Below are 57,538 nucleotides of genomic sequence, written 5' to 3' on the forward strand. Positions count from 1 at the left end.
AAAAATCAGGTAACAATAATTTTAATAGCTCGTCGGGAATATGCATCCTCAAAGTTAATCTCTTATTTGTTCCTCCACAACTTTTAGCACTGATCCGAAAAAAGTTCTAATAGTATCAATAGCTAAGGCAGACTTAAGAAAAATATGATATGCTTTCTTATCTTTATATGAATATGGGAATGTAGATTTTCTTCAAGAGAAGTATTTGCTGCAATTTTTAAAAAGGAGACCGGGGTAAGCCCACCATACTTTATAAACTAACTCAAAAAAAAAATTCTGATAAAGAAATCTAAATATATAATTAACATATTTCATTATGATTCCGGAAATAATTTTCCTTTTTTAACAGAAAAAATTATCTTAAAAAAACAGCCTACAAATTTTATTTGCAGGCCGTCTTCTGTTCTCTTTATTAATTAACAAAGCATGTGATGAACACTATTTAATTTTCAGGAATGGACTTAAATTCATTTCAATTATCATATTCATTTTTCTTTTATCCATTTGCTATCTATAGCTGTTATCCAAAAACACTTAAATTTTTGACAATATCTTTATTAGCATAGGGAGGAAAAACATCCAATTCAAGGTCCGGATTTCCGATTAACATGGCTTTTGTATTGCTTAATGCATCAAATCCGGCTTTTCCGTAATATTTTCCCATTCCAGAATATCCCACTCCTCCAAACGGAAGACTGTCTATCCAGCAATGCAGATTAGTCTGATTAACACATCCTCCTCCAAATGAAACGGAGTTCAGGAAATAATCAATATTCTCCTGGTTTTTACTGAAGATGTAGGCAGCAAGTGATTTAGGTTTTCTTTTGATGATCTCTACAATTTCTTTAAAATCAGAATAAACCATTACAGGTAGTACCGGACCAAAAATCTCCTGTTGCAAAGCAGGATCTTCCCAAGTGCTTGGATATAGAATTGTAGGTTCTACATATCTGTCCTTTACGTCATATCTTCCACCTAAAACCACTTTTTCAGGAATAATATAGGAAACCACTCTTTCTGTGTCATGCTCACTGATCATTCTTGCAAAATCAGGGCTTTGCTGCGGATTATCTCCATACATTTTTATGGTTGCTTTTTTTAATTTATCAATAAAAACATCTGCAATACTTTCATGAACATACACATAGCCCGGTGCTATACACCATTGCCCGGAAATAGCATTATGCCCCCATGCAATTCTATCTACAGCAATATCAAGATTTGCAGTTTCATCCACAACAGTAGGATTCTGACCTCCGAGTTCTAAAATTACCGGTGTAAGATTTTCTGCAGCAGCCCTCATGATTACCTTTCCTACAGTGGAACTCCCTGTGAAAAATATGAAGTCAAAAGGTAACTTTAATAGCTCCGTGATTTCTTCGCGTCCTCCGGTAACGATATTCACTGCTTCAGGCTCAAAATATTGTGGAATAAGCTCCGCAAAAAGCCTGGCAACAGAAGCTGTGGTATTGGCCGGCTTCAGGATAACAGGATTACCGGCAGCCAGTGCAGCAATTGCAGGGTCTAAAAGAAGTAAAACAGGCGCATTAAACGGTCCTATAACCAGGGCTACACCAAAAGGCTCTTTATAAATAATTCCTCTGTTCCCTGTTTTTTCAAGTCCTTCAGGAATAGCAACCTGTTCCGGAGCCATCAGTTTCTGCAGGTTTTCTTTGTAATATTTTATATTTCCTAAGGGGACAGTGATTTCAAAAAGCTGTTCGAAAGGTGGCTTATTAAAATCTGTTTTTAAAGCCTGGCAAAATGCGTCCTGATTCTCGACAAGCATTTTTTCAAGCCTGTTCAACTGATCCATCCGCCATTCATAAGTTTTGGTGGCATCTGTGAAGAAAAATTCTCTTTGTGCGTCAAAAATTGACTGATATTTGTTCATCATTTTACATTCTAGTTTTTAATTGGCCTGTCCTATATCAAGACGTGAGATTTTTCCATCTGCATCGAAATGGAATTTAAAATAGGTTCTGAAATCTCCCCAGCTTTCTGTATGAAAGTTTCCGAAGATCTCTTTTCCGTCATTTTCTACTTTATCAATGCTTGTAAAGCGCTCGTGTCCACATGCATCTTTTACAAATTTTTGAAAATCTCTGGGATTTCCGTCATCATATAATTTTGCATCTGTTGTGAAGTAAGATAAAAAAGTCTGATTATCTCCTTTTTGCCATGCCTCAAAGACTGTCTTTACAGTATTGTTTGTTAATTTACTGGTATCCATATTATTATTTTGTTGTGTTTTATTTGTTTTGCTATTTGATGAAGATTTTTGCTGCCCACAGGCTGTAAAGCTGAACAAGCATATGGCAATAATTACTAAACTTTTCATGATTATGTATTTTTTAAAGAATATTGCAGGTAAATAATAATCAGGTTCATGAGTAAAAACGGAAGTTCGATAAGAACACCTTTCAGGTCTTTATCCAGAAGATGAAGGCAGATGATGAGTAAAATTCCTGCGGTCATTAAAAAGCTGCCCACATAAAGGTTTTGGGAAATAAAATCAGTAAGGCCGCAATCATTGTAATGGCACCATTTACCGCCAATGCAGTTTTGTTAACGCCTTATTTACCAAATATTTCCATCATTTCATGCTTTCCGGAAAAGCATGACCTATCCTTGTTTAACTCCCATAAATACAGCTATAAGCACCAATGCTGAGTTTATAATTTTTAGTATCATCCTTGTTTATTTTCTAAACTTTTAATTGATCCTATAGCTTATGAATGAATCCAAATCTAAGATTTTTATGCTCAGGCGGAGGTATTGAATATATGAAAAAACTAACGCAAGAGTCTGTAATAATATCACTGATACTTCTGGATTACTTCGTGATAATAATAGCCGCTCTCTTATATTTTCTGTTTTCCATTTATATGATTAGAAGTAAAATCCGGACAATCCAATCATAAACAAGTTTATAATCATCCTGATTTTTAAATTATACTTAAATCTAAATTAATTATTCAGACAATGCTTCAATGACCAGCTGCGATGCCAGGTAGCTGCTGTGCTGCTGTTGAGCTGTAATTAATCTACCGTCTCGTACAGCAAAAGGCTCCAATGCACCCGCCACTTCAAAGGTAGTATTTTGGTTTTTGCGAGCTTCAGTTTCAATAGTGTAGTCATTTACTTTCATTCCGAACATTTGGTTAATCATATCCCCCTCGCTGTCAGCAAAGCCTGTCCAAGTTTTTCCATCAGCCAGAAGGATTCCATCACTTAATCGTGTCCATAAAAGCAATGATGTCCCATGACAGATCAAACAGGTAATTTTACCGTTTTCATAAAAATCTGCAATGAGTTTATGCAATTTTAAATTATCTTTAAATGTAAGCAAAGGAGCTCCACCACCTGCCACACAAACAGCATCATAATCATTTATATTGATTTCGGAGATTGCTTTTGTATTTCGCATCCATTTTCCAAATTCTTTATGGTGTACAAAACCGATGCTTACCAAATCGTTAGGATAAGTTCCTTCCGGATTTTCGGGATTACTGTGTCCATCAAATTTAACCTCTCCTCCATCGGGTGAAGCTACATCTACATCATAACCTGCATTGATAAAGTCATAGAAAGGTCTTGTCATTTCTTCAGCAAAAAAACCTACCTCCATACCATGGAGACTGGCAACATTGGAAACAAGACACAATATTTTTTTCTTTGGGTAACTATGCTTCCCATATCTTTTGATCACATTATTCTGATTATTCATAATTATATTTTCTATAAAACAATTGGTGCGTTATGCACCAATTGTTTAAAATCATCAAATTATCGTGTAGTATAACCACCATTTGCAAAAATTGTCTGTCCAGTGATCCACCAGCCGTCAGTTACTAGAAATTCTACTAGTGGAGCAATATCTTTGATATCCGTCAGCCCTCCTAATGCTGCTGCCGATTTGTGATAGGCTACTGCATCTGCGGTTTCCTGACCATAGAAGAAAGGGGTATCCATAGGACCTGGAGCTACTGCCGTTACAGAAATTCCTCTGCCGCCGAATTCTTTTGATGCCGCCCTTGTAAAATGCTCTACCGGTGCTTTAGCTCCTGCATAAGTTGAATATAATCCTGTGTATGCAGCAAGTAAAGACGTAACAATAGTACAGATTTTCCCATTGTCATTCACTTTTTTCCCAGCTTCCTGAAGAAAGAAATACGCTGATTTTGAATTAACTCCGAACATCACATCATATTCGGCTTCGGTAGTTTCTACAAATGGTTTTTTGAGTACCATACCGACCGTGTTGATAGCAATATCAATTCCTCCGAAAGTTTTAACGGCTTCATCAAAAAATTTTGTAATGTTTTCTACTTTAGTAAGGTCTCCCTGAAATAAGAATGCTTCAGCTCCCAAAGCTTTTACCTCTGCCAGAGTTTTTTCACTTTCTTCTCTGGAACTTTCACTGTTATAATGAATTGCCAAATTAGCTCCTTTTGAAGCAAAGTCTTTGCTTAATAGGCCTCCGAGGTTTTTGCCACCTCCTGCGATAAGGACATTTTTGCCTTTTAAATCATTGTGTTTCATAATATTTGTTTTATGTAAAACAAATCTAACAAAAACTGACGGAATATTCCGTCAGTTTTTGTGTTAAAAAAATATTAAATACTGATGGCGTCCCAGGACATCTCTATAAACATATCAATTACTTCACGGTCAATTGTCATTTTTTCATCAATAGCCCATAAGATCCATCCATTGATGGTACTGAAAGTAAAAAGCCTGAGATGTCTAGATGTTAAAGGTTTAAATAAATGTTCTTTTATGCCTGCTTCAAACAGCTCATCAAATTTTAGAAAATCTTTCATTGCTACTTCATGAATGTCCTTAGTTAATACAGGAGATGCAGCAAATTGATAAGAAAATTGAAATTCAAGAGGATGCTCCAAAAAGTAACTAATCACTCTTTCCCATAAAAAATTAAATTGCGTACGAATACTACCTACCGCTTTGTAGTTTTTAAAGATATATAAAGACTCTTCAGATTTTTGTAAAATCCAAATTTGTTGTACTATATCTTCTTTACTCTTAAAGTACCTGTAAACAGTCCCTATACCAACTTTAGCTTCAGCTGCCACCTGAGCAATCGTAACTGCATGCAAACCATGAATGACAAACAATTTCAGACCGGCTTTTAATATCTGTATCCTTTTCATAAAAATCTAAGTTCCAAATTTATAAAAATAAACATCTTTATCAGATGATTTTTTTCCTATTATTTATAATAATTCATGAATTAATACTTTCTTATCTTGAAACTACAATACTTTAAACTAAATAATCAAACATTCTTGATTATTCAAATGATAAGCAATATACGATGTTTTTTATTGGATTCTATTTGACTAGTTTAAGATCCATTCAATGATAAAAACAGCATACTTTAAGCGAGTCAATAAAATGGACTTTATAGTCCTCGTGCTTTTGTTTTATCTCTAATACCCAATTATCAAGTTGAAAGAGTTGTCTTCTAATTGAAAAAGTGTAAAAGTTCTGTAATAAACTTCCCCAACTACTTTCTTTGCAAGAATAAATAATAAAGTGTGGATTCAGATAAAGAGATAGATAAGTAAAGTGAAAATCACTTTCAAAAGGAAATACGATGTGTTTACAAAACGTTACAACTACATCAAACTGCTCAAACACTTCTTTTGTCCAAGAAGGCTCCTGTAGTTCTTGTCTTTTAGACTCAGTATCTATTATAGAAAACAGTGAATCTGTTGAAGATTCTAAATTAGAAAGTATTGCTAAGATATTAGAAATACCTGTTGAAACTATCAAAGAATATTTTGATGATAAAGTAATGAATATCATCAATAGTACTATTACTGATAGTACAATCCGTAACAACTTCTGCACTTTCAATCCACTTGATAAGTTAATTGAAGCACATGAAGAAAATAAAAAACTTTATGAGCGCTTATTTAGAAGCAGTGAAAGAAAAAATAGTATATTTAGAGAAAATCGTTAAGATTAAATAAATATATTACACACTATTTTTAAAAAGCATTATTAATGTGAAGATTCCAATATTGCAATGTGCTTATTGTAAGCTTTTAACTTTTGAATATAACACAATAAAAAAATTAAGTTCAATGAAACAATTCTTTATTTTACCACTTATACTCTCTTTTTTACTATTAAATATTTGTAATGCACAAAAGCTAAACCTGACAGAAAATAAGCAAACGGACATCGAGTTTTTTATACCCATTGAAAAAACCAATCTTTACACAAGAGTTGTTGGGAATCCTGAAAAACCCATTATCATTACACTTCACGGCGGCCCTGGAGCATTCAATGTAGACCATGAATTTTTTAGAAATGTTTTTGAAAAAGATTATTTGATGGTTTATTTTGATCAAAGAGGAAGTGGTAAATCTGATGAATTCAGAGATAAAACGATGTTTACAACCGATCAATTTGTGAAAGATTTGGACGATGTGATAAATTATATCAAAAATAAATATCCGGACAAAAAAATAAATCTTTTAGGTACTTCCTAGGGAGGAACATACGGCTTTTTGTATTTGTTAAAACATCAAGAAAAAATCAATTCATTTATCAGTAATTCTGGTACAGCAAATATTCAAGATAATACTTTTGCTTTAATCAAACATGAAAAACAATTGGCGAATAAGCTCTTGAAGAAAACTGATGATCCCATTAAAATAAACAGATATAATGATATATTGAAAAAATTAGACACTATAGAAAATAGTGGGTTTAATAAAACTTTTTTTGCTGATATGAATACAATAAGATATGAATTCCCAAAAGATCTGGGATTTGATGTCTATTGGGCCCAACCTGAAAAAAAATCAGTCATAGATAATTTGCTGAAAGACCCAGATTTCTATACCAGAAATAAATACACACCGGAACTTTTAGAAAAAGTAATGAAAAAATTTGAGTATGTTAACGAAGTTTTTCACGCTCAAGAATCTTACAATAATCTCAATATATTAAATGAAATATCGGTTATTAAAACGCCTATCTTAATTATACAAGGAGAATTCGACTATGCAATTGGAGTAGAATCTGGAAAAATGATTTATAAAGCATTAAAAGCTGTTCCTAAAAAAGACAAAGAATTAGTCTATATCAAAAATGCTTCTCACAATGTACCAAGTGAAGAACCTGAACAATTATATAATTCCTTAACAACTTTTTTTAAGAAGCATAATTAAAACAAACGTATAAGCCAATAATAAGCTCTCTTTCAGCCAAGAGAAGCATGGAGGAGTATGCTTAGTCTTATGTACAAAAAGATTAAAACATCTATAAGATGCCTTGATCCGCAAAAGAATAATATTGACATAAATAGAATCTACTTTTGGAATCCATTTACTTTAACTTCAATATTCTTTACATTTCTGGTGCTGTAACAAACGATATAACCGCTAAAGGTATTACATCTGTTTATAACGCTTTAAAAGCTTCATTATCCAGTTATGGTGCTACATTTGAACATGTTGTAAAAGAAAATTTATATACAACAGATATTGAAACCATGAAAAAATATAACTACGTTAGAAAGGGGTTTTACAAAGGAGACTTTCCAGCAGCCACATGGGTACAAATAGAACGATTATATATGCCGAAAGCAAAATTGGAAGTTGAATTGATTGCACACTTACCAAAATAATTTGATAGTTTTCCCTACCACAAATATTATAAGAACTATGATTTCAAGATATTGCCCTTCTAATTCCCGCCATCAACGGGAATGAAAAATTATCACCACATTATAGTTAAAATTTATTAATCTCAACTATAACGCAATAATTATTTCTGACATTTGCTTTACAACATAAAAATATTATTAATATGAAAAATTTGAAAAAGCAAGTATTTGGCAAAATAATGAATATGGAAAGACTCTGATCCCAAAAGCTAGAATTTAGACTTCCCCTTTTTGATATCTCTTTTAAAGATCATCAAATTTGATTTTGCTGTCATTGAACCAAGCTCAGCTCCTTTTTTGTACAATTCATAGCTTTTCTTCAAATCTTGTGGAACTCCTTTTCCTCTTTCATAAAAATCAGCCAGGTTATTGTAAGCCTCTGCATACCCTCCTTTTGCTGATTTTGAATACCAATAAATACATTTCTCAGGATTATATTGGGAATTATTGAAGGCCATAAATGACATTGTGTCAAACAATTGGGCATAACAATATTGCGCCTCTTTATTTCCTGAATAAGCGCTTTTTCTTATTAATTCCGAATATGTACAATAAAGTTCTATTCTTTCCTCATATGAGAGCACAGATGGATATTCAGTAATTTTTAATCCAATAGATTTGGCTGTTTCCAATTGTTTTTTCCCTTTCATATTCAATTAGATGACTTTATATTTCTTATCCATTTAATAGCATAGTTAACAGGTTCATCAGAGCCTGAGAATGCAGTATTGTGTCCTAATTCCGGATACAATTTATATTCATAATTTTTGTTCCTAGACTTTAAAGAATTCAGATATTCAATAGATAAGTTCACAGGGACCTGTATATCTTTTCCTCCAAAAATCCATAATCCCGGAATTGATAATTTAGAAAGGGATTCTCGGGGGTCTGTGTCTATGAACTCATATTTATCGGGGTCATTCATGATATGCTTCCGTGCATCTTCTTCTGAATGGGTATCCCAAAATTTCGAATTTCCATTGGTGTAAAACTGAAAACGAAGCTGTTTTTTGACGGTTATAAGTGCTCCGCTAAATATGGTCATAAATTTAATGTTCTTATTTTTTCCGGCAGCTAAAGGAATGATCCAGCCAGCCTGGCTACCTCCCATCAATCCAATCAATATCTTATCATTTAACAAATATTTAGACAATACATTCACCGCGGCACTCACATCTGAGGACAAAAGATTGAGATTTTGAGAATCTACATTATTAGTCCCTACTTCCGGTCCCGCATAAGTGCCTCCTGATTCACCTACTCCCCTTTTATCAAACGTAAAAACAGCAATCCCATTTTTAGCCAAAAGTGTTGCCAATTCTATCATCCTTTTTTCTTGTCCGGACCCATGAACAAGAACAACAGCTGCAGAAATATTGTCGGGTTTAAAAAGGGTTCCGGCAAGCGAATCTCCTTCACTAAAAAACTTTACGTTTTTAACGGTAACATTCGATGGCATTGCTAATGCCGGACTGTAAATGAAGAAAAAGGATATTACAAGAGTAATCATCAGGAACTGCCTGGAAAATAAGCGATTTTTAAAAATACTCAATGCGTTAAGAATATTTAGTTTCATGTTTAGTTTATACTTTTTTATGAAGTAAAAAATAAAGCCTACAGGGTTATTTTGCAAACTTTTTTATAATACCTAAATCTACAAAAAGTTTTGTGCTTTTTTATTTATTGGCAACAATTCCACATTTCATAAAACCATTTGTAGAACACTTACAGTTTGGACATAATTATACTCAGCACTTTCGAGATCATAATATCTAAAACGGTTATAAGCCAATCCTGTTTCTACATCTACATACTGCCCTTGATATAAGAAAGATACAAACTCATTATCTCCTTTTCTTAAAGAACCATATATATCCAACTCCCTTTCCAAAACCAAAGAACCAGTATGATCATAAGCATAGGTTAGTGCTCCTAAATAATTGCTGATAATACTAAACTGCTCTTCGCCAACATAGCACATTTCAAAAATTGAAATAACATCTATATAATAATTATTTTTTATTTCATACGATTCAATCGCCTCTAATCAGTTAGTCCTTATTTTCAGAATAAAAATCTTTAAAATAAAACCAAAGTAAGAGTTTTACTTTGGTTGCAATATTTATTTTTTCTAATGTTTTCAATATGTTGAATTCAATCTATTCAACTCCATCCCAATCCAGTTGTTCTGCATTTACCCATTTTATGGATGTTGATTTTTGTTTTGGATGTTCAAAAAACTCATTGATTACTAACCATGCTGTATCTGCATCTAATAAAGATCCAAGTGGAATCATATTTTCATCACCTGCATCAATAATTTGATTTATTGAATCAGGATTTCCAATACTATAATAACTAGGCTCTGAACTTGAATTTGGGATATTGTCATCATATCTAAGAGAAAATTTTCCATTTACGGCAACAAAAAACAGTGTAATATCTCCACCCTCTTCATTCTTATATTCAAAATATCCTGAATTGGAATATTCATTTATATTTGCCTCATAATCTAAAAAGTAAGGTTTATAATCATTGATATTTGAATCAGATTTAAAATCTTCAATTAAAAATTGTGCTCCAATCATATTTATTAATTTATTTTTTAGTGTAAATGTAATTTTTTACCACTTTTATCTATTATTTCCAGTTCTTTAATACCCAAAGCTTTCATTACATCAGGTAGATATTTTTGACAGTTTGGACAGGTAGCCCTATCCACATATAAAGTCATTTTACTTGGTAACTCTCCAAATTTGGAATGTGCACTCATTAATGAATATGCTTCTGCATGGAAGAATACCTGACTTTTACCAGCACCCAACCCAATTTTGTCTCTCCATGCTCTTGAAAGATCCTTGTCACCATCTCCAAGTAAAGAAGAATTTATACCAAATATTTTCTCACCATTAACTTCAACAAATGCTACAGTACCTTTTCCATCATCTATTTTAGGAATTGAGTTCCCTAAAACTGGCATTCCATTTTGATCCCTGAAAAAGTCTATTGCATCCCATGCTGTACCTGCAAGCCCAAATAAGTCTACATAAGTTCCAATATCTTTTACATAACCATAAAGATTATCTTGTCCTGACAGAAGCCCTATGGGATCCTGGCTTATATAGCTCCCTGCCTCATTATCATAATATCTAAAACGGTTATAAGCCAATCCTGTTTCTCCATCTACATACTGCCCTTGATATAAGAAAGGTACAAACTCATTATTTCCTTTTCTTAAAGAACCATATGCATCCAATTCCCCTTCCCAAACCAAAGAACCAGTATGATCATAAGCATGGGTGGGTGTTCCTAAATAATCGCTGATAATACTAAACTGCCCTTCGCCAACAATTTTACCGCTAGGAATAAAGTCTCCTTCCTGATATAACCTTTATATTAAAAAGCAAGCTTTTGGCTTGCTTTTTAATACTAAAAAAATTGTAAGTAAAATAACTGATAATAAGCACTTAAATTATCCAAAATACTTGCCTACATCTGAATTAGCAATAGATTGTGATAATGATAAAGCAGAAACCCCATGTTCATTTTCAATCGTAGGATCTGCATTATTTCTTAAAAGTGCTGAAATATAATGTCCATAGCTTTCATTATCCTTATTATAATAAAAAACAGCATTACTTAAAATAGAATTTCCATTAGCGTCAGTAGCATTAACCTCAGCACCTTTTTCCAATAAAAAATCAAATACTTCTCTAAGATTTAAAACCACAGATAGTTGCAATGGGGTTCTTTGAAAAGCACCTGAAATTTGTTTCTCATTAATATCCAAACCTCTTTTTAAAAATTCATTTATAACTTCTTTAAAATCATTTTTAGTCAACCCATTATTATTCAAAAAATTTAAATAATAATGTAAAATATTATTACCAAATTTATCATGCTCTTCAATATTATAATCCTTTAGAGCTTTTTGTAATTCACTAAAATTTAAATCAACTATAACTTTCTTAAGATCTTCAATTTTTTGCATTATTATATTTTTTAATGTTCATGTCCTCTAAATTTTCCGCCATCACTTGAACTGCTTGTGCTATCTTCAAATCCTAAATTACTTAGCTTATTGTAATCTTCTATAACTTGAGCTCTTGTTTTTTTAGCATTGGCAGGATCTTCTTGATATTCACGCCAAGATTGATTCTGATGACCAACAATCTCATTTCCTGGCTCAATAGGAAGTCCAGTTTTGGCATCAAGATATTTACCATCAGCATTCTTAGGACTATTTTTCTTTAAATCGTCCATAGTATCCTTTCTCCATTTAGGTCTTCTTTGTAAATGTTTCGGCAACTTACTCACTCTTGCTCCTCTTGTCAATCCAAACACATCTAACCATCTATTTGTGTCATGAACATAAGCGTATTGTTGCAAACCTCCAACAATTCCAATTGGATCTTGCTGAGTGTACAAACCACTTTCCGAATCATACCATCGGTTACGGTTGTATACCAAGTTGATATCTGCATCTACATACTGCCCTTGATATAAAAAAGGAACAAACTCATTATCTCCTTTTCTTAAAGAACCATATACATCCAACTCCCTTTCCCAAACTAAAGAACCAGCATGATCATAGGCATGGGTTGGGGTTCCAAAATAATCACTGATGGTACTGAACTGCTCTTCACCAACAATTTTACCGCAAGGAACAAAGCTTCCGTCCTGGTATAACCTTCATATTAAAAAGCAAGCTTTCGGCTTGCTTTTTAATATTTCAAAATGATTACACTATTCTATACAGTAACTAAATATTCATTATTTAAAGGGAGAATATCCCATTTATACTGATTATTGAAGACAAAAGGAAAGTCCTTTACATTATATACTTGTGGTAAATGAAAATTCGATAAAACCTCCTTAACGACATCTTTAGTGAAAATTATTGAGTTTCGATAACAAAGTGAATTAATATAAAAAATATTTTTATTTTCAGGATAAGTATTTAATTTCATATCTGGAAATAAAAAAAAGTTTTTCAATCCTGCAGCTCTTTTTTTAGTTTCCATATTAAAATCAAAAAATTGATCATCAAACCTTACAAACCTTAAAGCATAGTAGATTTCATTGTTTGTCAAATCATTTCCTTTAAGATCAATAATAGATAGTTCTGCAATTTCATAATAATTCTCATCTATTCCTTTATTATTAAGAAAAGTCAAAAATTTAGATGAGACAAGAACTGCAAGGTTATTCATCCCATAAAAGTCAAATTTTATAATTGAGGGTTTATTTTTGGTTGAAACTAAATACATTTTCGAGGGAAAACGTTTTTTATCCTCTGGAGGAAATCCGTGAATTGAAGCATCATACATTTTCCAAGGTTGCTCAGCAACAAATTTTGGTTTCTTACTATCAAAACTACTAGTAAAAATCACATCATCAAGCTGAAAGTGACCTTCCGGGCCTTGTGTCCTATTAAACCAAATAAATAAATCTGTCATATTAGTGAAGTCTTTTTGCGCCACCTCCTTTTCGTGCTAGCGCGGTTTTTAATCTTTTCTGTAAATCTTCCATTTCTGTTTTTGCTCGTACTTTATCTCCGTGGATTAAATAGTCTGCTTGTATAGCATTAATTCTATTTCTTACCAAATCTGAATAGTCAGCATGACTACCATTATGAAAAATACTAAACCCACCAAATTGTCGAGCATTATTTGCAGAATTAGGTAAATATATACCATTAGCTGCTGAATGTTTACCTCTAAATTTTATTTCTTTAAAAAAGCTTTTATTTTCATCCCAAACAGCCTGAGGAACAACATGATGTGCTTGCCAATCAACAGAACGTACTCCGTGAGTAACACTTTCTCCTGCTTTATCTAAATTCTTACCAAGAAGCCACCCACTTAGGCCATAAGGATCAACCCAACAGTTACCATCATGGGTATACCCATACAATACTAATCCTCCATTCAGTCCTATTGGATCCTGGCTTATATAATTCCCTGCCTCATTATCATAATATCTAAAACGGTTATAAGCCAAACCTGTCTCCGCATCTACATACTGCCCTTGATATAAAAAAGGAACAAACTCATTATTTCCTTTTCTTAAAGAACCATATACATCCAATTCCCTTTCCCAAACTAAAGAACCAGTATGGTCATAAGCATGGGTTGGTGTTCCTAAATAATCACTGATGATACTGAACTGCTCTTCACCAACGAATTTACCACAAGGAACAAAGCTTCCCTCCTGATATAACCTTTATATTAAAAAGCAAGCCGAAAGCTTGCTTTTTAATATTTTGAAATGATTACATTATTCTATACAGTGACCAAATATTCATTATTTAAAAAAACTAATTCTTCATCATATTGATTATCATAAACAAATGGAAAACCTTTGGTTTTATAAATATAAACATCTGCAAACTTAGTAACAAGATCATCTACTAAATTTTTACTATTGAAAACCAATGAATTTCTATAGGAAAACTCTATTAAAACAAAGATATTTTTATCCAATATCAGAGTAAAACTTTTTTTTTAGAAGAGTCAAAAGAATCAAAAAGAGTAATATCGTCTCTTAAAGGAATGCTCTTTCTTTGTATAAAGCTTCTTGGGAAACTTACAAATCATTCATTTAATGAAGTCACTAGTATTAATATTCTTGATATGTTATAGAATTCATTGCATTAGAATCTCTGAACCTATTTCTATCTGCAAAGCCAAAGTCTTGTGGTGTCCCTAACTCTGTCATGAGTTTAATCTGAGCCTCTACCTCATTATTAACAATTGGTAAATCCATATTATTAATAATGAAACCTAATTCATTGGAAGCTACAATAAGTGCAATTACCTCAATTGGAGAGTTTCCCGCATATTCACCATACCTTTCCTCATTATTGACAATTCCTTTATAAATAGTATCAAAACGATAAATTAGTTGATTAATACATAATTCCGGGAGTTCATCATCACTATATTCATCATAATTACTCTGAAGAATACTTTTAGGATTTATAATTTCACCTGTTTCCTCATCCATTACAAATGGATAATTTTGTTCAAAAATTTGTTTAAATTTTTCTATTTGAATATTCCCTGTTTCAATTATTTCCCAACAGCAATTCCACATTGTATTGAAGATTTGGTATTCTTCAATATAGTCATCTTGATATTGGATTAAAATTTCAAATGGATAAGTAATATTCCATAAGTTCCAGAACAAAACATTTTCTTTTAAAATATTTTGATATTCACTTTGTACTAAATTTTGATATTCTTTATAATTCATTAATGATGATTAAAATGAGTTTTACAATTTGAACACATTTCATTTTTTTGTTTTGCAGCCCAAGATATTCCCCATTTTTTCACTTCTGCTCCTTCTGGTAAATTTCTCTCTATTATTCGTTCAGCATGATTAGCTAAGTTATCACCTTTTATACGTGGGTTTGGTTTCCTACGAGGAACTGTTATTATATTCTCCTCAGGAACTCCAAGGTCTTTTAACTTTTGTATTTGTTCTGGAGTAAAATTCTTTTCACCACTTCTAGCTGCATAAAGTGTGCTTTTCCCATTTACTTCAACTTCAGCTATAGATACAGTACTTCTTGTTTTTGCAATTTCGTCACGTGATAAATCATGTACCTGTCTAGCTAAACTCGCTAATTCTTCGTTTATCTCTCCAATTGGATTTAAACCAAAAATATCAATTGCACAATTAGAATTGCAAACATAAGCATACAAATTATCTTCACCACTTAATAGGCCAATTGGATCCTGACTTATATAGCTCCCTGACTCATTATCATAATATCTAAAACGATTATAAGCCAACCCCGTCTCTGCATCTACATACTGCCCTTGATATAAAAAAGGAACAAACTCATTATTTCCTTTTCTTAAAGAACCATATACATCCAATTCCCTTTCCCAAACCAACGAACCATTGTTATCATAAGCATGAGTGGGGGTACCTAAATAATCGCTGATGATACTGAACTGCTCTTCACCAACAATTTTACCACAAGGAACAAAGCTTCCGTCCTGGTAGAGCCAAGTTATTACATTTTCTGCAGATTCTGCAACCTCCTGTACATTATTTTCTTCATCAATAATCAGTTCCGGCGGGAATCGGCCTTCATATTCCCATTCATGAAGAGGTACATTGCCATCCCACAGCCAGCGGGTTACTTTATTTTTATATTCTTTGGCAATACGTCTTCCTAAAGGATCATAGGAGAAGTTTACTTCACCGCCTTTTGGTAATACGACCCTGGCCAGCATTCCGTTGCCTTTCCATTCATATTGCCAGCCGACACCACTGCCCATAAGGTTGATGCCGTATTTATGTTCTATGGTAGAAGCTGATATAACGGCCTGTTGGGTACTTTTTCTGAATTCCTTAAAGATCAGGTTTCCTTCGGCGTCATAATAATAGTTGTAACGCAGATCTTTCAGAAGTTTTCCTCCTGCACCATAAGTACGGTCTGTACGGTCAGGAGTTTCAAACAGGTTACCAATAGCATCAGGAGCCTTGTAAATGGTTTCTGTTTCTTTACGGTTATGGTAGGTACCACTTACCAGATTATCCCAGGCATCATAACTGAAGGTTGCACTTGCTCCCGTCACTTCATTGAGGGTTTTCAGCAATCGGTTGGCTGTCCCCCACAAATAACGGGTTCTGTTTTGTTCTACATTATGGCTGTTGATACTTCTGCGGACTACTCTTCCCAGCTGGTCATGTTCCGTAATCTGACTGATTCCTCCGGTCAGTTCCCTTTGTATTTCCAGTCCTGTGGCATCATACTTCCATTGAGCTTTCCAGTTTCCGGTTTCCATTTCAGTTAATTGTCCAAAATGGTCATACTGGCTGGTAATATCAGCTCCTAGGGAGCTCATTACTGACAAAGTATTCGCTTCTTTATCAAATTCTTTGCTTATCCAGTGTTGCCCCTGTTGCTCCTTAAGCATACGTCCATCCTTTCCTCTCTGAATCTTCAGATGGATGTCCTGGTTTAAAGCGCCTATTAAGAAACCGTCTTTGTTATAAGTATATCCTGCAAATGACAGGTCGCTATGCTGTTCTTTAATGACATTCCCTGTACCATTATAGTCGTATTCCGTCCAACGGTTATCAGGGCGGATAACTTTTTTCACCCTGCCTATAGGATCACGCTCATACTGTCTGTGTAATCCGTCAAATCCCCATTCACTGATCACATCGCCTACTCCATCCAAGGCAAAGCGGTAGACTTCTCCTTTTTCATTGCTAATGCTTTTCAGTTGTAATTCGGTGTCATAACCAAATTTCACAGTACGCTCATTTTGGGTTCTGCTCAGCAGAATCCCTAAGCTTCCGTATCTGAACCGTACATCATGCAGATCATCTTTTGCATGCACAATATTATAGGAAGTATCATATTCAAAATAATGTTCGTTGCCGTCCGGTTCTTTTAAATAAATAACGTTTCCGGCATCATCATATTTATACCAGGTAATGTTGCCACGTGGATCTTTTTCACTGATCTCATTGCCCTGCTCATCATATTCCCATTTGCTGTAGGTTTCATTCGGATAGGTGATCTGAACGAGATGATGAGCTTTGTCATAAAAGAAGTGAACAGCCCGCTTTTTATCATCGGTAATTTTTCGGAGATGCATTCCTTCATATTCGTAGTAGAGCTTTTCACCGGAAGGAAGTTTTTTGGAAATAATCCTGCTCAATTCATCATAGGTCCATTCCAGTTCTGCCCCACCGGGGCTTGTGACCTTGATCAGATCAAAGGAATCGTCATATTGAAAAACAGTCTGCTCATTATTTTCATTTTCAATGGATTTCAACAGTCCATTTTCTGTGTACAGGTATTTCCGTGTAAGCCCTTCGGCATTTACAATCAGTTCGAGCTCCTGAAATCTGTTATATTTCTGGTGGGTAACCCCTCCGTTTTCATCGATGATCTTATAAATCAGTTTACTTTCATCAAAAAAGTATTCTGCTGTGAATCCCAGACTATTTTTTGTAACCGTACGTCCCGGTTCATATTCTGTAAAATATTCCAGAATTCCGCCGTCACCCCAGGTGTGAATACATTTGGCATCATCGCCTTTTCCATCATATTCCCAATAGAAGTTCTGTCCTGTCTGGTTAGTAAGTTGTACCAGCAAATGACCATCATAATAAAAATGTTTCTCAGCACCGATCACATCTTTATTTCGGATCATATTCCCCAGCTCATCATATCGATACTGAATGTAGGTAATTTCCCTGTTCTCAGCTACAGTATACAAACGGGTAATCCGATAATGCTGATCACTTTCTACCCTGATGATCCTGCCTGTACTGTCTGTAATCTTCTGCAGACAGCCATTGGAATGATAATCAAATGACAAACTGAATCCATCTGCCGTAGCTATTGAGGAAAGCATACGATAGCCTTCTCTGTTTAACCCGCCATTAAAGCGATAATGTAGTTTATCGGAATCAATCAGTAAATATCCTTTTTCGTCTTTCGTAAAAGTAAGCTGCTCTTTTCTGTTAAAGTATTTTTCTCCGGTATCCAATAAAGGGACAACAGTTTCACGCCCATCTGACAGCCGTAAAGAGGCAAAATCATTTCCAAGGTCATACAATCCCATATTATAACTGTGATGCCAGTTATACCCTAAAGGTCCATTAGCCTCTGCATCACTGTAATAAGTACGCTGCCAGACGAAAGGAATCGGTCCTGATAATTTAATATCGGTATTGGTTGAATATACTCTTCCTGTAGCCGCATCCACCGGTTCACCAAACAACCGGCACTTTACAGGCTGTAAAACACTGGCCAGCTTCTGATTCTTTGGTTTAATACCATCAATAACATCCTGGAATTTATCTCCTGTTTTCTTCCATAGTTTACCCATTCCTTTTAGCCCAAGGCTCATCGCCAGCTGAAAAAGATCTATGGTGGGTGGTCCGCCTGCCAATACAGGTTTCCCGGCAGAAGTTATGATGAGAAGCATTGAAGTAGGAGCCATCAGTGCCACTTTAGGTTTTGGTTTGGTAATCCTGAAGGGAGCAGGAATTCCTATAAGATTACAGGATAATGCAAGATGGAATTGGGTACTGCATGGTCCGCCATCGGCTAATACAGTACTGCTTCCTAAAAACATTTCGGAGCTTGCAATCGGTTTTACAATAGGAAATGGAATATGCAGGAATATTCCCGGTAAATGCTGAATTCCGGTTCCTGCGTTAGCTACCCATTGTCCATGAACCTGAACAGAGGGTTTCATTCCATTGACTATTGCTGTACAAACAGAAGCAAAACTGGTTGGTGGTGCCGATCCGTCTGCAGGAGGCGCAGGTGGTTCCGGCAATACACTTGAAATGGCATTCATGATAGCACTCATGATATCAAAAACCATCCCGATGTGCGGTACAGGCAACAAAGGTGATGGTGGAAATATTGTTTCATGGAAATCTATCCCAATAGCCAGGTCGAAATATTTACCTACCGGCATTCCCGGCATGGCCGGAAGAATACTGGCCATATCCTTCTGTAAATGATCTAATTTATTTTTGGCTTCACCAAACAGTTCCCCAAAGCCCTTTCTTGGAGCCGGAGCAGTTGCTACTTTTCCTATTATATCTGACATGGGATATTATTTAAATTTTGATAATTGTTTGTCTAAAATTGATGGGTTTGTTTTTAATGACGCTGAATCTACCCCAGCCTGTGCCAATAATATTTCCCAGTCGTCTCCCAACCAATCTGCCAATTGCAGCTTTATTTCGTTTACTTCAGCAGCTGTTTTAATTTTTTCACCCAGGTAAAGGCACATAAAAGCTGCATGTAAAAACGTAGATTGTCTTCTCACATCAATTTCAAGATAAGCTCCTGCGGCTAAAGAGAAAAGAATACTTTCAAAGGCTTTAGCCAGTTCATTTTTCTCATAATAGATATGGGATATCAATCGGTTAGCCTCCATCACATAATACGCATCCTGTCTTTTGGATGCTTTTTCAGACAACTCTTCATAGATCTTCAGAGCACCATTCTTATCCTTATTTCCAAATAGCAGAGCTGCTTTCAGTAACATACAGGATTTCCATACCGGATAACCCGTTGCATCATCTTTTTCCATTGCTTTTGATGATTCTTCAAGTGCCTTATCTGTATATTCTTCACTTTTTTTAACTTTCTGTAAGGAAAAATAGGCCTGAGCAGCCACTAATAATCCTGCAATTTTTGACGAAACAGTTCCTATTTCCTTGGTTATATCAAGCAGACGTTTTACTTCAATATCGGTCCTGTTCTGAGTTTTTTGTGTTGTAGAATCCATAACCACAATGACCTGTTTCCTGAATCTTGCATCAGGATCTACCGAATTGTAATTATCACTGGCTTTATACATTTCATTTTTAATAGCTTCAGCCATTTTAAGCTTCGGATACAGATAATGATACAATGACTCGTTATCTTTCTTTCCCTGAAGCTGAATACGTCTTTCCTCCACAAGATCCATAGAAACTAAACGCAGGTTATCCGGAAGATGTTCTACAACCTGCTGAAACCACTGTGCTATATTCATTTTGGTCTGTACTGCCAATGGAAAATAAAGACAGAAACAGAACTGTTCATTTTGATCCTTTATACTGGCCCTTAACCGTTCAAGTTCACCAAATAGATTTATAGCGTTGGGGGCTAATGACTCATCCGGAACAAAAGGCTCCGTTATAAATTTGTTTTCCCATAATGCCCGATGAATGTCTTTATCTTTTTGAGAATGTGGAGTAAACCATGAGAGAAATTCATTCCATAACTGTTCTTCAAATAATGGTCTGTCTCCCTTATATTCTGTTTCAAAACGGAAAAAAATATCGTTTGATTCACCAACAGGAGATTGTTCAATCTGCATGAATTTATCGATCATTTCTACATCAGCATATTGTGCTACCCAAACAGCCAGTTTCCAGTTTGTTTTTTGTTCAGCAGCAAGCCATAGATCCCGAATTTTATAATATTCCTGGGCAATTGATGAAGTTTCCATACTATTATGAATTTAACTTAACCAGACCACCCGTTATGATTGTTTCTCCTGATCCATCCATGGATACCTTAGTGCCACTAATGCTGGTATCTTTCCCGGTAATTTGCACTTCTTTACTGCCTGAAGTAGTAACAGTTACTCCGGAAAGTGCTGCCACATTGGCTTCTGAACTTAATTCTATTCCAGCTTTACCACTTCCCATAGAAACAATAGTTTCACCCGTAATATGAATATTTTTAGCCTGAATAGTAATGGTCTCATCATCGATTGTGATTGATGACTTTCCGTTATCCAGTGTCACTTTTTTACTGGCTACCGCAGAAATGGTATTGGTACCGTCCACTGTGATAATATTTCCGCCGGTTCTGTCTGTAATTGTGATTCCGCCCACATCGTTAAGGCTGATGGTATGGCCGCTTTTACTGCTCAGACTTTTGACATTATTGCCCTGACCGCCACCGCCGCCGGCACCACCATGAAACATTCCACCCATTACAAACGGTCGGTCGGGGTGCTGGTGTACAAAGTTGACCATAATATGATCATCTACTTCCGGAATAGCCATAAATCCCCGATTCTTACTTACTTTTTCACTGCTTCCGGCATCAGGTGTCATCACTCTGATAAATTCAGTGGTATTAGAGCCATTTTGCCAGTCAAACTGCACCTGTATACGGCCTTGATTTAAGGGATCTGTATTGGAAATTACTTTTGCAAACTGAGGTTCAGCTTTGGGACTGTTAAAATCCGGTCGGGGCATAAAACCTGTATCTGCTGCAATGGCTTCGAAAGAACCTGTATAATATCCTCTTGCATCTACTTCATGGGTAACTTCAGTCATCATCAGTTTTGTAAAATATGAGGTCTCATTGCTATCAGGCTTACGCATTTCAATATCTGCCGTACATCCAGGATACAAAAATGGGACTGAAGTGGTACCGGATGTTGTAAATACATTTACCGAATTGCTTCCGGTTGCACTTTTTTGAGAGGCATCAACATCAGTCATTTTTGCAGCTTTTATTGGTGCAACGCTCAATGATGGGGTGATAAATGTTTTTTCTGAAATTTCATAAGCCCTCTTCGCAATATCAGAAGTATGGTTGATCTTAGAATTACCGCCTGTTAGCTTTTCATTTTTGCTGCTGTTATATCCGTAAAAAGAAGGCTTCACGTGCTGTGCCTTCATTTTGATCTTTACATCAGCCACATTGCTGCCATAAGTAAGAGTTACTGGTTTCTGCTGCGGAGGAAGCTTTCCGAAATGAAGAACTTCACCGTCATAGAAAAACTGTTCTCCATAAGCTTCAGCAATTCTCGCCAGATAATTGTAGTGGGTCTCATCATACTGAGAGCTGTAAGATACGTTTCCGTACTGTGAATCTACTCTGACATCAAATTTACTGCTTCCCAATCCTTCCTTCATTACCTGGTCAGCAATACTGTTCAGGCTGATTTCCTGTTTTCCTCCAAAACTCTGTGTATGGGGCGCAGAATCCAATAGAATCGTTGGGCTGCAGCCAGTTAAAATGACATTACCCAAACTTCCTTTATCCTGTCCAAAACCGACTTCTGTGATAACACCTACAAAGTTTCGTTCGGGGCTATTTTCAACATCCTTATATTTAAAAACGACAGTTACTCTTTTACCCAGAAAACTCTGTGCCTCTTCAAGGTTATGGTTTTCAGCGCTTCCTAAAGTATCATGAGCCAGAACAAGATCAAACTGGTGGTGTTTGACAGCGCTTTGGGTAAGTTTAAAATTCTTGAAAAATTTAATTTCTTTACCTTCTACAAAAATTTCAAGCTTTACCACCCTGTTAATTCCTGCAATGGCACTTTCTGAAATACCTTCTGCATTGAAGATCTTTGAAGTGGGCTGTTTTGACCAAACTTTATCCTGCACTATGGTTGGAGAAGTAGGTATCAGAGGTTGGTTCATAAAACTCTGAGCAACACTGCCAGCAGTTTTAATATTTGATAGAGTCTTATTGGAAGTCGGGATATTCGTTGCTATCTCCTGGATATTATTTACTACATCTACTTTCTTTACTGAATCTGTTCCTTTTTTGGACAGGTTATTTTCTTCTTTAAACATGATGTGATCATTTTATCGGTTGTGATATATAGAAATTATTACCTTCACAGGCTGGACCATTCTGCTCAGATAGACAGTCGGTAAGATACAATGGCCTCAATGCAAACTTACTTCCGGACTGTCTTTGAGGATAATTTTCAGAAAGAGTATCAAAAGGATCAATACTCAAGGCTGTTTAGCAGCAATTATTATTCAGGTGAATACTGTTATTTTTCATTAAGTTTTTTTATTGATTTGGTTATGCAATATATCACCTTAAATATTCACATCAAAATGAATTAGCCGTTATTTTAAAAATTGTCGTAGAACTACGACTTTTTGATAATGAGTAAGATAACATCATTTTTCGATTCATTGCCATAGAAGAACTTATAAGAGATTACGCAGAAGAAACACCCCTTATTTGGTATAGAAACAGAAATAATCCGGGCTGTTTTACAGTCTGAATTATCAGTAATTTAAACTCTTTAAAACTTATATTTTAACTACCCAATTATATCTGGAAAAAATGTTTACAATACATTTCTGTTATTGTCATGACATTTCATTTATATATGGTTTTAAGGCTTTCCAGAAGATTATTTATTTCCTTAAAACATTAAAGCAGTATTTATCATTTTGCTATCCGCAATGATATCAACAGAGCAGCATAATGATTCTCCCCCATAAGAAAAGTTCATCATTCTGCTCCAGAATATTTTCTATACACCAGACAATAGCTTAAACATTGATACAGTCCATTAATTAAAATAATAGGTAGTAGCAAGATCTCCGTTAAAGTCTGGTTTAGCTTCCTGCTTTTTCGTGTTAAGTTCAAACAGCCTTTCCCCATTCTTATGGCCGGCACGTATTCTTAGTGAGAACCATCCGTTTTCCAGATTGAGCCTTATGCTGTTTTCATCGTTAATGGTTGAAATATCCTTTAAATAACCAATTCCTACCACTCTCAGTTCATTGTTGGAAGTCTGAAATATCCAGCCATCAGACTGAGCAGAAACTTCTTCATTCCCCAGGATCCGGTCTTCATTAGCCGAAATGCAGAATGAATAATAATCCTCTTCTACCCCTATCACAGGAATGGCAATTCCGGATCTTGTGATCTCATCTCCATGCTCATTTTCAACGAAATATTTCAGGATATTGTTTCCCGGCAGATTATGATCCTGCAAATATTGAGCTAAAAGTTCCGGACTGTATATCACAAAGCCTTTAAGTTCTGAAAATATTTTCTTCATATTATTTTTTATTAGATTGTTTTAAAATATTGTTTGCCGAATCCTGTCACCTCAACTCTTTTTCTATTAAAAACTGATGGACTAACTGCTGATGTTTCCACGACCTCCACTTTATGGTGAGCATCAATCCAACTCGGCTCTTGAAAATAGATCTCTTATTAAGGCTTCATCTTCGCAGGCTTTTTTAAAATCCAGAATAAAGTCCTTCAAATTATCCCCTTCAGAAGAATAGGCGCAAAACATCCCTCCTTCCGGATCAAACCGTATACTTTTGCTTAGATCCGGTCTTTTCTCAGTAAGAAAAATCTGAGCTAAAGATCCCCAGTCGTAACCGTTTCCTTCAAAACCTTCGTCTGCCCTGGCGGCAAAGACTTCCTGTTTATAACTTCCTGCTTCCAGACAAACTGAAAAGCTGTTATCATGTTCTACCCAGAAAAAAGGTTTAATTGTTTCTTTAAAATGATTAATGTCCATATTGTTCAAGTTCGTTAATTTCCTTCCGGTACCGTAATCCTTATAATAATTTAATATGTTATTTCTGCTCTTTTTTAGCATCACAGAATACCTCCGAAACCTGAAGCTTCAGAAATAATTTGATATTAATAAGTCAAAAAAGAGTAATAGTCAGCAGATAAGAATAGTATTCCGGTAAAAACGGTGATATTCGCCATCATGATACCGTTCAAAATTGTATAATTTGTTAACTGCTGTGGATCAGAAAATGCTTTAACCGCTTTTGTTCTTTTCCTTATTTGAATGTTAAGATTCCTCTCTGGCTGTCATCATAATCGTAAATTTTAATCGTTAATAATATTTTGTTATTGAGTGATGGTAAAACAAATATAAAACGCTTATTTATATTCAAAAAATTTTAAGCCCTTAATCTGAAAATTTGTAGTAGTTCTACGACTTTTTAACAATAATTCCATTATTATGGATATAAAAAAAACCGGTAACATACTCTTTCTTAAAACAATACTTACAGCATAAAAAATTTATAAAAAACACTTTTTTTACACTAATAAGAGAAATAATAAACCTTTTTATCGTTATTGAAAAAAAATAACCACAATTATTAACTGCAATACTTACTGAAAACTGTAACGTGGAGTTTACCAAAAACAAAAAATACTCTTCCAGCCTTCCTTTATAAGGATCATCACAATGGTATAAAAAAACAACATCCCCATAATTTTTCCGGGTTCTGTCACTCATTTTTTTGTAATTTAACCCAGATTTTAATCCATATAGCTTTCCCTGAAGCTTTTACAGCTATATTTATCCATGGAAATAATAAAAAAAGACTGTATTACAGAAGAATATTATGATACCGTATCAAAACTTCTTTATCAGCATAATTTACACGATACGAAGAACATAGACAGTATTAACGAACCTTTAGAAATTGTCATTTTTAATAATGATCGGATAATAGGAGGTTTATACGGACATTCTATCTGAGGCACTCTGGAAATTCAGAAGCTGGCGGTTTCTGAAGAATATAAAAACAAAGGGTTGGGAAAACAACTGATGAATGCAGCGACAAAAGAAGCAAAGGCCAGAAAATGCAGCTATATTGCGTTGAATACTTTTAGTTTCCAGGCACCTGAATTTTATGAGAAACTTGGGTTTGAAAAAATAGGAACTGAGCATGATTTTCCCAAAGATTTTGAGAAATATTATTACCGGAAAACGTTGTAAGGCCAAAAAGTTGTCATTATCAAACTTCAAAAAATGTAACAAGCTATTATGAATTAAGACAGATATAATGAAACTTAGGCTGAAATACTATTTAAATACGTGAACAATGAAGACAGAAAGCGTTTCTATCAGTAACAAAAATTACACTTTATATATTCAATATCAGGACCAAGAAAAATTACGCTTGGAATTTAACCGCCTGACTCAAAATGTCTGGGAATTTAATTTTGAAAACTATTATCAGTCAGGATTTTGGGATGACAGCTGTATTTTATATTCTTTATTTGACGGTGATACTATTGTTTCCCATACTACGGTAAGCTTATTTGATGGTAATATTAAGGGAAAGTCTAAAAAACTGGTTCAATTAGGTACCGTAATGACAGATGAAAGCTATCAGAATAGAGGACTGAGCCGTTTTTTAATGGAGAAAATCCTACATGATTTTAAAGGGAAGACAGATGGAATATTTCTCTTTGCCAATGAAACGGTATTGGATTTTTATCCTAAATTCGGATTTATTCCGGTACCGGAATTTGAAGCCTTCCAGACTTTTGAAAATCTTGATTTTTTAAAGAAAACAACAAAGAGAAAGTTGGAACTCGATCAGGAAGCTGATTTAAAATTATTTGAATATCTGGTTGAAAATGCTGTTTCAAATACGGCCTTTCCCACAAAAAGTAAGGGTCTTGCTTTCTTCTACTGCTATGCTAACCCGGAAATGGGCTACAAAGATTCTGTTTACCTGATTGAAGAACTTAACTGTGCGGTTGTGATTGAGATACAGGACAAAACACTGCATATTTTAGAGATTTTCAGCCCCGAAAAAACAAATCTCTCTGAAGTTATCGCAGCGTTTGATGATATTCTGCTTGATGAAGTGGTACTGGGCTTTAGTCCGGAGCAAAGGTATTTTCAGTACAGGCCATGGAAAGATGATGATTTACAGCTTTTTGTCACGCCGGAATTAAAATCTGTTTTTGAAAAAAATTCTTTGATCATTCCAGTGCTGTCACACACTTAAAAGGAAGATTATGAAGCAGAATATTTATGATGATCCGGACTTTTTTTCCGGATATAGTGCACTCCGTGATGGAGATAAGGGTTTAAATGAATTACTGGAACAGCCGGTAATGAAAAATTTATTACACCCTGTTCAGAATAAAACTATTCTGGATATGGGATGTGGACTGGGGCATCAGATCCAGTCTTTATTACAACAAAATCCTAAACAGATAACCGGGCTGGATATTTCACAGAAAATGCTGCATGAGGCACAAAGCAGAATCTCCTCTCCCAATGTAGACTGGGTACATTCTGCCCTGGAAGATTTTGATTTTGGCAATAATAGATATGATCTGGTTATAAGTTCCATGACGTTGCATTATATTGAAGATCTGACTATTCTTTTTCAAAAAATATATAATGGTTTAAAGAATAACGGACAATTTTTATTTTCCATGGAGCATCCTGTCTGTACTGCAGCACTACGACCATGGAAAGAATGGAATGGTGAAAAATACTGGCTCGTGAATCGCTATACTGAGGAAACCCGGAGAAAACAGGACTGGTTTGTAAAAAATGTTGAGAAATACCATCATCAATTAAGCACTGTTATCAATGCGGTATTAAAAGCCGGATTTCTTTTAAAAAACGTGGAAGAACCAAGTCCAGACAAGGAACTGTTACAGCTCCGTCCAGATTTTGAACAGCATATACACCGTCCTCCTGTCATAATTATCAATGCTGAAAAAAATTAAAATTATATTCATTTTGTGACGATAGTCACAGAGCAGTTCGATACTTATCTGCTAATTTTGTTTTTATAAAACATTCTAAATGAGTAATACAAACCACAATATCGCGGAACAGTTTATCCAATACTTAAATGATGAAAATTTTGAACAGGCAGAAAGCTGTCTTGATGCTGATTTTAAATTTATCGGAGTATTGGGAACAAGAGAAGGTGCTTCTGTCTACATGCAGGAAATGAAGCAAATGAAACTTAAATACCAGATTATTAAAACCTTTACTTCAGGTGAAGATGTTTGCCTTTGGTATACGATTGATATGGGAAACAAAGCTATAGAGGCTTCAGGATGGTATCAGATTATTGATGGAAAGATCCGTTCCTTTAAGGTATTATTTGACCCGAGACCGCTGCTAAACGATCAGTAACTATTTTTCAAATATCATATAATCCGGCAGCCACTTCTGGGAAATGGCTGCCTTATCTATATTTTCTATCTAATTCATAGATGCTTTGCTGTATGAAAACCATGATCTGTACTTATCTTTATGGCAACAGAATAACCTTCGGAAAAAATATGAGAATATGAAACAGGCTGAGATCAGAGAACTACGAAATGAACAGGATTTCAAAGAATTTTATCTGAAGAATGCCCCTGCTACTTTCTGTGAAGAATGTAACAATATTACTTATGTCCACGGAAATGGTTTTTTGGAAATCGCTAAGCTGGAAGATCTTAAAAAAGGTCAGAAACCTGTAGAAGGCAAACAGACAAGACGAAATTTTTACAGTATTATTCTGCTTACAGAAGGGGAAATAAAGGAAAGCATTGGCCATAAACTCTACCATTTTCTACCTGGAACCCTCTATTTCATTGGAGAAAATCAGCTTCATGCCATAGAACGCTGGAGTGATAACATAAAGGGTGTTTTTTGCATGTTTGATGCTGATTATTTTTTGCTTTGTATTAAACATCAGATCAAACTCAACCAGTTTCCTTTCTTTCAGGCCAATCAGGAGCCGTTCATCAAACTTTCAGAAAGAGAAATCCTGATGATGGAGCATCTTTTCTGGAAGCTGAACAGTGAAAAATGTCAAAAGACTACTTTTAATGACGACCTTCTCACCCGTATGTTTCTGAATGTTATCCTTCTGGAGTCTGAACGTATTTACAATAAGCAAGCTTCTGCTGATGCCTTCTCTCTATCCAGAAAGGACCAGTTGGCTGCACAGTTTCAATTACTGGTGAACCAGCATTTTATGGAGAAAAAACAGGTTGCGGACTACGCGGAGCTCCTGCATATACACCCTAATCATCTCAATGATGTCATTAAGGAGGTTACCGGATTTCCTGCCAGCCATTTTATTCAGAAACAGCTGATACAGGAAGCCAAATCAAGGCTCATCCAAACCAGTGATACAGTTTCTATGATTGCCATGGATCTTAATTTTACAGATGATTCCTATTTTGGACGCTTTTTTAAGAAACAAACCGGTGTCACTCCGCTTCAATATCGTAAAAACCATAAACATTAAATAAAAAAAGAATGTACACCACCAAAATCACCTCTCCCATTGTTCAGGAATACTGGAAAGATCAGTTTCAGGGGGAAGTTCTCTGTGACCATCCCACTTTTACCTTATTCCTCAATGATGATCTTGAAGAAGACAGCCAGATCATGACCCTGGAATTTCCATCCGGAAACAACTGGGCAATCATCAATTCTAAAGTGGCACAATATTTCAAAAACATCAGTCTTACTACGCTTGATTTTGAAAAGTTTGTGAACATTTTAAAGGATAAACAGATTTTTCTCTATGGTGCAGATTATATTTTTTATTTCCCTGAAGAGGAAAAAAGGGCTATTTTAAATCTTCATTCACTGGAAAACACACGCCCTTTAACCGAACATGATGCTGAGCTTTTTTCAACTTTTGAATCGTTGTCTACGGAAGAAGATCTGGATGGAGCTTTTGTGGAGCTCGATCATTGGAAAACATTTAGTATCTTTGAAGAGAATCAGCTGGTTGCTGCAACAAGTATGTACCCCTGGCAGGACACTCAACTTTCGGATATTGGAGTGATTACATTAAATAATTTTCGGGGAAAAGGCTATGCTCAACAGGCAGTCCGGATGATTTCAAAAGCAGCATTACAAGATGGCTACGAACCCCAATACCGCTGTCAGCTGGACAATACGGCCTCTATTGCTTTGGCTAAAAAATTAAATCTCAGCTTATTTGCTAAATGGAATTTAATATCACCGGAATCTATAAAAAACCTGTAACCGATGAAAGACATTAATTTATCTGTAAAAAGCTATCAAAAAATAGTTAATGAAGAAGAAATCCCCCAGGTTTATCTGTACCTCCTGCGTTTTATGATGAAGGTGAAAGCTGATTTTTCAAGGCATTTCAAAGAAAAATTTTCTGTAGGAAATATTTCTCCAGGCTATATGGACTACACTTATTTTCCGTTTTTTGATTCTTCTCTCCGTGACCATAAATTGCGTTTCGGTATTGTTCTCAATCATAAAAAGATGCAGCTTGAGTTGTGGCTGATGGGACAAAATGCAGAGGTTCAACAGGAATATTGGGAAAAATTAAAATCAGCTTCGTGGAATAAACATCTGGTGACAATGCCTCAATATTCTGTATTGGAAACTATTTTTGTAGAAAATCCTGATTTTGAAAATGAGCAGGCTATTCAGGAAGTCATCAGAAAAAAAACATTGGAAACCGTTCCTGAAATCATGAAACTTCTGTCATAAAAACAATAAGATAAGAACAAAAACTCAGTTATGACAGAACACATTGAGAAAATTCAGTTCCTTATTTCCAGGTTTGACAGGGAAACTCTTGAAGCTCTAGAAAAAATAACTGCTAAAGAGCAGTTTAAAAAAGGTGAAATCCTGTTACAGCAAGGCAAGGTGTGCAGGAAAAGCTATCTGATCATTGAGGGGGTTGCCCGAAAATTCACTTATTCTGATAAAAAAGAAATTACCACTGAATTTTTCTTTAAAAATGATATTGCCATATCCTTTACAAGTTATATCAATCAAAAACCAAGCAGGGAAATTATCGAATGCCTGATTGATACAACCGTAGAATCTGTAGATTTTAATGCTTTTGAAACCATCAAGAAGCAATTCCCTCTACTCATGGAATATGATATTCTACTCACAGAACTATATATCCTGTGGCTGGAAGACAGGCTTTTTGATTTTCATTCCCTGAATGCTACGGAACGGTATGAACAGCTTATGAAAAAGTCCCCGGAATATTTTCATCATCTGAAGCTTACCCATATTGCTTCTTATCTGGGTATTTCTCTGGAAACATTAAGCAGGATAAGGGCAAAAAGGTAATAAGATGGGAGCTGAAAGTGCTGAGGCTGAACTTTGTTAGATAAATCGTAAGGAAAATAAAAATTTTAAACAAGTTAAGATTCATTAAAGATAAATAAAGAAGTTCGCTTTATCAATAATAGCTTTAGCTCTACTCTTAACTTCCAAGTTTTGCTCCTGATCCAACTCAAAGACCTTAATTACTCCCAACTTCCTGCTTCCGGTCATTCTTGATTTTTTTGACTTTTATCAAAGGAATCCCCAGCCTTAATTTTGATTTTTGCTGCAAAATTATTCTGCAGTATGAAAAAAAGAATCATCGGATTTGATCTGGCCCGGGCCTACGCTATTTTCGGGATGTTTATTGTCAATTTTAATATGGTATTCGGAAATCATCATGATGATTCTCTTTCAGGGAAATTTCTGGTACTTTTCAGCGGGCATTCCAGTACTGTATTTGTGATCCTCGCAGGAATGGGTGTTGCTCTGATGACGAACAGAATTCGGGAATATACCCTAGAAGACAGGAAAAGACTCCGTCACATCATTCTTAAAAGAGCCGTTTTTCTTTTTGTATTCGGAATATTGTTTTGCTGTTGGTGGCCTGCAGATATTCTTCATCTTTATGGCGGCTATATGAGTATTGGTGCATTGCTTGTGTTCATGGATAAAAAATATTATCTGGTTACGGCTGCAACGGCCATTATCATATTTCATTTTTTACTGCTTGTCATCCCGTTTGAAACAGGCTGGAATCTGACGACCCTTGAATATCCTGATTTCTGGACGTTTTCCGGATTCATCAGAAACACATTCTATAACGGCTGGAATCCTATATTTCCTTGGTTTGCCTATTTTGCGACAGGACTTTATCTGGGAAGACTTGACTGGACTTTGAAGAAGACGCAACAAAACGTATTTCTGACAGGTCTTATTCTCTATCTTTTTGTGGAAGGTATCCGCTATGGTAGTACATTTATGGATCTTAGTGCTGAAACCCGGGAATTTATCTATGCGGATTATATTCCACCCGTATTACCTTTTCTCATGAATACAACTGGTTTCGGAATGATGCTGATTACAGGATTTATGTTTGTAAGTCAATATATTTCCGAAAAAGCCTGGGCTATAGATCTGGCAAGAACCGGCCAGATGACGCTGACTCATTATGTATCTCATCTCAGCATCGGGCTTATTGTATTGTCTTTACTGCAAGGTAGTCATTATTTGGATGTTATGAGCAGGAAAAATACTGTAGAACCAATCTATATTTTGCTGTATTCCGGACTATTTTTTATTCTCAGTATGTATTTCAGTAAGCTATGGAGCAAAAAGTTCAAACAGGGTCCACTGGAAATGATGATGAGAAGAATAACAGATTAACATAAAGCTCACATTCAAAACACAATACATCCATCGTTTTTAAAAACTATCAGAACTCCCACCCTTCAGTTTCTTTTCTTTTTAAAATCTTTGATTTGTACCATTTTCACTCTGATTTGTGTCAGCAAAACTCCACCAGGCTACTCTAATTTTGTATCAATAAATTTTAGAACAATGACAGAGAGAAACCAAAACGTACAGGAAATAGATTCACTAATGCTGTTTCAGTTTTATGCTGAATGGTGTTACCCATGCAAAATGATGATGCCTGTAGTGGATACATTAAAAGTGAAACTGGATGAATGGCTGAACGTACAGCAGGTAGATGTGGACGAAAACCAGGAATTAGCAGTTAAATACGGGATCAGATCAGTTCCTACATTTGTGGTGTTAAAAAACAATGTAGAAGTGTGGCGAAGCTCAGGCGTGCTTTCGGAAATGATACTGGAGCAGAAACTGAACAGTTTAAGATAAATCTGAAGAACAATGAATGTGTTAATTAATGCGGTGTTACTTGGTGTGGGAGCGACCATCTTTATGGATGTGTACGCTCTTATCATCAAGAAATTCTGGAATATTCCTTCCCTCGACTACCGTATAGTAGGGCGATGGATCGGGCATTTCAAAAATGGAACATTCAGCCATCCTAATATTATACAGGCCACTCCTATCCCGGGAGAAAAAGCTCTCGGGTGGCTGGCCCACTACTCCATTGGGATTGCATTTGCCTATATTTTACTTTTACTCTGGGGCCAGGGCTGGCTGGTACATCCTACGGCTTTTCCTGCTATTTTTATTGGTCTTGCCACAACCTTAGCACCGTGGTTTATGATGCAGCCTGCTTTTGGTTTTGGAATTGCGGCCTCTAAGCTGCCTAATCCTCATATTGCCAGACTTCGAAGTCTTCAGGCCCATCTTATTTACGGGATTGGTTTATATATGTCTGGAGTATTAATATCAATTTTGTTTAAGTAAATTATGAGAAAATTAGTTTTATATATTTCTTCTTCACTCGATTGCTATATCGCTGGTCCCAATGATGATCTCAGTTTTCTCAGCCAAGTGCAAACAGAAGATGAAGACTATGGATACCATGACTTTACAGATACGACAGACACTGTAATTATGGGAAACAGAACCTACAACTGGATTCTTTCTCAGAACGTGGAATTCCCGCATCAGGATAAAACTTCCTATATCATCACAAGAAAAATACGGCAGTCTATTGGTAATCTCCACTTCTATACCGGAGACCTTAGCAAACTGGTTCGAACTCTTAAAAAGGAAGAAGGGAAATCTATTTTCTGTGATGGTGGTAGTTTTGTGGTCAATGAACTTTTAAAAGCCAAGCTTTTTGATGAATTAATAATTTCTGTAATCCCTGTCATTTTAGGGAAGGGAACAAAATTATTTAAGGATGAGATTCCCGGTCAGAATTTAGAGCTGCTCTCCAGTAAAAGATTTGACAGTGGACTTGTACAGTTGCATTACAGGATAATGTATTAATTTATATCTTTAAATCAAAGAGTCTGAATAAAAATCAGGCTCTTTTTTCATATAACTTTTAACGACACAGATATTCTTCTGTTTTTTCAACCATTTAACACTTGGTTTTAAACATTCATCTTAAATCCAGCCCACCTTTCTTCTCCAGACTGTATAATCTTCATCCCTGTTATCAATTTCCGGAATATTTTCCGGATCGGGAATTTGGTTAATTTCTTTTTCTGATAACGATGGCAGGTTCGCTTTCTTCCGTTCACTGTTCAGGTTTTCTTTATCTTCCACAGGATAAGGAATTCCGTCGGTCATAAGCTGGGTTCCATATTTCTGAGGCCTGCTCTGGAAAACCTGAATCCGGTCATACAGATAGGCTTTATTTTTTTTGGTAATATCATGACTGTTTTCCACCATCATTTTATAACATGCCTTCATAAACTCAGGTTCACCAATAGAATGCTGAATGATAAGCCAGGCAGCATCGCTGGCTTTTACCCCTACCTTTGAAATCGTTGGATATCCTATATCACTGATTATTTCCCGGAGTCTTTTGGCATTGGTTTTATGAATGCGCTCCATCTCAGGATGATACCCTCCTGCGAGTTTTCCTTCCGCAGACAGCTTTTCTCTTATTTCAATGTCATGCCCTCCAAGGCGTATTAATTCTTTTCCAATCTTAGAAGTCATTACATTACAGTTTTTTCATCAGATATTTTGGAGATTCTGTATATCCTTGCCTGTCATAAAACCGGTGTGCCTGTTTTCTCTGGAAATTACAGTGCAGCTCTATCCTGTCACAATTGCGTTCTCTGGCTACTTTTTCGCAGTATTCTTCTAAAAATCTTCCAATTCCTGAACTCCGGTAATTTTCATCAACAGAGAAATAGCTTATTCTTGCAAAATCTCCCTTAAGAGCAATCTGCGGGATGACATGAATGGAGATGAACCCTACAACATTTCCTTCCTGATCTTCTGCAACGATAAGATATTCATCAGGGTTTTCTAAAAGTTTTTTTATTTTTTGAGGTAAAAATTCACCGGTATTGGGATATCCTAACTGATCCAGCAGTTTTACAACTGTATTCAGATCTTCTTCAAGCATTGTTCTCAGATTCATATTGCGATTTTTAAAATGTATTTAGCATCTCTCTCAAAGTTACAAAAAAAGAAGCCGGTTGATGAAAAACAATGAATATCTTATGATTTACATGGTATTAAGAACAAACCTGACTCTTTGCTCTACTGTTACTCTGGGAATTTCAATAACATTATAACCATACTCCCGGTAAATTTCATACATGCATTCAAAAGTATGTTCAGCCACTTCTTGAGTCTGTTTTCTTTCGGAATCATTTTCATAGATTTCCTTCCAGGGCGGGAGGATAAAGACATTTTTGTTATACTCCATTTCACGGGCTGTTATTTCCATCTGCCTAGGTACAGGAATCTCTTCCAGCCGGAGATAACCGATCGTGTCTAATATTCCACGATCAAAAAAAACAGGTTGGATACCGGAGATTGGTATCATTTCGTTAAAAGTTTTTACAGAAGCATCAAACATCAGTCCGGCAAAAATCTCTTTATTGATCCACGGTAACCCGTCTCCATTAGATAGCAATTGTTCTTTGATAATTCTACGTCCTTCTTCGGGTGCCGTTGTAAATCCTAGACGGTTTAATTCGTTGATTAATGTGGTTTTTCCAGCTCCCGGACCTCCAGTAATAACATAGAGTTTTTTTGTAATATTATTATTTTTCATTTTTAAATTTTGTGGGGTTGAATCGTTAAAAATCAGAATTATTGACGGAATACAATCTGAAAAAGTATTCATCTAAGCACAGGGCATACCTTGAATAATGGATCAACGAAATCAGAAAAGAAATGTCTGGACAGACAATAAGTATAGAGAAGCGCAAGAGCTCTAGTAACAATAATTATATTTCTGAAAATGAATGTATCAGAAATCTTTACCAGTAAAGATACTCTATTTTTAATTACGAAAATAAATAGGAAGAACTCATTTATTCTTTGGGTGGAAAAGTAATGCCGGCATCCTGAATCAGATCAAAACCATAGCTCATGATGGTTTCAATAACTGGAATTGCTTTTTTCCCTTTCTCAGTAAGACTGTATTCTACCTTCGGCGGAACAACGGGATATACTTCACGATGGATCATTTCTTTGCTTTCCAGCTCCCGAAGCTGGCTGGTCAGCATTTTGTCTGTGATATGGGGAATATCCTTTTTCAGTTCACTGAAGCGAAGCGGTTTCTCCTGTAATCTCCACAAAATAGGCATTTTCCAGGTTCCACCGATATGGCTTAAGGCAAATTCAATAGGGGTATAATACAATCTTTTATCGTGGAAAAACTGAGGCATAATTATTCTTTTATCGTTACCCTTTCAAAAAGGGAAGTATAGAACTAAAAAGTAAGTATATAGCTTTCTGATAGTCTATTCTGCAAATTTGCACAAAAAAATTATGAAATCGAAAAGAAATCTTTATGTGCTTGCACTTGGTGTATTCGGAATTACTACAACTGAATTCGGAGTGATTGGAATATTACCGGAAATTACTTCTTCTTTCAATATTTCTATTGAAAAAGCAGGCTGGCTCCTGAGTGCTTTTGCATTGATCGTAGCTCTTTTTGGTCCGTTTATGCTGATGGCATTGTCATCATTTAAAAGAAAAAGATTGTTGATTGCATCACTGTTTATTTTTGCTGCAGCCAATATTATTTCTGCTTATATCGGGAATTTTTATGGATTATTGGTTGTCAGAATGATTCCTGCATTTTTTCATCCGGTTTATTGGTCCATTGCGCTGTCTGTTGCTGAAAAGGCTTCTGCCTCCACCGACAAATCAAGGGCTGTAAGTATTATTTTTTCCGGGCTTACTCTGGCTACTGTATTGGGAGTTCCTTTGGCTACTTTAATGTCTGATCTGTTTTCCTGGCAGTCTTCGTTTCTGCTTACGGCATTTATTAATTTGGTGGCACTGGCAGGTGTTCAGCTTTTATTACCGGACATTGAAAAAGAGACAGAAGCTTCACTGATCTTCAATATTAATATTTTACGCAGTCGGTATTTATGGATTGGTTTATGTACAGCATTTTTTACCATTGCTGCTATGTATTCTACCTATGGATATATGGCAGATTTTCTGAAAAACATAACTCAGATGAATGGAAAACAAATCAGTATTATGTTGTTTATGTTTGGAGTTGTCGGCATTTTCGGAAACAAAATTGCCGGAAAATATATGAGCCGGTTTCCGTTCCAGACTACTCTTATATTTCTGATTTTTTTGGCTGTCATTCACTTATTCATCTATTATTACGGAAATTCTTTTGTTCCTATGATCTGGATTATAGGATTCTGGGGACTGATCCATTCGGGAGGTTTTCTGATCAGTAATATCAATGTCACCTCTTCAGTTCCCGGGTCTTCTGAATTCATCAACAGTATTTTTACTTCCTGTGGAAATTTTGCAGTAACCGCCGGAACTTTATGGGGTGGATTCTGGATTGCTCATTTCGGCATTGAAAATATCATAGGATCAAGCATTATCACTATTATATTAGCTGTAATTATGGTATTTATCAGGAAAATGCTCATGAAATAATCTAAAACAGTATTAATAAAACAGATTGGAAGCAGGAAGAATGAAACGGAAGATTTAGTTTCCCACTTTTATTTTCAGCTTTAAAATCTGAGTGTATTCAGCTGGCTGAACTCTTCTTTATGGTAAATAGCTTCAATACTTCCGTTTTGCAGCAATGCAATTTTATCACAGGTATGGAAAAGGGTTTCAATAATATGGGAACTGATCAGGACCACTTTATTTTCAGATTTTAACTGCCTGATAATATCATAAAGGGTATGAACGCCCTCAAAATCTACTCCGTTGAAGGGTTCATCCAGAATATTAATCGGCTTATTCAGCATCAGCATCCCGATGAGGGCCAATTTTTTCTTCATTCCACTGGAATAGTATTGTACATATTTTTTCAGTGGAAGGTTGAATTTTTCAATGATTTCTCTTATTTCATCTACTTTTTTTGAAGAGAAATAAGACAGATATTCCTCTCCTGTTATATAAGGATAAAAATAATTTTCCGTTTCAAGATAAGAGATCTGCTGCCGCTTTAAACGTTCATTTCTCCAGGTAATGCTCCCTGAAAATGACTGGCTTTGATATAAAGATTCAAATAATGTAGTCTTCCCTGCACCATTCTTTCCGAGAATTCCCAAAATACAGCCTTCTTCTATAGAAAGGTTCAGATCGTTTAAAACTTTCTGATTCTTAAATTCAACATTTACATTTTTAACTTCCAACATATGTTTTGATATTTTGATTAGCCGCTTTTATACCTGATTTAAGCATGAACAGGGCCGGAATTATTGTCATACTACACAAAAAGTATTCTAAATAAACACCCATATTATAATCGCTGTCTTTATTTTTATGGTTATAATTTTTATATTTTCTGACCAGGCTCAGCAGAAGATAGAGGTTCATAAAGACAAGGTAATACACCACATATAGACTTTCATATGGATTTAAAATCAAAAAAGAACAGTAAACCGGCAAAAGCAGTATATTGAAAAACAAAGTATTCTTTCTTATTTTTTCCTTCAACGTATATTGTTTAAAATACATTTCGAGCATTTCTTTACTCTCATGTGGCTGGTAAATAAAAGAAATAAAATCCAACGCGAAAACACCAGCAAAGATCAGAGTAAGTGGATGATAGGATGAAAGAATGATAATGATAAATCCCAGTATTGCTCTCCAACTGTTTTTTCTCAGAAAGCTTTTCCATTCAAACAGAATGTTGGGAATAAAATTCCAGTTCAGGGACAGCCACTGTTTTGTTCTTGGAGGAATAAAGGCCAGTACAACAATCAGAAGATATAAAGCAACTCCTGTTTTTTCAATCTTATAATGGACATTTCCGAACAACAAGGCTGTATACATCATACCTGTTTCCAGCAGGATAATCCATCGCCAGCTTTGTACAAAAACTTTCTTCAGAAAAGGAATATCCTTCCTTTCACTATGGAAAAGGGCTATGAGAATAAAGAATATAACCGGATAGTATTCATTTTTGGGCAACCTTACTGCGATGAGCATCCCTAAAACAAGTAAAACAGGAATACTTACCTTGGGATTCAGGTTGAGGATTCTGAAACTCTGGATGAATCTGAATTTAAAATGGCTGATTAGTTTTTTCAAAGGATTCTGATGATATCTATAAAAGGTTATTGAACAGGTTTTATCAAATACAGTTTGTTTTCAGTAGTTGTAAAAAGTTGGAAGTTCAGGTTTTTATCTGAAAAATACAAATAAGGTAAGTATTGTTTTTCCAGTTCGGCCTTAAGCTTCCGGATGTCTTCGCCTTTGGTATTATAAAATTTTTCGGTGGTAAAATTTTCATTAAAGGACATTGCTTTTTTAAATTTCAGAGTGTCTCCTTTTACTAAAAGTTGGCAATACAAATCCCCGTTCCAGCTTTTTGAAGTCGTGCTGATAGCTCCTCCTGATGCACTGCAGGTAGATTTATCCAATACTTTTCGTTGAAAATAGACAGGCATAATATTCGGAAAACGACCCGGATCCAGTTTTCTTTCTCCAAAAGGATCAGTTCCGAAAAGACTGTTGTTATATCCGGGATTTGTCATAGAATATTTTCCGGAAACTTTTCTGTCGATATACAGCTGATACCATTTTCCATTCATATAATATGTCACACGATCTGATCCGCTTTTTGATTCTCTTAAATAATCATCCGCATTTTCAGTAATATTCTGATATTCAGTATTCTGCTTTTCTCTGCTCCATTTCAGGTCTTCATTCTGAACGATCATTTGCTTTCGCACTGTATCTCCATCTTTTATCCAGGTTCTGTAATATTTTTTGTCGTAATTCACAATAAAGTCACCAAACAGTAATTCGTTCCAGTTTTCACGGGTACTTTTATAGGTATAACGGTCTTTGATATTTCCATCTTTATCCAGTTTATAAAAATGATAATCCATATAAAAACGGGTACTTCCTACCGAACCATCTTCTTCTACTTCTTTCCGGTTCCTGTCTTTCGGGATTTCGTTGGTTACAATAATGACGTTTCCTTCCGAACTTATAACATGTTGAATCCGTGTATAGCTTTTCCACATCAGGTTTATTTCATGATGCCCGAAACGAATGGATTTAGTACTGTCAATATACTGATAGTTTTTATATTTTTCCGGCAATTCTGAACGGTTCATCTTATTGAGAAGATAGACATCCAGACCACCAAAATTGTAAAATACAACACTAGCTAACAGAAGAACAGCTCCTATAATAAGGAATATTTTTTTCATTTCAATGTATGATTCTTTAAAGGTATTAATTCTTCCAGAATTAGAAAAAACATTTACCATATAACAAGGCAAGGGCCGATGATAATAGCAGACGTCTTGAATTTATGAAAAAATAAAAGCACTGATCTGAAAGTTATAAAGAGTCTCAAAATATAATCAGAATACTATTTTTGCATTTGGGACCATTGAATACTCCCTTCCAGCTACTCTATTAAAATACAAAACCCTCGCTATTGGCAAGGGTTTGTTTTTTATAGTCTGTTTCGGTTAAAACTACAGGCATCCTATTCCTGCATAATCTTTTTAACTTCTTCAAATTCATTTTCTATTGCTGCATCAGGCTTATAAGTTGCCAAGGATACGATAATATTGGTGAGTAAAGAAAGAATGAATCCCGGAATGATTTCATACCAGTCTTTCAACGGATGCTGAAGATAAACCCATGCCAGCACGGTGATTCCCCCTACCAACATTCCGGCAAGTCCACCCTGCCATGTTGTTTTCTTCCATAAAAGCGACAACAGGATCAATGGTCCGAATGCGGAACCAAACCCTGCCCATGCGTTTCCTACAAGGTTAAGGATACTGTCTTTTGGGTCTAATGATAAAAGAACAGCAATTATGGCTACCAATAAAACTGAAAGTCTGCTGGCAATCAATAATTGCTTTGACGTTGCCTTTTTATTCAGGAAAGCTTTATAAATGTCCTCCGTTAATGAACTTGAAGTTACCAATAGCTGAGATGAAATGGTACTCATTACAGCTGCCAGAATTGCAGTCAGCAGGAATCCTGCAATAAACGGGTGGAATAAAATACGGGAGAAGTAAATGAAAATAGTTTCTGCCTCTGTTTTTGATCCGTCAAATTTCATCATGGTTTCCGTATCAAATTTCTGCAGATAAGCAATTCCTACTAAACCAATAGCCAAAGCTCCGGCAACAGTAAAGATCATCCATGTAATCCCGATTCTTCTGGCTTTAACCAAATCTTTTGGTTTATCAATGGCCATAAAACGTACCAGAATATGGGGCTGTCCGCAATATCCTAATCCCCAAGCCAATAAAGATAAAATGCTTACTGTAGTAGTTCCCCTGAATAAGTCCAGATATTTGGGATCTTTAGCTTCAATCAGGGAAATTGTTTCTCCAACTCCTCCAATTTCTATGATGGCAACAATTGGCACAATCACCAGTGCCAGTACCATAATGGTTCCCTGCACAAAATCGGTAAGACTTACTGCCAGAAACCCACCTAAAAAGGTATATAATACAACCACTAAGCTGGTTAACAATAATCCTACGGTATAATTCATTCCGAAAGCGGATTCAAAGAGTTTTCCACCGGATACCATTCCTGCTGAAGTGTAAAGAGTGAAAAATACAAGAATAAAGATAGAAGAAGTGATCTTCAGGAGATGGTTTTTGTTTTTAAACCTGTTTTCAAAAAACACAGGTAATGTAATTGCATTCTGGGCTACTTCGGTATAAATTCTAAGCCTTGGCGCTACAATAATATAATTGAGAAATGCACCAAGTGTTAGCCCTATTGCAATCCATGAACTGGAAATACCGGAAAGGTACATAGCTCCCGGAACCCCCATCAGCAGCCAGCCACTCATATCTGCTGCTCCTGCAGAGAGTGCTGTAACAGCCGCCCCCATTTTTCTTCCTCCAATTAAAAATTCCTCTGAATTGTTTGTTGATTTTCTATAAGAATATATGCCTATACCTATCATCAATAATAGATACAACCCCACAGAAATCCCTTCGTATACTTGCATATTATTTTTTTATGAAGCCGAATATAGCCATTTTCTGAGAAATTAGAGGGCTATCACAAAACAACAATATTACACCGATACAGGAAAATAATGTAAATTTTTAATTAAAAATACAATATATTAAATCATTTTGCTAAATAAACAACCGGATATTTAAATTGATCTTAAGTTTTTTATTACTTATTTTCAGAACACAAAACCCTCGTTACTACAAGGGTTTTCTTCTTATATGTTTACAAACGTGGAGTTTAGTCCAAATAAAAAACTCCTATTTTTCAATCTTCAATAATAGGAAAACAGGGGCTCAGAATATGATCATTAAATTCGTCTAATTTCCCTTTGGATAATCTGATGATAAAATAATGATTTCCGTAATCTCCTTATTTACATCCGTATAATACTTCATCATACAAACGGTTTACTCATTATGATTACGGACATGTTACTTTATCAGTGTCTGAGCTCTTCTCAGATTGTCGGTTGCCTGTAAAATTTTATTTTTCAGGATGGGATTATAATCCGGATTCTGCAAAAGGAAGTGATGAACCACATCAAGGGCTTTTGGATCCTGATAGTTGCTGAATGTGGAACGAAGCCAGTTATCCGGGAAAAAGATAGCTCCCGTTTTCTGAATTTCCTGTAGAACCTCTAAAGACTTAGGAAGATACTGAATAGAAGCCTGCTGTCTTAATGGATGATGCAGATATCCCAATGCAGAACCGACTGCCGATTCATTTGCTCTGTTCTGTTTTTGCATCAGCCCGTTAAAGAAATCATCCCGTATCTTCTGATCCGATGAAGCTGCCTGCATAATAATTTTAAAACGGTTTATCCGATCCGGGTTCTTAATTCTGGTCAGTTGCTCCTGTAACAGATCATTGTTGGCATTATTTCTCAATGATAAAGCAAGGACAAGGTTTGTAAAGTCTTCGTCGTTCAGAGATACATCTTTAGGTGGTATCTGGGATTTCCAAATTTTATACAGGTTGTCATAAGCCTTCTGAGATTGGAAAATTCCCTGATAGCAGTCAAAGATATTTTTCTTATTATTCTTTGCGGTCTGTGCCTCCAGCGCATTCCAAAGTACATTTTCTATATTTCCGGATTCTTTCAGTCGGGTATTTTCCGGTAAGAAATTCCAATAGATAGAGGAAATATAACCAGTAATCAGACGAAGATTCAGTTCTGTAGTTTCTTTTGGTAACTGCTTTTCAAAAAACTGTAATAACTCCTGGGGTTTCGAACCAGATCCGTTCAGCATATTTTCATACAGTGAGATATAGGCGCTGGCACGGTTTATTTCGTCTTTTATCAAAGAAAAATCAGTCATTACTGTTCTATCTGTTTTAAAAACTCCATACCCAATTCCTGATGAGTTCTGCAGAATGAAAAGAGGCTTCTTTTTTCCTTTTAATTCTACAATTTCCTGTTCTTTCTCAGACAGCTTTACGTTCACTTTTTCAACCTTGTCATTGTAAAACAGGCTGATCTCAAATTCCTGAGGCCAGTTTTTTTGCTCTTTTCCATATTCCGGTCTTTGGGAAATGGTAAAACGGTGTATTATATCCCCTTTATATTTTATATCATAATCAATAATTGGTCTTCCGGGATCATTAACCCAAACTTTATTCCAGCTTTGTAAGTCTTTTGGGGTATGGTTATCAAGAATGGTGATAAGATCCGGCCAGCTTGCGTTGGTGTAAGCGTATTTTGTAAGGTATTCATTGACGCCTTTTCGGAAGTCCTCCTCCCCAATCAGTAATTCCAGCTGGCGCATCATAATCGGTGCCTTGTTATAAATAATCGGGCCATACATCATTCCTGCATTTTGCAGATTGTCTAAAACCTGGCGGATTGGATTAGCACCCAACGTACGGTCTACGGAATAGGCTGCCGGAAAATGCCCGGTCAAGAATTTAAGATCATAAACTTTTTTATCTGAAGATGCTCCGGTACTTTTATCTGCCATAAAATTGGCAAAAACTTCTTTCATCCATACATCATTGAACCAATCCATTGTTACCATATCTCCAAACCAAAGGTGCGCCACTTCATGGGCAATAAGATTGGAACGGTTGTTCAATTGATTCTGTGTTGCATTATTATCCAAAAACAATGTGGAATTTTGAAACAAAATAGCTCCCGGATGCTCCATTCCACCAAACTGAAAATCCGGAACGGCAACCAGGCCATGTTTTTGAAAAGGATGTTTAATACCTGTCCATTTTTCGTAATAAGCTAAAGAATTTCTGTATAACGAGAAAATAGAATCCATGCTGTTTTTAATTTTCAGGGAATCGGTTTCGCGGTATAAAATTCTGGAATCCTGTTCGCTGATCTTCTCAGTATGGTTTTTAAAATCTCCGGCAGAGAAGGAAAACAGATAGGTAGGAAGCAAATCCGACTGATTAAACTTCAGGGTCTTTTGTCCTTGTTGTATTGTTGTTTCCTTAAGTTTTCCATTAGCAATAGCACTCCATTTTTCCGGAACCGTTAAACTCAGAGAGTATTTTGCCTTTAAATTAGGCTGATCAAAACATGGAAACATCGTTCTTGCACGATCCGGTACAAATAATGCATACAGATACCCATCACGTCTGTTAAGGGCACCATTTCCGGCAAGGAAATTAAAATTAATCTGATTGGATCCTGATTTCAGGTGTTTGGCATCAATAACTACATGTTCATTTTCCAGAATCAGTTTTATCGTCTGTCCATTCACTGATACAGATAACAATGAAGAAGGATCTTCTTTAAAATCTATCAGCAGTGATGTTTCATTCTGTTTTTTATAATTAAATGTAAGAACTTCAGTTCCTGAGATCCTTTCTGATTTACTTTCAGGAATTTTCAGGCTGAGCTCATATTGAATATCACTTAATGTGCTTTTTCTCAACTGGGCCAGCTCATACGAAACTCCGGATTCAATTTTAGATAAGGATTTCGTTTGTGCATGATAACCACTGTTGAAAACGACAAGAAATAATGCTAACAGACGTACTTTTTTCATACATCAAATATAAGGATTGGAATTGTAGTACAAAATACAACCCCTCGCTATTGCAAGGGGTTTACTGTTATTTTTAGCATGAGTTATGGGTTCGTGTTAGTAGAGAAACCGAAAATTTAACCCTGATCAGAAAACTTTTCATGAAAAATACGATTGGCTTTGTCCTTTATATGTTTATTTCCGTCTTCCATCATTTTCCTGCAAATACTTTTCGCTTCTTTCCTATTTTGTTTTTCCAATAGTGGAAATAGGGTAATGAAAGCCTGCAAACGGATTGAAAAGCCCTTATCATAGAGAAGATGATACAATTCTTATGTTATCTCTTTTTCTATCATTGGTGGTGTTTTTCTAATGATTGTCCTAGTGTTGTTTCCGCTTAGTCCTGGTACTTCTCTATTAAATCTTCTATCTTATTGCTTTCACGAAATCTTGTTACTATTTCGAGATGATCTGTTCTGTCACTTTTTAAAAAGTTAACTAATTCTATATTTAAAATGTCCAGTGATTTGTTTTCATACACTGCCAAGAAATTAAAGATTAAATGCATAGGTTTATTTTCAAACCCTTTTAAGTCATTATTCTCTATGACATATATTTCAAATTCTTTGAAAAAGTCAAATAACGATCCGTTTTTACTTCCTGCAATAAAGCCGTTGATGTATTTAAAATAATCATTACTATTTTCAATAAAAAACAGACTTCTTCGCTTAATGATGTATAAAATAAATTCCAGGTTCTCCATATTTCATGTATTAATATGTAAATAAAATATTCAAAATTAAATAGTTTTTTCATTTTTTATAATTCCTTCACCTGTTTATCAATGGAGATACCTTTATCACAAAATTTTTTTCAGAACTTTCAGATAAAAATACTGGGCTTTTGAAGCTTCTCGCTGTGATTTCTATAATAGAATCCTGTAAAACCTTGGTTTCTTTGATGCCGTAATAATTAAAATTAATATATCCCTCCCGAACCTTGAAACGACTACGGTATTGATTCAAATACTTTGAATATTCCTTGATATAATCATTCATCTTTATATCATGGCAATATCCTGATAATGAAAAATTCAGAATAAAATCCCCTTCATTGAATCTCATTTGAAAAGCATGACAATCTTTGGAAATAGCCTTTTCTGTTAAAATATAATTTTCCGGATAGTCTATTTCCTTGTCTTTCTTTCGGCACGATAATAAAAGCAGAAAGCACAGTATTAATATTTTATACATTGAATTTAGTTTAATAATTGCTTCAAAAACGCAATTTCCTTTCGCTGGTGCGAGCTTCCAGCTCGTGTCCTTCGCATAATAATTATAAATTTACATCTCTTTCCAATACCTCCTGATAATCAATTGTTGGCTGTGTGAGTTTTTTTTATTTTTCAATACTAATTCTGATTCCGATCTATATCACTGGAACAGATGTATCCTTACGACCTAAACCCCAAATCAGGATCATTATTGATATGATAATAATTGCCCAGGAAAGACGTCTTATTTCTTTCTTTTTCTCTTTACAAAATAGCTCGAAGGAGAGCTTCTCATCATTAAAAAAGATATAAAGAACAACCGCTGATACCATATCAATTGTATATCCGGCAAATATATCTATCAAATTCATTTTATTTTTATTTATTAAACTAATTTTTTCATCATTCTCTACTTTTCAAAGCTAATATTTTCAACGATTCTTTTCTACCTGATCATCCTTTACATCTTCCCAACAGGACACACATAATGTAATATCATGATCTGACAACAGCTTCATCTCAGCGGGAGAAAACTCCATATTGCATTGTCCTATGTACACTTTATAAAGCCATACTGAGACAGATCCGCCAGTAATTCCTATTTTTTCCAATTCACTGCGTTTATGCTCAATAAGGGATATAAAATAAGGGATTGCCTTGGTAAATACTTCATCATTCTCCTTAATAGAAAGTTCCCAGGCATAGTCGGTTTTGCTAGGCTCAATTCCCAAAACACTGGTAATCTGAGGGAAAAACTGTTTAGAAGCTTCTATTTTTAATATATATTCTGTCATTTGTTATTATAAATGATTAATATCCGATCTAAAAAGGCCGTTACTTTCATAAATCTGTCTTTAAAACAATCTATCGAATGCCATGACATTCCGGCTGTATGGACAACCAAAGCAGTATTTTCCTGTAACAAAAGATAGGAGACGGTCATCACCTTCTCAGAATATTCGGCATCTTCCAATTCAAAATCTTCCTCGATAATACAACTTATCTCTCTTTTTACCTCTTCAATAGTACGATTCTTCACTTTCTCATAATAAGAATATACTTTTAATGAGTTTTCATCTGGAAAATTCAGGAATATGTATTTCCCAAAATGTTTCTTTAAGTCACTTTTCAGATGTTCAGATTTTTTGAAATCATGATCATTTACAATATATACTTTACCTTTTTCCAGATGCATATTGGTTATTTAATAAGTTCTAAAAATGTTAATAATAAAATGCAATTCCCCACGTAATAAGAATCCAGGAGAAGAATTCTATTCTTTTTTTATCCATACTTTGAAATTCTTAATGATATAGCCGGCCATTACATATAAAACGGTCAGGATTACAGCAAGGGCAATGATTACTGCCCACCAGTAAGGAAGTATCCAAAAAATAAAATACTTTATCGCATTGATGCAATAGCTGAAAACATTATCTGATGTATAAACTTGATGAAAAGCACTATCTGTAACCCCTAAAGCACATGACAGCACACATAGCACTATTATATTTAAAATAAAGACTTTTATATTTATACTATTCTTTTTCATTATTCAGTTGTTTTTTCTTTCCAACTACTTAATAACCTTTTGTTCTTTTTAAAATTACAGTTATTTACAATATATTTTCAGAAAAATGATGGCAACCCTATCCATTATTAATGATTTTGAAAACACAAAAGCTACACTGCATATAATCCAGATAATTTTAAAGTTTTTCATTATTAGTTTTTTACCAATGAATATTTCAAGGGTTTACAGTTTGATACCCCTTTATTCTGAAAACAGAATGTAACCAGTCATACTTCAAAAAAACGGCAAGGCTTTTATCTTTACCAGTTATCCTGATTTCACTTTCCTGAAAAAAATAGAAAGGAATTCCGTTGACAACTCTCATTTCCGCATTATCAATATCCATTTTCAGCAGTTGATCTCTCAGATCACTTCCTATATTTTCAATACCAAATCCTGTAAAATTTTTGTTGGTTTGAAATTCCAGATGTTCAATATTCTGCATATTGATATTCTTTAAATCATCATTAAGATTCAAATTCACCCATTGCTTCATAAGAAATGAAACAATAAGCACAGAAAAAAGAAGTTTGGTATTAGCTTTCATTGGCATGATCATTATTTCAAGAGTTATCAATGTTCCGTTTTTTTGCTCCCCCAATGATCTTCAGATTGGCCAGTCAGTACATAGATAAGTAAATTATTTATTTTTAGCTTAAAGTTGGAATTAGCTGTACTTCTGATAAAATGTTACAGTGGGACCATAATCATCAGATCCGTCATTGAAATCAACAATAAAATTATTTGAAGGAAACAGACATTGCAGATACATCTTCCATGACAATACTATCTGCTTTCCTATTTCCAGGAAAACTTCATCAGAAATATTTTCAGCATGTCCAAAAAGTTCATAAACATGAACATGGTTAATTATCTTTTCTACTTCTATAATATTACCCTTCAGCTGGTGAAACCAAGTATTGTAGGCTTCTTCTGAAATTCTTTCGCTAAGGAAAAAACCTTCTTTAAACCTGCTAATATCTGGGAAAAAGATGTATTTCCCCATCAGATAGACGTTTTCCGGATTTATATTACTGCTGATATAATCAAAAATGTTCGTTTCTCCTCCTATCTGTAATTGCCAATCTTTTAATACTTTAAGCTCCATCATTTGCTTTATTTTATGTTTTATTGTGAATATATAGTTTCTTTACTCTACTTTATAAAGTTACCGCGTTATTTCTTTATGATTGTATACAGCCAGAATACAACACACACTCCCAATAATCCCAGATAAAACCAAAGCATCCAGACATAGTAATAAAAGAAGAATAAGGGAAGATCAATATCTGTAATGAATTTGTCTGCAAGAGCTACTGTTATTATAGAAGTAATCCAAAATAGAAATGAGAGAGCAACTCCTATCTTATACCACTTCATTCCTTTTTTATATAAGAAATAGGAAATAATATAAGGGGCCAGAAGCAGAATAAGTATGATAATGTACATGATAAAGACAGGTTATAAGTTTAAGTATTTAAGCTAAAAAAGAAAACTGCTAATCTCCCTCTTCATTCTGAAAAAAATTGGAAAACTCATCATCAAGAGCATTATTTTGCGCCAGACTTTCTGACCAACAGGGAGCATGTACAATATACCTTCTCACTTCCCAAAAACTGTACTGACCTCTCAATCTTCTGCTTATCAAAAAGTGAGATTCTCCCTGGGATAACCCTTCTTTTTTTAAATTTTCTATAAGCTGATCAAGGGATGTTTCTGTAGTGTATACCTTATCGAAAACAGAGTCAAAATATTCATCGTTTCTTTCCATCTTTGTGTTTTATTTATTTTTGTTCTTATACTTTATCTTGAAAAGTTCAGGATCAAAATCGTATAATTATTCTCCAAATATCCTCATAATAAAATATGGCATCAGATAACAGATGAGTTGTATAGAAATAATATCATTCCTTCTGTTGTAATCACTCCCGCCACAGCGAATACAAGATACGTAGTATTGATTCATCACACAATACTATTTTTCATATCATTAACTTTATTTTTTAAGCAAAAAAGGACAAACGATCCTATTAATAAAGACTTTATAAAAAATTTTTGTCAGGTTGTCTTTTTATTTATTTATATCAATTCCAAATAAACGAAATTATTTTTTCTCATTATCATAAATTATTAATAATTTAGCGGTATAATTAAAACGAATGGGCATACTCCTTAAACCAATTGATATTGTAGATGATATTTCACAAGAAGATTTCCGTGAAAAATATTTAAAGCCTCGTAAACCAGTGGTCATCAAAAACATGGCTAAAAATTGGCCTGCATATCAAAAATGGACCATGGAGTATATGAAAGAAGTAGTTGGTGATGTTATTGTTCCTTTATATGACAGTGCTAAAGCTGATCCTGCTGCACCTATCAATACACCTACTACCAAAATGCCTTTTGGAGAATACGTGGATTTGATTCAACGGGAACCTACAGATCTGAGAATTTTCTTTTTTGATCCTATCAAATTTGCGCCTAAATTATTAGATGATTATATCCCGCCTAAGACTCTGATGGGTGGATTTTTGGATAAATATCCAAGTATGTTCTTTGGAGGTAAAGGTTCTGTGACTTTCCTTCATTATGATATTGATATGCCTCATATCTTCCACACCCATTTCAACGGAAGAAAGCATGTTCTTCTCTTCGAATACAAATGGAAAACCCGTTTATATAAACTTCCTTATGCAACATATGCGCTGGAAGACTATGACATTTCCAACCCTGATTTTGAAAAATTCCCGGCTCTGGATGGTATTGAAGGAATAGAATGTTTTCTTGAGCATGGAGATACCCTGTTCATGCCTACCGGCTGGTGGCACTGGATGAAATATCTGGATGGTTCTTTCTCTCTATCTCTTCGTGCATGGGATAAAAGCTGGGCTGTAAAAGCTCATTCTCTATGGAATTTGGCTGTTCAGCGTAATTTTGACAACTTCATGAAAGGCAGGTATAAAAAAAGATACATGGACTGGAAAGAAAGAAAATCAGTTGAAAGAGCCAATATAGCACTTAAGAAGGGACTTCCGAAATAAATTACATCTTACTTCACTGATTTTATGCGATATGCAATTTAAAAAATGATTAAATTGCATAGTGAACCCGTTCCCATAATACCTGTGTATGTTCGAAAAATTGATTGACAGTTTTGAGAAACTGTGTCTTCAGATTATTATTGAAATATTGCTGGTTCCGGTAACCATTTTCAAATTGTTTCAGGATACCCGCCGATGTTATGATTTTTCTGTTCATGAGATGGAAAAAGAGGAAACCGAACGTTTCCGCGATTATCTGTCTCCCATCAAACTTTCCGTGTATACTTCTGTAATCGTTTCGGTACTTTTAATGGACTACAGCGGGGAGCAGAATTTTCTTTCCAAGATCAAAGGATTAAGCATGGTTGAAAAAGCTTTGTTCATCTTTCTGATGAATAATTTTACAGCTGTCATCTTCAGTGTAATCCTGTTATGGTATAAAAAGGAAAAGGTAAATACCGTGACTTTCCGTACTTTACTTTTTTCTTTTATCTATACTACCGTTTATACCTCTACTCCATTTTTTATTCTCATTCTTTCCGCTATGTTCATTGGACATACCGTAAATATACAGTCTTATATGGATCATCTGGACAAGTTGAAAGATTCAGGAAATTATGCATCCGGAGATTATGTATTTTTCATGGTCTTCTTTGTATTTATTATTATGGCTATTATCGGGCTGATCAAATTATTCAAAGCGCTGCATTATATTCTGAAGGAAAACTTTAGTTATCACCCTTATGTTGTAGCATTCTTCACGCTGCTGTTTTTTATTATACAGATTTATTATGCCGGAGGCTTTGTTTAATCAATATTCCTGTATTAAAAAGAGATAAAAAATGGACTAAAGATCCAAATTACGAAATAAGGACAGAACGTTTGGTAACATTTACACAACCTGGAAATTACAGGGTAAATGTAACCTATAGTCAGGACGGCTGTAATATTACGGAGGATTTTACGATTTCTTCTATTGCCTTACCTGCAGATAATACCACATCTTCATCCATGAGTGCAGCAAAACAGGCTTCAGGAGATATACAGGTAAAGTTTAAAGGTTCACTTGCCCAAACGTATATCTTCACCTATACCATTAATAACGGTCCGGATCAGATGATTACTTCTACACCTAGCGGAGAAGCGATTGTACTACACTCTAAAGGACAGGTAGGAACAATGGTTTACCGTCTCAAAAGCATTCGTTTTGTTAATGAGGAAGCATGCCCGGTTGCAATTAATAATAAAGAAATTATTGTAAACATCAATCCGGATTGCCCTACACCAGGTGTTGTGATGCTGATGGATAGTATTCTCAGAGGCTGTACTTCCGATATGGGAGCAAGACGTCTGTCCGAATTAAATCCGGTAACAGTATCCAATCCGCCTTCTGATACAAGGGTAACAAGACTTGTTTCAGGAACTGGAATCGTAATAAAAGAAGGAAATGAGGTATTTATGATCCGAAATAGCAATGCTTTACCGAAAACCCTTACTCTCCCAGCCAATAAAACTCATATTCAGGGAGCAATCATCTACCATCATGATCACTTCTATGAAGGAGTAGAAAACGGGAAATGGATCAGAGTAGATAATGATTAAGACTTATTAGAAATTCATTCAAACCAACTAATAACCATGAGCCGCATTGAAGTAATTTCAATGCGGTTTTTTATTGATTAATCCCCTTACTTTTTCATCCCATCAAAAAAATCCCGCATCATTCTTGCACTCTCACCAGGACCTCTCAAATGAACAATTTCCCCATGTTCATCGGTTGTAATATGCCCTTTAAAAGCATCCGGCATTCTGTCATATTGCTCGTTCACCTGTGCCAACAGTTCTTTGAATGAAACATAATTGTATTGTTCCACCAGAAAAGGCAATGCATTCTTTCCCTTCAATAATTCGTATTCCTGATAATTATAAGGAGTCGTTTTTTCAGTTTTGGCCAGTGAAATTTTAAGTTTATCAACCAGTTTTATGATGTCTTTTTCTTCCGCAAACTGTGCCAGCCCACGTAGGGCATAAACCTTCATATCACGATACCTTTCTTTTTTACAGGCTATTTCAAAAAAAGAATGAAGTTCAGGTTCTCGATGATTATACAGTAATTTAAGTATTTTATTCCGGTAAGAAATCTCTTTAGTAGTGGTATAAATCCGCATCAGATGCCCCAGGTCTTTAACCGTGATTGTATTAGGAGTAAGATCAAATAATGCTTTCTTATAATCAGAGTGGCTTTCTTTTGCATTTTCATCAGTTAAAATCTTCGGGAATGAACTCATTTTGTTGATTGATTTTAAGGTTGGTATTTTCTAACTGCAAATTGGGGAAAAAAAATTACAATTCTGTAGTGCTGTGTTTGTTTTAGATTTTGGCTAAAGCCATTGGAATTGGATTATTTTATTTATTGAGCAGGCTAAAGCCCGCTCCTATTGATCCTGATATCCGTGTGGATATACATATGGGGAATTGTTGTTTAATGACAAGATCTTTTATCTTTTATCTTTTATCTTTTATCTTTTATCTTTTATCTTTTATCTTTTATCTTTTATCTTATAAATCTGTCACGTTTTGTTCACTAAGTTTGTCTTAAAAAGAAATATCATGCAGGAAAATTACAACAGGCTTCTTACTTATGCCTATAATATTACCGGTTCTTATGAAGATTCTCAGGATTTGGTACAGGATGTAATCGAAAAATATATTTCTTTAGATAAATCTGAAATTAAAAATGAAACCAATTTTCTGATTAAAAGCACTATTAATCATGCCATCAATTTTAAAAACAGGCACAGTAAAAAAATGGTCTATGGCGAGTGGCTTCCTGAACCTCTTTCTTTTGAAAATGCAGAAAATAAGCTTATTAAAGAGCAAACTACCCGCTATACCCTGCTTGTTCTTTTGGAAAAACTAAATGCAAGGGAACGTGCCGTATACATTCTAAAAGAAGCCTTTGATTATTCTCATCAGGAAATTGCAGAAACCCTTGACATTTCCATTGAAAATTCCCGAAAACTCCTGAGCCGCGCAGGAAAACAATTGCAGAATGTAAAATATACTCCTGATAACATCAGCATATCATCAGGAACTGATATCCTTCAGAAATATCAACTGGCATTGAGTGAAGGCAATGTTCCCGATATCGAAAAGCTGCTCATTGACGAGATAAGGCTGTCTGCAGATGGAGGGAAACGTGTTCGTGTTATCAAAGCTGTGGAAGTTGGTAAATCAGCGACAGCACAACTTTTGGCTTATGTACAACAGCAGTTTCTGGGTAAAAAACCGCATACTTTCCATATGTTTAATCATCAGCCTGCTATTTGTTTCTGGCAGGATGACCGTATTTATAATTGTCACATCCTTGATATTGATTCTGAGGGAATGATCCGTGAGATTTATTCTATTGTAGATCCTGAAAAACTAAAAAGATTGCAATAATCTGTCACGTTTTAGAAATGGAGTGTGTCTTTAAAGAAAAAAGTATGAACACACTTCTAAGAATCGACAGCAGCTTAAGAACAGAGAATTCCTATTCACGAGCATTAGGTAATTATTTTATTCAACAATGGAAACTTAGCAATCCGGATGGAAATATCCTGGAACGGGATGTCAGCCAACAGCTTGTTCCCCATATCACCCAGAAGACTGTTGATGCTTTCTTTAGCGAAAATCCTCATACGGAAAGCATCCATTTATCTGATGAACTGATTGATGAGCTATACCAGTCTGATGAAATCCTAATCACCTGTCCTATGTACAATTATGGAATTCCGTCTTCGTTAAAAGCTTATTTTGATACGGTTATCAGAACAAAGAAAACGTTTACAGGAAATACTTCGCTTGAAGGCTTGCTTGAAAATAAAAAAGCCTACATCATTTCTTCCATGGGAGGCATAGCCCTTGATCCGCATCATCGAAATCCATTGGAAAACCATCTCACCCTGCTTTTAAACCATGTAGGAATCACCAATATCTGCTATTTTCCATTGAATGGTACAGTGATCGATGAGGTCAGAAATACAGAGAAAATAACTTTACAGCAATCCGAAATTTTAAAACAACTCAATTAATTATGGAACAGATTAAACAGACCATCGAACAATTTATTAAAGGTGGTGACAATAGTGACACAACACTTCTGGAAGAAATTCTTCACGAAAATTACCAGAATATTCAGGACGGATTTTTTGATAAACCGGGAATATTTATTATTCCCAAACAGGAATACATCGGCCTGGTAAGTGATAAAATATTTGGTGGAAAACCTCGTCAGATCACCTATCATTCTCTGGAACAGAAAAATAATATTGCGTATGCCCAGGTTTCTTTGGAAAGTCCCACTTTATTATTTTCTTCCCTTATCGCCTGTGTTCAGGAAAACGGAAAATGGCAGGTAATCACCAATATTCCTTCTATAGAAATTAAATAGTTTATAGGCTACGAATGCACGAATAAAAATACAAGAGTAAAAATAATTCGTGGATTCGTGGCTAAACGTTACGATTATTTTTTCAACAAACTGTTTACAAATGTTATCGTTTACCGGTAAAGATAGGAGGTAATTTTGCTTCATAACGATACACTTATGAAACACATTATCCAACAGGTTTTCCTTAATATTTTAGAAAACCCGGTATTTGATTTATCATTCATTGAAAAATATTTCTCAAAAGACTACATTCAGTTTGTAGATCACCATCAGCTCAATTATGAAGAGTTTATTCTGCATATTAAAAAGCTTAAAGAGAAAGTCGCAGAACAAAAGATTGCAATCCTCAACTATGCTGAGAATGGAAATGTCATTTTCACGCATCATCTTGCCAAATCAGTATTAAAAGATGGAAGTATTGTCCTGCATAAAGTATTGGCAGAGTTCACCATTGAGGATAAGAAGATTGTGAAATGTGATGAACTGACTTTACTATTGGAAGGAGATTTTTCATCCAGAAATCTGGGATCTGAAATTTAAAAAAAAGCTTCTATACGCGAGCCATCATTTACGGTTTTCCGTAAATAAATGATAAGATTGCTTGTTAATTTTGATTCACAAAGTAATCTATAAAACAATAATCATGGCTTGGAGCTACAGAAAAAGAATTAAAGTAATACCTGGAGTACATCTTAATTTTAGTAAAAGAGGAATTTCCACCACTATTGGTGTAAAAGGAGCTAGCATTAACTTCAGCAAATCAGGAACAACAGTCAATACTACGGTTCTTGGATTTTCTACCCGTCATAAGCTGTCTGTTTCAGGGCCTAATCCGGTTTCACATTATCCTGGGCTTCCTGAAAACCAACCTTATCCTTTGGAAGAAAATATTTTCAGTGCCGATATCCACGAAATCACGAGTCAAAATATGCAGGGGATTAAAGAAGCAATTATTTTGGCTCAACAACAAAAAAAAGATCTGACATCTGACCTTAAGAAAATTAACCGAGCTCTTTCTATTACAAAAGCTAAGAAAATTCTTAGTTATATATTTCTTTATGGATTGATCAAAAAAGAAATTCCACAAAATTCTGATCATGATATCAAAGCTCAGCAGGAAGCGATTAAGCAAACCAAAGAAATGATTGAAAAATGTTATGTAAATCTCGAAATTGATTTTGACAGCGAAATCAAAAGAAAATTTGAGAAAGTGTATGAATCCTTTTCAAAGCTTACTACATCGCATAAAATTTGGGACATTACGAGTGCTCATTTTCAAGACAGAGTAGCAACGCGTTCTTCAGCTGGTACCATCGTAAGCAGGCGGCAAGTTAATTTTGCCTTAAGAGCCATTCCTTATATCAAATCAGATTATCAGGCATTATACATGAAAAATGCAAATGGAGCTGATATTTACATTTATCCAACATTCATTGTAATGTATAATAATGAAAATAATTTTGCCATTATCGGAGTCAATGAACTGAATCTCTACCAAACCTATACTCGTTTTACAGAAACCGAAGTGGTTCCCAGAGATTCTAAAATCATTGGCCAGACCTGGGCTAAAGTCAATAAGAATGGAACTCGTGACAAAAGATTCAAAAGTAATTATCAAATCCCTGTAGTACGGTATGGAAATATTAGACTCTCTACTCCAACCGGACTTCGGGAAGAGTATGAATTCAGTAATTATGAGTTCACAGAAGAATTTGGCAAAGCATTCAGAGAATTCCAATTAGAATTTAGGCTTTAATACCTTAAAAAGCTGTTTTCATGAACATATGAAAACAGCTTTTTAATTCTCTCCATACTTTAGAACTTTCTGTATTAACAAATCTTAAAACAACTTTAATTTTCTATTCAAATCATTTTCCAAACAGACGTTTAATTTTGCTGTGATTTATATCTAATTAAAAGAAAGTGAAGAAAATTTTTACCTCTGTGTTGTTCTGTGCTTCTCTATTTTTCTATGCACAAACCGGAACTCTTTCCGGAAACATTAACGACGACGCTAAAATCGCCCTACCGGGAGCCAAAATCTCCTTAAATCCGGGAAATATCTATACCACTTCCGATGAACATGGAAATTTTGTATTTCTGAATGTTCCACCTGGAAATTATACCATGAAAGTAGATTATTTGGGCTACGGTATTCACCAATATAATGTTATTGTAGAGTCTGAAAAAAATACAAAACAAAATATTGTTTTCGATAAAAAGGAAACAAGTATTGCTGAAATTGTAGTTTCCGGAGCTACCCTTAAAAACCAGGCAAGAGCCTTAAATAAGCAGAAGAACAACTCCAACATCACGAATGTGATCTCTGCTGACCAGATTGGACGTTTTCCTGATGCC

Annotated in this window: 68 protein-coding genes (1 of these 68 cut by a window edge); 27 read left to right on the forward strand and 41 right to left on the reverse strand. The window is 35.1% G+C overall.

All coding sequences use genetic code 11. The annotated features are described in order from the left end of the window. Positions 1-520: 520 nt before the first annotated feature. The 6 genes from DRF65_RS23855 to DRF65_RS23880 all read right to left on the reverse strand — a co-directional run bounded on the left by DRF65_RS23855 (position 521) and on the right by DRF65_RS23880 (position 5,174). Positions 521-1,897, reverse strand: a complete 1,377-nt coding sequence (locus DRF65_RS23855; RefSeq protein ID WP_228438905.1) for an aldehyde dehydrogenase family protein — start codon at positions 1,895-1,897, stop codon at positions 521-523. 15 nt (positions 1,898-1,912) lie between these two features. After that, a complete protein-coding gene (locus DRF65_RS23860) occupies positions 1,913-2,341 on the reverse strand; it encodes a nuclear transport factor 2 family protein (protein WP_228438907.1) in 429 nt (142 codons plus the stop codon). Between the two features lie 2 nt (positions 2,342-2,343). Further along, the gene (locus DRF65_RS28980) at positions 2,344-2,493 is read right to left on the reverse strand and encodes a hypothetical protein (protein ID WP_228438909.1); all 150 of its coding nucleotides are present in this window, start codon (positions 2,491-2,493) and stop codon (positions 2,344-2,346) included. 481 nt (positions 2,494-2,974) lie between these two features. Next, the gene (locus DRF65_RS23870) at positions 2,975-3,730 is read right to left on the reverse strand and encodes a type 1 glutamine amidotransferase domain-containing protein (RefSeq protein WP_115973229.1); all 756 of its coding nucleotides are present in this window, start codon (positions 3,728-3,730) and stop codon (positions 2,975-2,977) included. 59 nt (positions 3,731-3,789) lie between these two features. Further along, positions 3,790-4,545 (reverse strand): SDR family oxidoreductase, encoded by a 756-nt coding sequence (locus tag DRF65_RS23875; protein WP_115973230.1) that lies wholly within the window; start codon positions 4,543-4,545, stop codon positions 3,790-3,792. 74 nt (positions 4,546-4,619) lie between these two features. Further along, the gene (locus DRF65_RS23880) at positions 4,620-5,174 is read right to left on the reverse strand and encodes a TetR/AcrR family transcriptional regulator (RefSeq protein WP_115973231.1); all 555 of its coding nucleotides are present in this window, start codon (positions 5,172-5,174) and stop codon (positions 4,620-4,622) included. Between the two features lie 446 nt (positions 5,175-5,620). On the opposite strand from DRF65_RS23880, the gene DRF65_RS28655 reads away from it, so the two are divergent. The 4 genes from DRF65_RS28655 (at position 5,621) to DRF65_RS23900 (ending at position 7,666) form a co-directional block, all read left to right on the forward strand. Next, positions 5,621-5,989 carry a hypothetical protein gene (locus tag DRF65_RS28655; RefSeq protein ID WP_165852306.1) on the forward strand — a complete coding sequence of 123 codons (369 nt, stop codon included), beginning with the start codon at positions 5,621-5,623 and terminating at the stop codon, positions 5,987-5,989. Positions 5,990-6,113: 124 nt separating this feature from the next. Next, on the forward strand, positions 6,114-6,524 hold the full coding sequence (locus DRF65_RS23890; protein ID WP_115973232.1) for an alpha/beta fold hydrolase: 411 nt from the start codon (positions 6,114-6,116) through the stop codon (positions 6,522-6,524). A gap of 24 nt (positions 6,525-6,548) precedes the next feature. Continuing rightward, positions 6,549-7,208 carry an alpha/beta hydrolase family protein gene (locus DRF65_RS23895; protein WP_115973233.1) on the forward strand — a complete coding sequence of 220 codons (660 nt, stop codon included), beginning with the start codon at positions 6,549-6,551 and terminating at the stop codon, positions 7,206-7,208. Between the two features lie 146 nt (positions 7,209-7,354). Next, the gene (locus tag DRF65_RS23900; RefSeq protein WP_115973234.1) at positions 7,355-7,666 is read left to right on the forward strand and encodes a RidA family protein; all 312 of its coding nucleotides are present in this window, start codon (positions 7,355-7,357) and stop codon (positions 7,664-7,666) included. Positions 7,667-7,914: 248 nt separating this feature from the next. Here the strand turns inward: DRF65_RS23900 and DRF65_RS23905 are convergent, their stop codons facing one another. From DRF65_RS23905 to DRF65_RS23980, 16 genes are all read right to left on the reverse strand, one after another. Continuing rightward, positions 7,915-8,355, reverse strand: coding sequence for a tetratricopeptide repeat protein (locus tag DRF65_RS23905; RefSeq protein ID WP_115973235.1), 441 nt, complete (start codon positions 8,353-8,355; stop codon positions 7,915-7,917). A 2-nt stretch (positions 8,356-8,357) separates the two neighbouring features. Further along, on the reverse strand, positions 8,358-9,281 hold the full coding sequence (locus tag DRF65_RS23910) for an alpha/beta hydrolase family protein (RefSeq protein WP_115973236.1): 924 nt from the start codon (positions 9,279-9,281) through the stop codon (positions 8,358-8,360). A 126-nt stretch (positions 9,282-9,407) separates the two neighbouring features. Then, on the reverse strand, positions 9,408-9,686 hold the full coding sequence (locus DRF65_RS23915; RefSeq protein WP_115973237.1) for a hypothetical protein: 279 nt from the start codon (positions 9,684-9,686) through the stop codon (positions 9,408-9,410). 178 nt (positions 9,687-9,864) lie between these two features. Continuing rightward, entirely contained in the window at positions 9,865-10,293 is a 429-nt protein-coding gene (locus tag DRF65_RS23920) for a hypothetical protein (RefSeq protein ID WP_115973238.1), read from the reverse strand. Between the two features lie 17 nt (positions 10,294-10,310). Then, entirely contained in the window at positions 10,311-10,961 is a 651-nt protein-coding gene (locus DRF65_RS29200; protein WP_317126215.1) for an RHS repeat domain-containing protein, read from the reverse strand. Positions 10,962-11,177: 216 nt separating this feature from the next. Next, a complete protein-coding gene (locus DRF65_RS23930) occupies positions 11,178-11,696 on the reverse strand; it encodes an ankyrin repeat domain-containing protein (RefSeq protein ID WP_115973240.1) in 519 nt (172 codons plus the stop codon). 11 nt (positions 11,697-11,707) lie between these two features. After that, positions 11,708-12,262: an RHS repeat-associated core domain-containing protein gene (locus DRF65_RS23935; RefSeq protein ID WP_165852308.1), complete on the reverse strand. Its 555-nt coding sequence runs from the start codon at positions 12,260-12,262 to the stop codon at positions 11,708-11,710. Positions 12,263-12,456: 194 nt separating this feature from the next. After that, the gene (locus DRF65_RS23940) at positions 12,457-13,164 is read right to left on the reverse strand and encodes an Imm43 family immunity protein (RefSeq protein WP_115973242.1); all 708 of its coding nucleotides are present in this window, start codon (positions 13,162-13,164) and stop codon (positions 12,457-12,459) included. A gap of 1 nt (position 13,165) precedes the next feature. Beyond that, entirely contained in the window at positions 13,166-13,795 is a 630-nt protein-coding gene (locus tag DRF65_RS29205; RefSeq protein ID WP_115973243.1) for an RHS repeat-associated core domain-containing protein, read from the reverse strand. A 194-nt stretch (positions 13,796-13,989) separates the two neighbouring features. Continuing rightward, positions 13,990-14,190 (reverse strand): Imm43 family immunity protein, encoded by a 201-nt coding sequence (locus tag DRF65_RS29330; RefSeq protein ID WP_115973244.1) that lies wholly within the window; start codon positions 14,188-14,190, stop codon positions 13,990-13,992. Between the two features lie 136 nt (positions 14,191-14,326). Then, the gene (locus DRF65_RS23955; RefSeq protein ID WP_115973245.1) at positions 14,327-14,962 is read right to left on the reverse strand and encodes a hypothetical protein; all 636 of its coding nucleotides are present in this window, start codon (positions 14,960-14,962) and stop codon (positions 14,327-14,329) included. Further along, positions 14,962-19,311, reverse strand: a complete 4,350-nt coding sequence (locus DRF65_RS23960) for a DUF6531 domain-containing protein (protein WP_115973246.1) — start codon at positions 19,309-19,311, stop codon at positions 14,962-14,964. Before DRF65_RS23960 ends, DRF65_RS23955 begins: the two co-directional genes overlap by 1 nt. Before the next feature lie 6 nt (positions 19,312-19,317). Then, positions 19,318-20,706 carry a hypothetical protein gene (locus DRF65_RS23965; RefSeq protein WP_115973247.1) on the reverse strand — a complete coding sequence of 463 codons (1,389 nt, stop codon included), beginning with the start codon at positions 20,704-20,706 and terminating at the stop codon, positions 19,318-19,320. Between the two features lie 4 nt (positions 20,707-20,710). Continuing rightward, positions 20,711-22,804 (reverse strand): type VI secretion system Vgr family protein, encoded by a 2,094-nt coding sequence (locus DRF65_RS23970; RefSeq protein ID WP_115973248.1) that lies wholly within the window; start codon positions 22,802-22,804, stop codon positions 20,711-20,713. A gap of 740 nt (positions 22,805-23,544) precedes the next feature. After that, positions 23,545-24,039, reverse strand: a complete 495-nt coding sequence (locus DRF65_RS23975) for a hypothetical protein (protein WP_115973249.1) — start codon at positions 24,037-24,039, stop codon at positions 23,545-23,547. A 123-nt stretch (positions 24,040-24,162) separates the two neighbouring features. Then, entirely contained in the window at positions 24,163-24,513 is a 351-nt protein-coding gene (locus tag DRF65_RS23980; RefSeq protein WP_115973317.1) for an immunity 51 family protein, read from the reverse strand. Between the two features lie 810 nt (positions 24,514-25,323). Here DRF65_RS23980 and DRF65_RS29005 point away from each other — a divergent pair. From DRF65_RS29005 to DRF65_RS24045, 13 genes are all read left to right on the forward strand, one after another. Continuing rightward, positions 25,324-25,500 carry a hypothetical protein gene (locus DRF65_RS29005; protein ID WP_228438911.1) on the forward strand — a complete coding sequence of 59 codons (177 nt, stop codon included), beginning with the start codon at positions 25,324-25,326 and terminating at the stop codon, positions 25,498-25,500. A gap of 12 nt (positions 25,501-25,512) precedes the next feature. Further along, positions 25,513-25,740: a GNAT family N-acetyltransferase gene (locus tag DRF65_RS29010; RefSeq protein ID WP_262511442.1), complete on the forward strand. Its 228-nt coding sequence runs from the start codon at positions 25,513-25,515 to the stop codon at positions 25,738-25,740. Between the two features lie 106 nt (positions 25,741-25,846). Further along, positions 25,847-26,764 (forward strand): GNAT family N-acetyltransferase, encoded by a 918-nt coding sequence (locus tag DRF65_RS23995; protein WP_115973251.1) that lies wholly within the window; start codon positions 25,847-25,849, stop codon positions 26,762-26,764. A gap of 10 nt (positions 26,765-26,774) precedes the next feature. Then, positions 26,775-27,500 (forward strand): class I SAM-dependent methyltransferase, encoded by a 726-nt coding sequence (locus DRF65_RS24000; protein WP_115973252.1) that lies wholly within the window; start codon positions 26,775-26,777, stop codon positions 27,498-27,500. Positions 27,501-27,579: 79 nt separating this feature from the next. Next, entirely contained in the window at positions 27,580-27,918 is a 339-nt protein-coding gene (locus DRF65_RS24005) for a nuclear transport factor 2 family protein (RefSeq protein ID WP_115973253.1), read from the forward strand. A 157-nt stretch (positions 27,919-28,075) separates the two neighbouring features. Next, positions 28,076-29,026, forward strand: coding sequence for a helix-turn-helix domain-containing protein (locus DRF65_RS24010; RefSeq protein ID WP_115973318.1), 951 nt, complete (start codon positions 28,076-28,078; stop codon positions 29,024-29,026). Positions 29,027-29,037: 11 nt separating this feature from the next. After that, on the forward strand, positions 29,038-29,778 hold the full coding sequence (locus DRF65_RS24015) for a GNAT family N-acetyltransferase (protein WP_115973254.1): 741 nt from the start codon (positions 29,038-29,040) through the stop codon (positions 29,776-29,778). 3 nt (positions 29,779-29,781) lie between these two features. Further along, positions 29,782-30,261 carry a DUF7000 family protein gene (locus DRF65_RS24020; protein WP_115973255.1) on the forward strand — a complete coding sequence of 160 codons (480 nt, stop codon included), beginning with the start codon at positions 29,782-29,784 and terminating at the stop codon, positions 30,259-30,261. Between the two features lie 30 nt (positions 30,262-30,291). Then, complete coding sequence (locus DRF65_RS24025; protein WP_115973256.1) at positions 30,292-30,858, forward strand: Crp/Fnr family transcriptional regulator; 567 nt, start codon at positions 30,292-30,294, stop codon at positions 30,856-30,858. Between the two features lie 282 nt (positions 30,859-31,140). Then, on the forward strand, positions 31,141-32,220 hold the full coding sequence (locus DRF65_RS24030) for a DUF418 domain-containing protein (RefSeq protein ID WP_115973257.1): 1,080 nt from the start codon (positions 31,141-31,143) through the stop codon (positions 32,218-32,220). A gap of 174 nt (positions 32,221-32,394) precedes the next feature. Then, entirely contained in the window at positions 32,395-32,694 is a 300-nt protein-coding gene (locus tag DRF65_RS24035; protein WP_115973258.1) for a thioredoxin family protein, read from the forward strand. A 12-nt stretch (positions 32,695-32,706) separates the two neighbouring features. After that, positions 32,707-33,195 (forward strand): DUF2938 domain-containing protein, encoded by a 489-nt coding sequence (locus DRF65_RS24040; protein ID WP_115973259.1) that lies wholly within the window; start codon positions 32,707-32,709, stop codon positions 33,193-33,195. A gap of 3 nt (positions 33,196-33,198) precedes the next feature. Then, a complete protein-coding gene (locus tag DRF65_RS24045) occupies positions 33,199-33,726 on the forward strand; it encodes a dihydrofolate reductase family protein (RefSeq protein WP_115973260.1) in 528 nt (175 codons plus the stop codon). Positions 33,727-33,846: 120 nt separating this feature from the next. On the opposite strand, the gene DRF65_RS24050 is transcribed toward DRF65_RS24045, so the two are convergent. The 4 genes from DRF65_RS24050 to DRF65_RS24065 form a co-directional block, all read right to left on the reverse strand. Then, the gene (locus DRF65_RS24050) at positions 33,847-34,407 is read right to left on the reverse strand and encodes a DUF6624 domain-containing protein (protein WP_115973261.1); all 561 of its coding nucleotides are present in this window, start codon (positions 34,405-34,407) and stop codon (positions 33,847-33,849) included. A 4-nt stretch (positions 34,408-34,411) separates the two neighbouring features. Beyond that, entirely contained in the window at positions 34,412-34,837 is a 426-nt protein-coding gene (locus DRF65_RS24055; RefSeq protein WP_115973262.1) for a GNAT family N-acetyltransferase, read from the reverse strand. An 87-nt stretch (positions 34,838-34,924) separates the two neighbouring features. After that, on the reverse strand, positions 34,925-35,479 hold the full coding sequence (locus tag DRF65_RS24060; protein WP_115973319.1) for an AAA family ATPase: 555 nt from the start codon (positions 35,477-35,479) through the stop codon (positions 34,925-34,927). 262 nt (positions 35,480-35,741) lie between these two features. Beyond that, a complete protein-coding gene (locus DRF65_RS24065) occupies positions 35,742-36,098 on the reverse strand; it encodes a winged helix-turn-helix transcriptional regulator (RefSeq protein WP_115973263.1) in 357 nt (118 codons plus the stop codon). Positions 36,099-36,201: 103 nt separating this feature from the next. Between DRF65_RS24065 and DRF65_RS24070 the strand changes: the two genes are divergently transcribed. Next, positions 36,202-37,344 (forward strand): MFS transporter, encoded by a 1,143-nt coding sequence (locus DRF65_RS24070; RefSeq protein ID WP_115973264.1) that lies wholly within the window; start codon positions 36,202-36,204, stop codon positions 37,342-37,344. 80 nt (positions 37,345-37,424) lie between these two features. Here DRF65_RS24070 and DRF65_RS24075 read toward each other — a convergent pair whose 3' ends face one another. The 14 genes from DRF65_RS24075 to DRF65_RS24150 form a co-directional block, all read right to left on the reverse strand. Continuing rightward, positions 37,425-38,060 (reverse strand): ABC transporter ATP-binding protein, encoded by a 636-nt coding sequence (locus DRF65_RS24075; protein WP_115973265.1) that lies wholly within the window; start codon positions 38,058-38,060, stop codon positions 37,425-37,427. Continuing rightward, on the reverse strand, positions 38,047-38,958 hold the full coding sequence (locus tag DRF65_RS24080; RefSeq protein WP_115973266.1) for a hypothetical protein: 912 nt from the start codon (positions 38,956-38,958) through the stop codon (positions 38,047-38,049). Before DRF65_RS24080 ends, DRF65_RS24075 begins: the two co-directional genes overlap by 14 nt. Positions 38,959-38,984: 26 nt before the next feature. Continuing rightward, a complete protein-coding gene (locus DRF65_RS24085) occupies positions 38,985-40,088 on the reverse strand; it encodes a hypothetical protein (RefSeq protein WP_123947428.1) in 1,104 nt (367 codons plus the stop codon). 284 nt (positions 40,089-40,372) lie between these two features. Further along, positions 40,373-41,869 carry a sodium/proline symporter PutP gene (putP, locus tag DRF65_RS24090; RefSeq protein WP_115973268.1) on the reverse strand — a complete coding sequence of 499 codons (1,497 nt, stop codon included), beginning with the start codon at positions 41,867-41,869 and terminating at the stop codon, positions 40,373-40,375. A gap of 442 nt (positions 41,870-42,311) precedes the next feature. After that, positions 42,312-44,879, reverse strand: coding sequence for a M1 family aminopeptidase (locus tag DRF65_RS24100; protein ID WP_115973269.1), 2,568 nt, complete (start codon positions 44,877-44,879; stop codon positions 42,312-42,314). Positions 44,880-45,255: 376 nt separating this feature from the next. Next, positions 45,256-45,621: a hypothetical protein gene (locus tag DRF65_RS24105; RefSeq protein ID WP_115973270.1), complete on the reverse strand. Its 366-nt coding sequence runs from the start codon at positions 45,619-45,621 to the stop codon at positions 45,256-45,258. A gap of 67 nt (positions 45,622-45,688) precedes the next feature. Continuing rightward, the gene (locus DRF65_RS24110) at positions 45,689-46,111 is read right to left on the reverse strand and encodes a hypothetical protein (RefSeq protein ID WP_115973271.1); all 423 of its coding nucleotides are present in this window, start codon (positions 46,109-46,111) and stop codon (positions 45,689-45,691) included. Between the two features lie 451 nt (positions 46,112-46,562). After that, a complete protein-coding gene (locus tag DRF65_RS24120; RefSeq protein ID WP_115973273.1) occupies positions 46,563-46,925 on the reverse strand; it encodes a hypothetical protein in 363 nt (120 codons plus the stop codon). After that, entirely contained in the window at positions 46,922-47,326 is a 405-nt protein-coding gene (locus DRF65_RS24125; protein ID WP_115973274.1) for a hypothetical protein, read from the reverse strand. The genes DRF65_RS24120 and DRF65_RS24125 overlap by 4 nt, the downstream gene beginning before the upstream one ends. A 78-nt stretch (positions 47,327-47,404) precedes the next feature. Next, positions 47,405-47,683 (reverse strand): hypothetical protein, encoded by a 279-nt coding sequence (locus DRF65_RS24130; RefSeq protein WP_185148487.1) that lies wholly within the window; start codon positions 47,681-47,683, stop codon positions 47,405-47,407. Between the two features lie 196 nt (positions 47,684-47,879). After that, positions 47,880-48,257: a hypothetical protein gene (locus tag DRF65_RS24135; RefSeq protein WP_123947429.1), complete on the reverse strand. Its 378-nt coding sequence runs from the start codon at positions 48,255-48,257 to the stop codon at positions 47,880-47,882. Positions 48,258-48,371: 114 nt separating this feature from the next. After that, on the reverse strand, positions 48,372-48,815 hold the full coding sequence (locus DRF65_RS24140; protein WP_115973276.1) for a hypothetical protein: 444 nt from the start codon (positions 48,813-48,815) through the stop codon (positions 48,372-48,374). A gap of 65 nt (positions 48,816-48,880) precedes the next feature. Next, complete coding sequence (locus DRF65_RS24145; protein WP_115973277.1) at positions 48,881-49,153, reverse strand: hypothetical protein; 273 nt, start codon at positions 49,151-49,153, stop codon at positions 48,881-48,883. 49 nt (positions 49,154-49,202) lie between these two features. Further along, positions 49,203-49,475, reverse strand: a complete 273-nt coding sequence (locus DRF65_RS24150; RefSeq protein WP_115973278.1) for a hypothetical protein — start codon at positions 49,473-49,475, stop codon at positions 49,203-49,205. Between the two features lie 388 nt (positions 49,476-49,863). On the opposite strand from DRF65_RS24150, the gene DRF65_RS24155 reads away from it, so the two are divergent. The 3 genes from DRF65_RS24155 (at position 49,864) to DRF65_RS24165 (ending at position 52,347) form a co-directional block, all read left to right on the forward strand. Beyond that, complete coding sequence (locus DRF65_RS24155) at positions 49,864-50,745, forward strand: cupin-like domain-containing protein (RefSeq protein WP_115973279.1); 882 nt, start codon at positions 49,864-49,866, stop codon at positions 50,743-50,745. A gap of 88 nt (positions 50,746-50,833) precedes the next feature. Then, on the forward strand, positions 50,834-51,556 hold the full coding sequence (locus DRF65_RS24160) for a hypothetical protein (RefSeq protein WP_115973280.1): 723 nt from the start codon (positions 50,834-50,836) through the stop codon (positions 51,554-51,556). 71 nt (positions 51,557-51,627) lie between these two features. Beyond that, complete coding sequence (locus tag DRF65_RS24165) at positions 51,628-52,347, forward strand: hypothetical protein (RefSeq protein WP_115973281.1); 720 nt, start codon at positions 51,628-51,630, stop codon at positions 52,345-52,347. Between the two features lie 86 nt (positions 52,348-52,433). On the opposite strand, the gene DRF65_RS24170 is transcribed toward DRF65_RS24165, so the two are convergent. Continuing rightward, entirely contained in the window at positions 52,434-53,033 is a 600-nt protein-coding gene (locus tag DRF65_RS24170; protein ID WP_115973282.1) for a hypothetical protein, read from the reverse strand. Between the two features lie 322 nt (positions 53,034-53,355). Between DRF65_RS24170 and DRF65_RS24175 the strand changes: the two genes are divergently transcribed. The 6 genes from DRF65_RS24175 to DRF65_RS24200 all read left to right on the forward strand — a co-directional run. Next, positions 53,356-54,189: a sigma-70 family RNA polymerase sigma factor gene (locus DRF65_RS24175; RefSeq protein ID WP_115973283.1), complete on the forward strand. Its 834-nt coding sequence runs from the start codon at positions 53,356-53,358 to the stop codon at positions 54,187-54,189. Positions 54,190-54,233: 44 nt separating this feature from the next. Beyond that, positions 54,234-54,821, forward strand: coding sequence for an FMN-dependent NADH-azoreductase (locus tag DRF65_RS24180; protein WP_165852309.1), 588 nt, complete (start codon positions 54,234-54,236; stop codon positions 54,819-54,821). A 2-nt stretch (positions 54,822-54,823) separates the two neighbouring features. Next, positions 54,824-55,180 carry a nuclear transport factor 2 family protein gene (locus tag DRF65_RS24185; protein WP_115973285.1) on the forward strand — a complete coding sequence of 119 codons (357 nt, stop codon included), beginning with the start codon at positions 54,824-54,826 and terminating at the stop codon, positions 55,178-55,180. A gap of 156 nt (positions 55,181-55,336) precedes the next feature. Then, positions 55,337-55,720 (forward strand): hypothetical protein, encoded by a 384-nt coding sequence (locus DRF65_RS24190; protein WP_115973286.1) that lies wholly within the window; start codon positions 55,337-55,339, stop codon positions 55,718-55,720. A gap of 103 nt (positions 55,721-55,823) precedes the next feature. Next, a complete protein-coding gene (locus tag DRF65_RS24195) occupies positions 55,824-56,936 on the forward strand; it encodes a DUF4236 domain-containing protein (RefSeq protein ID WP_115973287.1) in 1,113 nt (370 codons plus the stop codon). Between the two features lie 167 nt (positions 56,937-57,103). Next, positions 57,104-57,538 carry the 5' portion of a TonB-dependent receptor gene (locus DRF65_RS24200; RefSeq protein WP_115973288.1) on the forward strand. 2,376 nt of this gene lie beyond the right edge of the window, so only the first 435 of its 2,811 coding nucleotides appear in the window; it begins with the start codon at positions 57,104-57,106; its stop codon lies off the right edge, out of view.

This window comes from Chryseobacterium pennae (assembly GCF_003385515.1).
Classification (GTDB): domain Bacteria; phylum Bacteroidota; class Bacteroidia; order Flavobacteriales; family Weeksellaceae; genus Chryseobacterium; species Chryseobacterium pennae.

Bases quoted from the DNA above. Each gene is read 5' to 3' on its own strand.
- DRF65_RS24105 (WP_115973270.1), bottom strand. From the start codon at position 45,621: ATGGAGAACCTGGAATTTATTTTATACATCATTAAGCGAAGAAGTCTG.
- DRF65_RS24070 (WP_115973264.1), top strand. From the start codon at position 36,202: ATGAAATCGAAAAGAAATCTTTATGTGCTTGCACTTGGTGTATTCGGA.
- DRF65_RS24020 (WP_115973255.1), top strand. From the start codon at position 29,782: ATGAAAGACATTAATTTATCTGTAAAAAGCTATCAAAAAATAGTTAAT.
- DRF65_RS23920 (WP_115973238.1), bottom strand. From the start codon at position 10,293: ATGATTGGAGCACAATTTTTAATTGAAGATTTTAAATCTGATTCAAAT.
- DRF65_RS24110 (WP_115973271.1), bottom strand. From the start codon at position 46,111: ATGTATAAAATATTAATACTGTGCTTTCTGCTTTTATTATCGTGCCGA.
- DRF65_RS24045 (WP_115973260.1), top strand. From the start codon at position 33,199: ATGAGAAAATTAGTTTTATATATTTCTTCTTCACTCGATTGCTATATC.
- DRF65_RS24065 (WP_115973263.1), bottom strand. From the start codon at position 36,098: ATGCCTCAGTTTTTCCACGATAAAAGATTGTATTATACCCCTATTGAA.
- DRF65_RS24185 (WP_115973285.1), top strand. From the start codon at position 54,824: ATGGAACAGATTAAACAGACCATCGAACAATTTATTAAAGGTGGTGAC.
- DRF65_RS23915 (WP_115973237.1), bottom strand. From the start codon at position 9,686: ATGTGCTATGTTGGCGAAGAGCAGTTTAGTATTATCAGCAATTATTTA.
- DRF65_RS23860 (WP_228438907.1), bottom strand. From the start codon at position 2,341: ATGAAAAGTTTAGTAATTATTGCCATATGCTTGTTCAGCTTTACAGCC.
- DRF65_RS24155 (WP_115973279.1), top strand. From the start codon at position 49,864: ATGGGCATACTCCTTAAACCAATTGATATTGTAGATGATATTTCACAA.
- DRF65_RS24010 (WP_115973318.1), top strand. From the start codon at position 28,076: ATGAAACAGGCTGAGATCAGAGAACTACGAAATGAACAGGATTTCAAA.
- DRF65_RS24030 (WP_115973257.1), top strand. From the start codon at position 31,141: ATGAAAAAAAGAATCATCGGATTTGATCTGGCCCGGGCCTACGCTATT.
- DRF65_RS23930 (WP_115973240.1), bottom strand. From the start codon at position 11,696: ATGCAAAAAATTGAAGATCTTAAGAAAGTTATAGTTGATTTAAATTTT.
- DRF65_RS24075 (WP_115973265.1), bottom strand. From the start codon at position 38,060: ATGTTGGAAGTTAAAAATGTAAATGTTGAATTTAAGAATCAGAAAGTT.
- DRF65_RS28655 (WP_165852306.1), top strand. From the start codon at position 5,621: ATGTGTTTACAAAACGTTACAACTACATCAAACTGCTCAAACACTTCT.
- DRF65_RS23880 (WP_115973231.1), bottom strand. From the start codon at position 5,174: ATGAAAAGGATACAGATATTAAAAGCCGGTCTGAAATTGTTTGTCATT.
- DRF65_RS23870 (WP_115973229.1), bottom strand. From the start codon at position 3,730: ATGAATAATCAGAATAATGTGATCAAAAGATATGGGAAGCATAGTTAC.
- DRF65_RS24085 (WP_123947428.1), bottom strand. From the start codon at position 40,088: ATGAAAAAAATATTCCTTATTATAGGAGCTGTTCTTCTGTTAGCTAGT.
- DRF65_RS23960 (WP_115973246.1), bottom strand. From the start codon at position 19,311: ATGTCAGATATAATAGGAAAAGTAGCAACTGCTCCGGCTCCAAGAAAG.
- DRF65_RS23995 (WP_115973251.1), top strand. From the start codon at position 25,847: ATGAAGACAGAAAGCGTTTCTATCAGTAACAAAAATTACACTTTATAT.
- DRF65_RS23910 (WP_115973236.1), bottom strand. From the start codon at position 9,281: ATGAAACTAAATATTCTTAACGCATTGAGTATTTTTAAAAATCGCTTA.
- DRF65_RS24025 (WP_115973256.1), top strand. From the start codon at position 30,292: ATGACAGAACACATTGAGAAAATTCAGTTCCTTATTTCCAGGTTTGAC.
- DRF65_RS23965 (WP_115973247.1), bottom strand. From the start codon at position 20,706: ATGGAAACTTCATCAATTGCCCAGGAATATTATAAAATTCGGGATCTA.
- DRF65_RS24150 (WP_115973278.1), bottom strand. From the start codon at position 49,475: ATGGAAAGAAACGATGAATATTTTGACTCTGTTTTCGATAAGGTATAC.
- DRF65_RS24190 (WP_115973286.1), top strand. From the start codon at position 55,337: ATGAAACACATTATCCAACAGGTTTTCCTTAATATTTTAGAAAACCCG.
- DRF65_RS24005 (WP_115973253.1), top strand. From the start codon at position 27,580: ATGAGTAATACAAACCACAATATCGCGGAACAGTTTATCCAATACTTA.
- DRF65_RS24170 (WP_115973282.1), bottom strand. From the start codon at position 53,033: ATGAGTTCATTCCCGAAGATTTTAACTGATGAAAATGCAAAAGAAAGC.
- DRF65_RS24140 (WP_115973276.1), bottom strand. From the start codon at position 48,815: ATGATGGAGCTTAAAGTATTAAAAGATTGGCAATTACAGATAGGAGGA.
- DRF65_RS23855 (WP_228438905.1), bottom strand. From the start codon at position 1,897: ATGATGAACAAATATCAGTCAATTTTTGACGCACAAAGAGAATTTTTC.
- DRF65_RS24060 (WP_115973319.1), bottom strand. From the start codon at position 35,479: ATGAAAAATAATAATATTACAAAAAAACTCTATGTTATTACTGGAGGT.
- DRF65_RS24125 (WP_115973274.1), bottom strand. From the start codon at position 47,326: ATGCATCTGGAAAAAGGTAAAGTATATATTGTAAATGATCATGATTTC.
- DRF65_RS24035 (WP_115973258.1), top strand. From the start codon at position 32,395: ATGACAGAGAGAAACCAAAACGTACAGGAAATAGATTCACTAATGCTG.
- DRF65_RS23980 (WP_115973317.1), bottom strand. From the start codon at position 24,513: ATGGACATTAATCATTTTAAAGAAACAATTAAACCTTTTTTCTGGGTA.
- DRF65_RS24195 (WP_115973287.1), top strand. From the start codon at position 55,824: ATGGCTTGGAGCTACAGAAAAAGAATTAAAGTAATACCTGGAGTACAT.
- DRF65_RS24145 (WP_115973277.1), bottom strand. From the start codon at position 49,153: ATGTACATTATCATACTTATTCTGCTTCTGGCCCCTTATATTATTTCC.
- DRF65_RS24120 (WP_115973273.1), bottom strand. From the start codon at position 46,925: ATGACAGAATATATATTAAAAATAGAAGCTTCTAAACAGTTTTTCCCT.
- DRF65_RS23940 (WP_115973242.1), bottom strand. From the start codon at position 13,164: ATGACAGATTTATTTATTTGGTTTAATAGGACACAAGGCCCGGAAGGT.
- DRF65_RS24040 (WP_115973259.1), top strand. From the start codon at position 32,707: ATGAATGTGTTAATTAATGCGGTGTTACTTGGTGTGGGAGCGACCATC.
- DRF65_RS24135 (WP_123947429.1), bottom strand. From the start codon at position 48,257: ATGCCAATGAAAGCTAATACCAAACTTCTTTTTTCTGTGCTTATTGTT.
- DRF65_RS24100 (WP_115973269.1), bottom strand. From the start codon at position 44,879: ATGAAAAAAGTACGTCTGTTAGCATTATTTCTTGTCGTTTTCAACAGT.
- DRF65_RS23970 (WP_115973248.1), bottom strand. From the start codon at position 22,804: ATGTTTAAAGAAGAAAATAACCTGTCCAAAAAAGGAACAGATTCAGTA.
- DRF65_RS24130 (WP_185148487.1), bottom strand. From the start codon at position 47,683: ATGAAAAAGAATAGTATAAATATAAAAGTCTTTATTTTAAATATAATA.
- putP (WP_115973268.1), bottom strand. From the start codon at position 41,869: ATGCAAGTATACGAAGGGATTTCTGTGGGGTTGTATCTATTATTGATG.
- DRF65_RS24175 (WP_115973283.1), top strand. From the start codon at position 53,356: ATGCAGGAAAATTACAACAGGCTTCTTACTTATGCCTATAATATTACC.
- DRF65_RS29005 (WP_228438911.1), top strand. From the start codon at position 25,324: ATGGAAATAATAAAAAAAGACTGTATTACAGAAGAATATTATGATACC.
- DRF65_RS24015 (WP_115973254.1), top strand. From the start codon at position 29,038: ATGTACACCACCAAAATCACCTCTCCCATTGTTCAGGAATACTGGAAA.
- DRF65_RS24000 (WP_115973252.1), top strand. From the start codon at position 26,775: ATGAAGCAGAATATTTATGATGATCCGGACTTTTTTTCCGGATATAGT.
- DRF65_RS24055 (WP_115973262.1), bottom strand. From the start codon at position 34,837: ATGAATCTGAGAACAATGCTTGAAGAAGATCTGAATACAGTTGTAAAA.
- DRF65_RS23905 (WP_115973235.1), bottom strand. From the start codon at position 8,355: ATGAAAGGGAAAAAACAATTGGAAACAGCCAAATCTATTGGATTAAAA.
- DRF65_RS24050 (WP_115973261.1), bottom strand. From the start codon at position 34,407: ATGACTTCTAAGATTGGAAAAGAATTAATACGCCTTGGAGGGCATGAC.
- DRF65_RS24160 (WP_115973280.1), top strand. From the start codon at position 50,834: ATGTTCGAAAAATTGATTGACAGTTTTGAGAAACTGTGTCTTCAGATT.
- DRF65_RS23955 (WP_115973245.1), bottom strand. From the start codon at position 14,962: ATGAATTATAAAGAATATCAAAATTTAGTACAAAGTGAATATCAAAAT.
- DRF65_RS23975 (WP_115973249.1), bottom strand. From the start codon at position 24,039: ATGAAGAAAATATTTTCAGAACTTAAAGGCTTTGTGATATACAGTCCG.
- DRF65_RS23890 (WP_115973232.1), top strand. From the start codon at position 6,114: ATGAAACAATTCTTTATTTTACCACTTATACTCTCTTTTTTACTATTA.
- DRF65_RS23875 (WP_115973230.1), bottom strand. From the start codon at position 4,545: ATGAAACACAATGATTTAAAAGGCAAAAATGTCCTTATCGCAGGAGGT.
- DRF65_RS24180 (WP_165852309.1), top strand. From the start codon at position 54,234: ATGAACACACTTCTAAGAATCGACAGCAGCTTAAGAACAGAGAATTCC.